53 protein-coding genes and 4 pseudogenes (1 of these 57 running past the window's edge) are annotated in these 57,671 nt (G+C 33.9%); 41 read left to right on the top strand and 16 right to left on the bottom strand.

Annotated features, from left to right (window positions below; all coding sequences use genetic code 11):
* Both LRP84_RS15185 and LRP84_RS15180 read left to right on the top strand, forming a co-directional pair.
* Positions 1-297 carry the 3' portion of a (2Fe-2S)-binding protein gene (locus tag LRP84_RS15185; RefSeq protein ID WP_098309835.1) on the top strand. Its footprint begins 183 nt before the window's first position, so 297 of the gene's 480 nt are visible here — the last part of the coding sequence; the start codon falls outside the window, past its left edge; it ends in the stop codon at positions 295-297.
* A 111-nt stretch (positions 298-408) separates the two neighbouring features.
* Complete coding sequence (locus LRP84_RS15180; RefSeq protein ID WP_230575852.1) at positions 409-879, top strand: nucleoside deaminase; 471 nt, start codon at positions 409-411, stop codon at positions 877-879.
* Between the two features lie 570 nt (positions 880-1,449).
* Here the strand turns inward: LRP84_RS15180 and LRP84_RS15175 are convergent.
* The 4 genes from LRP84_RS15175 to LRP84_RS15160 form a co-directional block, all read right to left on the bottom strand.
* Positions 1,450-3,762 carry a M20/M25/M40 family metallo-hydrolase gene (locus LRP84_RS15175; protein WP_230575865.1) on the bottom strand — a complete coding sequence of 771 codons (2,313 nt, stop codon included), beginning with the start codon at positions 3,760-3,762 and terminating at the stop codon, positions 1,450-1,452.
* A gap of 69 nt (positions 3,763-3,831) precedes the next feature.
* Positions 3,832-4,011: a hypothetical protein gene (locus LRP84_RS15170; protein ID WP_230575851.1), complete on the bottom strand. Its 180-nt coding sequence runs from the start codon at positions 4,009-4,011 to the stop codon at positions 3,832-3,834.
* 495 nt (positions 4,012-4,506) lie between these two features.
* Positions 4,507-4,923, bottom strand: a complete 417-nt coding sequence (locus LRP84_RS15165; RefSeq protein WP_230575850.1) for a hypothetical protein — start codon at positions 4,921-4,923, stop codon at positions 4,507-4,509.
* The gene (locus LRP84_RS15160; RefSeq protein ID WP_230575849.1) at positions 4,920-5,303 is read right to left on the bottom strand and encodes a hypothetical protein; all 384 of its coding nucleotides are present in this window, start codon (positions 5,301-5,303) and stop codon (positions 4,920-4,922) included. The genes LRP84_RS15165 and LRP84_RS15160 overlap by 4 nt, the downstream gene beginning before the upstream one ends.
* Before the next feature lie 651 nt (positions 5,304-5,954).
* Here LRP84_RS15160 and LRP84_RS15155 point away from each other — a divergent pair.
* The 3 genes and pseudogenes from LRP84_RS15155 (at position 5,955) to LRP84_RS15145 (ending at position 7,522) form a co-directional block, all read left to right on the top strand.
* Positions 5,955-6,233: pseudogene (locus LRP84_RS15155) on the top strand (AbrB/MazE/SpoVT family DNA-binding domain-containing protein).
* A 302-nt stretch (positions 6,234-6,535) separates the two neighbouring features.
* Positions 6,536-6,847: a WYL domain-containing protein gene (locus LRP84_RS15150; protein WP_230575848.1), complete on the top strand. Its 312-nt coding sequence runs from the start codon at positions 6,536-6,538 to the stop codon at positions 6,845-6,847.
* 259 nt (positions 6,848-7,106) lie between these two features.
* A pseudogene (locus LRP84_RS15145) lies at positions 7,107-7,522 on the top strand (Imm44 family immunity protein).
* A 476-nt stretch (positions 7,523-7,998) separates the two neighbouring features.
* Here the strand turns inward: LRP84_RS15145 and LRP84_RS15140 are convergent.
* Positions 7,999-9,075: an MBL fold metallo-hydrolase gene (locus LRP84_RS15140; protein ID WP_230575847.1), complete on the bottom strand. Its 1,077-nt coding sequence runs from the start codon at positions 9,073-9,075 to the stop codon at positions 7,999-8,001.
* Positions 9,076-9,585: 510 nt separating this feature from the next.
* Positions 9,586-9,999, bottom strand: a complete 414-nt coding sequence (locus tag LRP84_RS15135) for a hypothetical protein (RefSeq protein ID WP_230575846.1) — start codon at positions 9,997-9,999, stop codon at positions 9,586-9,588.
* 124 nt (positions 10,000-10,123) lie between these two features.
* Here LRP84_RS15135 and LRP84_RS15130 point away from each other — a divergent pair, with 124 nt between their 5' ends.
* The 3 genes from LRP84_RS15130 to LRP84_RS15120 all read left to right on the top strand — a co-directional run bounded on the left by LRP84_RS15130 (position 10,124) and on the right by LRP84_RS15120 (position 13,825).
* Entirely contained in the window at positions 10,124-10,735 is a 612-nt protein-coding gene (locus LRP84_RS15130) for a TetR/AcrR family transcriptional regulator (protein WP_230575845.1), read from the top strand.
* A gap of 455 nt (positions 10,736-11,190) precedes the next feature.
* Complete coding sequence (locus LRP84_RS15125; protein ID WP_230575844.1) at positions 11,191-12,444, top strand: ATP-binding protein; 1,254 nt, start codon at positions 11,191-11,193, stop codon at positions 12,442-12,444.
* A 793-nt stretch (positions 12,445-13,237) separates the two neighbouring features.
* A complete protein-coding gene (locus LRP84_RS15120; RefSeq protein WP_230575843.1) occupies positions 13,238-13,825 on the top strand; it encodes a DinB family protein in 588 nt (195 codons plus the stop codon).
* Between the two features lie 241 nt (positions 13,826-14,066).
* On the opposite strand, the gene LRP84_RS15110 is transcribed toward LRP84_RS15120, so the two are convergent.
* Complete coding sequence (locus LRP84_RS15110; RefSeq protein WP_230575842.1) at positions 14,067-15,419, bottom strand: APC family permease; 1,353 nt, start codon at positions 15,417-15,419, stop codon at positions 14,067-14,069.
* 508 nt (positions 15,420-15,927) lie between these two features.
* Between LRP84_RS15110 and ald the strand changes: the two genes are divergently transcribed.
* The 3 genes from ald to LRP84_RS15095 all read left to right on the top strand — a co-directional run bounded on the left by ald (position 15,928) and on the right by LRP84_RS15095 (position 19,092).
* The gene (ald, locus tag LRP84_RS15105) at positions 15,928-17,040 is read left to right on the top strand and encodes an alanine dehydrogenase (protein ID WP_230575841.1); all 1,113 of its coding nucleotides are present in this window, start codon (positions 15,928-15,930) and stop codon (positions 17,038-17,040) included.
* Positions 17,037-18,035: a bifunctional threonine ammonia-lyase/L-serine ammonia-lyase TdcB gene (gene tdcB / locus LRP84_RS15100; RefSeq protein WP_230575840.1), complete on the top strand. Its 999-nt coding sequence runs from the start codon at positions 17,037-17,039 to the stop codon at positions 18,033-18,035. The genes ald and tdcB overlap by 4 nt, the downstream gene beginning before the upstream one ends.
* Positions 18,036-18,372: 337 nt before the next feature.
* Positions 18,373-19,092 (top strand): YebC/PmpR family DNA-binding transcriptional regulator, encoded by a 720-nt coding sequence (locus tag LRP84_RS15095; protein ID WP_230575839.1) that lies wholly within the window; start codon positions 18,373-18,375, stop codon positions 19,090-19,092.
* 268 nt (positions 19,093-19,360) lie between these two features.
* Here LRP84_RS15095 and LRP84_RS15090 read toward each other — a convergent pair whose 3' ends face one another.
* The gene (locus LRP84_RS15090; RefSeq protein WP_230575838.1) at positions 19,361-19,837 is read right to left on the bottom strand and encodes a hypothetical protein; all 477 of its coding nucleotides are present in this window, start codon (positions 19,835-19,837) and stop codon (positions 19,361-19,363) included.
* A 177-nt stretch (positions 19,838-20,014) separates the two neighbouring features.
* On the opposite strand from LRP84_RS15090, the gene pepT reads away from it, so the two are divergent.
* The gene (gene pepT, locus LRP84_RS15085; protein ID WP_230575837.1) at positions 20,015-21,247 is read left to right on the top strand and encodes a peptidase T; all 1,233 of its coding nucleotides are present in this window, start codon (positions 20,015-20,017) and stop codon (positions 21,245-21,247) included.
* A 245-nt stretch (positions 21,248-21,492) separates the two neighbouring features.
* On the opposite strand, the gene LRP84_RS15080 is transcribed toward pepT, so the two are convergent.
* Together LRP84_RS15080 and LRP84_RS15075 are read right to left on the bottom strand one after the other, a co-directional pair.
* On the bottom strand, positions 21,493-22,005 hold the full coding sequence (locus LRP84_RS15080) for a methylated-DNA--[protein]-cysteine S-methyltransferase (RefSeq protein WP_230575836.1): 513 nt from the start codon (positions 22,003-22,005) through the stop codon (positions 21,493-21,495).
* 1 nt (position 22,006) lies between these two features.
* A complete protein-coding gene (locus tag LRP84_RS15075; protein WP_230575864.1) occupies positions 22,007-22,561 on the bottom strand; it encodes a bifunctional transcriptional activator/DNA repair enzyme AdaA in 555 nt (184 codons plus the stop codon).
* 486 nt (positions 22,562-23,047) lie between these two features.
* Here LRP84_RS15075 and LRP84_RS15070 point away from each other — a divergent pair, with 486 nt between their 5' ends.
* The 3 genes from LRP84_RS15070 to LRP84_RS15060 all read left to right on the top strand — a co-directional run bounded on the left by LRP84_RS15070 (position 23,048) and on the right by LRP84_RS15060 (position 25,605).
* Entirely contained in the window at positions 23,048-23,353 is a 306-nt protein-coding gene (locus tag LRP84_RS15070; RefSeq protein WP_230575835.1) for a hypothetical protein, read from the top strand.
* A 433-nt stretch (positions 23,354-23,786) separates the two neighbouring features.
* On the top strand, positions 23,787-24,326 hold the full coding sequence (locus tag LRP84_RS15065; RefSeq protein WP_230575834.1) for a DUF420 domain-containing protein: 540 nt from the start codon (positions 23,787-23,789) through the stop codon (positions 24,324-24,326).
* A gap of 115 nt (positions 24,327-24,441) precedes the next feature.
* Positions 24,442-25,605 (top strand): iron-containing alcohol dehydrogenase, encoded by a 1,164-nt coding sequence (locus LRP84_RS15060; RefSeq protein ID WP_230575833.1) that lies wholly within the window; start codon positions 24,442-24,444, stop codon positions 25,603-25,605.
* A 320-nt stretch (positions 25,606-25,925) separates the two neighbouring features.
* On the opposite strand, the gene LRP84_RS15055 is transcribed toward LRP84_RS15060, so the two are convergent.
* Complete coding sequence (locus LRP84_RS15055; protein WP_230575832.1) at positions 25,926-26,168, bottom strand: hypothetical protein; 243 nt, start codon at positions 26,166-26,168, stop codon at positions 25,926-25,928.
* Between the two features lie 194 nt (positions 26,169-26,362).
* Between LRP84_RS15055 and miaA the strand changes: the two genes are divergently transcribed.
* Together miaA and hfq are read left to right on the top strand one after the other, a co-directional pair.
* Positions 26,363-27,313 carry a tRNA (adenosine(37)-N6)-dimethylallyltransferase MiaA gene (gene miaA, locus LRP84_RS15050; protein ID WP_230575831.1) on the top strand — a complete coding sequence of 317 codons (951 nt, stop codon included), beginning with the start codon at positions 26,363-26,365 and terminating at the stop codon, positions 27,311-27,313.
* A 25-nt stretch (positions 27,314-27,338) separates the two neighbouring features.
* Entirely contained in the window at positions 27,339-27,563 is a 225-nt protein-coding gene (hfq, locus tag LRP84_RS15045) for an RNA chaperone Hfq (RefSeq protein ID WP_000813896.1), read from the top strand.
* A 369-nt stretch (positions 27,564-27,932) separates the two neighbouring features.
* Here hfq and LRP84_RS15040 read toward each other — a convergent pair whose 3' ends face one another.
* Positions 27,933-29,627 carry a collagen-like repeat preface domain-containing protein gene (locus LRP84_RS15040; RefSeq protein WP_230575830.1) on the bottom strand — a complete coding sequence of 565 codons (1,695 nt, stop codon included), beginning with the start codon at positions 29,625-29,627 and terminating at the stop codon, positions 27,933-27,935.
* A 111-nt stretch (positions 29,628-29,738) separates the two neighbouring features.
* Positions 29,739-30,704, bottom strand: coding sequence for a tyrosine-type recombinase/integrase (locus tag LRP84_RS15035; RefSeq protein ID WP_230575829.1), 966 nt, complete (start codon positions 30,702-30,704; stop codon positions 29,739-29,741).
* Between the two features lie 119 nt (positions 30,705-30,823).
* On the opposite strand from LRP84_RS15035, the gene spoVK reads away from it, so the two are divergent.
* On the top strand, positions 30,824-31,780 hold the full coding sequence (gene spoVK, locus LRP84_RS15030) for a stage V sporulation protein K (RefSeq protein ID WP_230575828.1): 957 nt from the start codon (positions 30,824-30,826) through the stop codon (positions 31,778-31,780).
* Positions 31,781-31,924: 144 nt separating this feature from the next.
* Here spoVK and LRP84_RS22475 read toward each other — a convergent pair whose 3' ends face one another.
* The 3 genes from LRP84_RS22475 to LRP84_RS15020 form a co-directional block, all read right to left on the bottom strand.
* A complete protein-coding gene (locus tag LRP84_RS22475; RefSeq protein ID WP_302850603.1) occupies positions 31,925-32,059 on the bottom strand; it encodes a hypothetical protein in 135 nt (44 codons plus the stop codon).
* A 12-nt stretch (positions 32,060-32,071) separates the two neighbouring features.
* On the bottom strand, positions 32,072-32,209 hold the full coding sequence (locus LRP84_RS15025; protein WP_230575827.1) for a hypothetical protein: 138 nt from the start codon (positions 32,207-32,209) through the stop codon (positions 32,072-32,074).
* Positions 32,210-32,435: 226 nt separating this feature from the next.
* Positions 32,436-33,068 carry a trimeric intracellular cation channel family protein gene (locus tag LRP84_RS15020; RefSeq protein ID WP_230575826.1) on the bottom strand — a complete coding sequence of 211 codons (633 nt, stop codon included), beginning with the start codon at positions 33,066-33,068 and terminating at the stop codon, positions 32,436-32,438.
* A 91-nt stretch (positions 33,069-33,159) separates the two neighbouring features.
* Between LRP84_RS15020 and hflX the strand changes: the two genes are divergently transcribed.
* The 23 genes and pseudogenes from hflX to LRP84_RS14905 form a co-directional block, all read left to right on the top strand.
* Positions 33,160-34,437, top strand: a complete 1,278-nt coding sequence (gene hflX, locus LRP84_RS15015; RefSeq protein ID WP_230575863.1) for a GTPase HflX — start codon at positions 33,160-33,162, stop codon at positions 34,435-34,437.
* The gene (locus tag LRP84_RS15010; RefSeq protein ID WP_230575825.1) at positions 34,430-35,701 is read left to right on the top strand and encodes a methionine gamma-lyase family protein; all 1,272 of its coding nucleotides are present in this window, start codon (positions 34,430-34,432) and stop codon (positions 35,699-35,701) included. The genes hflX and LRP84_RS15010 overlap by 8 nt, the downstream gene beginning before the upstream one ends.
* A 222-nt stretch (positions 35,702-35,923) precedes the next feature.
* Complete coding sequence (locus tag LRP84_RS15005) at positions 35,924-36,265, top strand: MerR family transcriptional regulator (protein WP_098311113.1); 342 nt, start codon at positions 35,924-35,926, stop codon at positions 36,263-36,265.
* A 48-nt stretch (positions 36,266-36,313) separates the two neighbouring features.
* Positions 36,314-37,648 carry a type I glutamate--ammonia ligase gene (gene glnA, locus LRP84_RS15000; RefSeq protein WP_230575824.1) on the top strand — a complete coding sequence of 445 codons (1,335 nt, stop codon included), beginning with the start codon at positions 36,314-36,316 and terminating at the stop codon, positions 37,646-37,648.
* 814 nt (positions 37,649-38,462) lie between these two features.
* Entirely contained in the window at positions 38,463-39,203 is a 741-nt protein-coding gene (locus LRP84_RS14995; protein ID WP_230575823.1) for a YveK family protein, read from the top strand.
* Positions 39,152-39,814 (top strand): CpsD/CapB family tyrosine-protein kinase, encoded by a 663-nt coding sequence (locus LRP84_RS14990; protein WP_230575822.1) that lies wholly within the window; start codon positions 39,152-39,154, stop codon positions 39,812-39,814. The genes LRP84_RS14995 and LRP84_RS14990 overlap by 52 nt, the downstream gene beginning before the upstream one ends.
* Positions 39,815-40,183: 369 nt before the next feature.
* The gene (locus LRP84_RS14985) at positions 40,184-42,010 is read left to right on the top strand and encodes a polysaccharide biosynthesis protein (protein WP_230575821.1); all 1,827 of its coding nucleotides are present in this window, start codon (positions 40,184-40,186) and stop codon (positions 42,008-42,010) included.
* A 57-nt stretch (positions 42,011-42,067) separates the two neighbouring features.
* A complete protein-coding gene (locus LRP84_RS14980) occupies positions 42,068-43,222 on the top strand; it encodes a glycosyltransferase family 4 protein (RefSeq protein ID WP_302850602.1) in 1,155 nt (384 codons plus the stop codon).
* Entirely contained in the window at positions 43,207-44,316 is a 1,110-nt protein-coding gene (locus tag LRP84_RS14975) for a glycosyltransferase family 1 protein (RefSeq protein WP_230575820.1), read from the top strand. The genes LRP84_RS14980 and LRP84_RS14975 overlap by 16 nt, the downstream gene beginning before the upstream one ends.
* Before the next feature lie 5 nt (positions 44,317-44,321).
* On the top strand, positions 44,322-45,215 hold the full coding sequence (locus LRP84_RS14970) for a glycosyltransferase family 2 protein (RefSeq protein ID WP_230575819.1): 894 nt from the start codon (positions 44,322-44,324) through the stop codon (positions 45,213-45,215).
* 32 nt (positions 45,216-45,247) lie between these two features.
* Positions 45,248-46,309, top strand: coding sequence for an EpsG family protein (locus LRP84_RS14965; protein ID WP_230575818.1), 1,062 nt, complete (start codon positions 45,248-45,250; stop codon positions 46,307-46,309).
* 40 nt (positions 46,310-46,349) lie between these two features.
* A pseudogene (locus tag LRP84_RS14960) lies at positions 46,350-47,126 on the top strand (glycosyltransferase family 32 protein); the annotation flags it as partial.
* A complete protein-coding gene (locus LRP84_RS14955) occupies positions 47,119-47,736 on the top strand; it encodes an acyltransferase (protein ID WP_230575816.1) in 618 nt (205 codons plus the stop codon). The pseudogene LRP84_RS14960 and the gene LRP84_RS14955, both read left to right, overlap by 8 nt.
* 12 nt (positions 47,737-47,748) lie before the next feature.
* A complete protein-coding gene (locus LRP84_RS14950) occupies positions 47,749-48,951 on the top strand; it encodes a glycosyltransferase (RefSeq protein ID WP_230575815.1) in 1,203 nt (400 codons plus the stop codon).
* Positions 48,952-49,039: 88 nt separating this feature from the next.
* Positions 49,040-50,071, top strand: coding sequence for a glycosyltransferase (locus LRP84_RS14945; protein WP_230575814.1), 1,032 nt, complete (start codon positions 49,040-49,042; stop codon positions 50,069-50,071).
* Between the two features lie 17 nt (positions 50,072-50,088).
* Positions 50,089-51,249, top strand: coding sequence for a polysaccharide pyruvyl transferase family protein (locus tag LRP84_RS14940; protein ID WP_230575813.1), 1,161 nt, complete (start codon positions 50,089-50,091; stop codon positions 51,247-51,249).
* A gap of 13 nt (positions 51,250-51,262) precedes the next feature.
* Positions 51,263-52,453 (top strand): glycosyltransferase, encoded by a 1,191-nt coding sequence (locus LRP84_RS14935; RefSeq protein WP_230575812.1) that lies wholly within the window; start codon positions 51,263-51,265, stop codon positions 52,451-52,453.
* A 12-nt stretch (positions 52,454-52,465) separates the two neighbouring features.
* On the top strand, positions 52,466-53,665 hold the full coding sequence (locus LRP84_RS14930) for a glycosyltransferase (protein ID WP_230575811.1): 1,200 nt from the start codon (positions 52,466-52,468) through the stop codon (positions 53,663-53,665).
* Between the two features lie 47 nt (positions 53,666-53,712).
* The gene (locus LRP84_RS14925) at positions 53,713-54,273 is read left to right on the top strand and encodes an acyltransferase (protein ID WP_230575810.1); all 561 of its coding nucleotides are present in this window, start codon (positions 53,713-53,715) and stop codon (positions 54,271-54,273) included.
* 39 nt (positions 54,274-54,312) lie between these two features.
* The gene (locus LRP84_RS14920; RefSeq protein ID WP_230575809.1) at positions 54,313-55,518 is read left to right on the top strand and encodes a glycoside hydrolase family 88 protein; all 1,206 of its coding nucleotides are present in this window, start codon (positions 54,313-54,315) and stop codon (positions 55,516-55,518) included.
* Positions 55,519-55,732: 214 nt separating this feature from the next.
* Positions 55,733-55,852: pseudogene (locus LRP84_RS14915) on the top strand (glycosyltransferase family 2 protein); the annotation flags it as partial.
* Between the two features lie 78 nt (positions 55,853-55,930).
* Entirely contained in the window at positions 55,931-56,395 is a 465-nt protein-coding gene (locus LRP84_RS14910; protein ID WP_230575808.1) for a hypothetical protein, read from the top strand.
* 1 nt (position 56,396) lies between these two features.
* On the top strand, positions 56,397-57,671 hold a 1,275-nt coding region (locus tag LRP84_RS14905; protein ID WP_230575807.1), incomplete at its 3' end, for a lipopolysaccharide biosynthesis protein.

Here is a 57,671-nt window from a genome sequence, read left to right as displayed (position 1 = left end):
TCTTGTTTAGTGATGGCGTTTCAATTAAATCATGTTGAAATCGTAACGATAGAAGGACTTGACGGTGAAGAAGAACTCGATCCGATACAGAAAGCTTTTATGGAAGAGGGCGGCTTTCAATGTGGGTATTGTACACCTGGGATGATTTTAGCAACAAAAGCATTGTTAGAAAAACATCCTCACCCAACCCAGGAACAAATCCTAGAAGGACTGTCTGGTAATCTATGCCGCTGCACGGGATATGGGGGAATCCTTCGAGCAGTAAAATCCATTTCCAATGCCATTTCCGGTGCCTGATACCGTTCGTGGACAAAACGTTCATTTTGTACGCCTCGAGTGGACGTTTGTTGAAAAGTAGATATTTCGTAAGAGCGACAGCAAGGATGTTTTATGAACAGGGGGGAGTTTGTGAGAGAAGAAAGATTTATGAAGATGGCAGTAGACATTGCCCTTGAAAATGTTATGACAGAACACGGTGGCCCGTTTGGAGCCATTATTGTGCGAAAAGGCAAGATCATTGGAATTGGCCGTAATGAAGTGACAGCAACGAACGATCCGACCGCACATGCTGAGATGCAGGCGATTCGCGCAGCCTGTAAAGAATTAAATAGTTACCAATTGACAGATTGTGAGATTTATACGAGCTGCGAGCCTTGCCCGATGTGTTTCGGAGCAATCTATTGGGCGAGACTAACATCAATCTATTATGCGTGTACAAAAACAGAAGCTGCTGGAATTGGATTTGACGATCAGTTTATTTACGAACAACTTGCGTTACGATTCGAGGAGCGAGCGATACCAATGAAACAAGTACGGCCAGAAAATTACACGATACCATTCAAAATTTGGAAAACCTCAATTAATAAGGCGGAATATTAATAAAGGGTGTCAGGCACCGTTAGGGACAAATGTCCTTTTCTGGTGCCTAACACCCTTTAATAGTTACTCGAAGCTTGGTGACATGCAGGGAGTCGATTTGGCTAAATAAGAAGCCTTGTTTTTCAAGGATGGGCAAGCTCATATAACTGGTATCAACCATTAATAACTGAAAGTTGTCTCTTGCAGTTATGATTGTGGCTTTAAAACAAAGTTTGATAATTTATAAAAAAGTCTGATCGTTTAAAATAAAGATTGGTAATATGTAAAAAAGTTTGATCAAAATCCTGTGTTGATGTGCAGGATTTTTTCTTATTCAGCAATCGGGCCAGATTGTTGAGGAAGAGTTGCCGATTTTACAGAAGGTAAATTAGTTTAAGATTAATGGTGGTGAACCGTATCATAAGTAATTGAGTTTTATTGTTCAAGTTTTACCATTTAAATGGCATTCATTATTTAATTTCCATTCAAATACCTCCCGATGTTTTACAAGCAGTCAATCGTATTAAAAGGCCGACATATACTAGTTTGGAGAATCAAACATTGTATATGTCGGCCTTTATTTAATGGTCATTAATGTTTAATCGTTTTCATGATGTATGAATTATCCCCATAGGTACTGTATTTTGAAGACCGTTCCCCTTTTGATTCTGGAATGCTGTAAGAACGATCGGCTATCATCCACTCTATAGAATCCTTAGCATTTACGGTTACCTTTACATGTAACTCTTCGGCTTGACCTAGAACGTAATTGAATTCAAATGGCGATTCCTTTGTGAATTCTTTTTGCTTCAACTCCACTTCTTTTCCATTGATGATCAGTTGAGATACATTCATCGTTGAAAAAGACTCCATTAACAATTCTTCAGCATTGCGATTCGTTTTCAATTGGTATTCTATTGTCCGCTTGGCACCTTCAACCTTATCAGATAATACCGTCACACTAGGTGCTTCCATGCTATATAAATCAGCCTGGGTATAACTTGCATCCCAGTTTAAAATAGGAAAAAATTCTGACGTATGGCCTTTCTTCACATTTTCATTAATATAATTCGATGTATATTCATCTAATGGCTGACGGGCCGCCCAATATGCTTTGTTCGAATCTGCATCCATAAAATAAGCAATATCGCTTGCTTGTGGATGTTCTGCTGTCGGCATGTTATTTAGGTTGATACTGTTAGTGATCATGACCAATAATCCTGTAACTAAGAAGATGGATGGTATCACCCAATTGAATTTTATTTTTAAGGTGGTGAAAATAGATACCAGCATGGCACCTAAAAGAGAAACAAGGACCATGAGCACACCAGCCATATGCATGGATATGAGTCCTTCAAAGAGATAAATAACTGGTGATAGAATAAGAAATGCCGGGATGGCAAAACCAGCTGTAACAAGATAACTCTTCCATGAATGCTCATCTAAACGAATCAAAATATTGACGCAGATTAGAGCAAATAATAGTGGCCACGCAAACACATAACTGCCTGCTTGGAGCAGAAAACTCGAGGCAGCTAAAAGGATTAACCAAAGAAATAAGGCACCCATCATTAAGCTGCCTGCTTTGATTTTTTTATGAGCCAACCCATAAAGGATAGTCAAGAAAGCAAAGATAATAATGGAAAAACTGATGAAGTAAAGGGTACCAACCGTCTTATCGGTTCCCATTAACCATTCTTGATCCGTAAAAATAAAGGTGAGTACGGACCATAATCCTGATCCGATGGCAAAAGACCCGATGATGCCAATAATGAAAACAAGAAAACCTGCAAATGTTCCAAGAAGGGATAGTTTCTTAAGCCAATATCCATGTACGGCCGTAACGGCAAAAAGAATAACCGCCAACAGCATAATCGGAATGACAAGTTTGTCTGAGTAGGTAATCATGTTGGAACCCAAAATGTTAAAGAAAACTTGATTCCCTTCATGAGTTTGAGTGAGATCGACGTTTCCAAAATGGGTGACAAGATGTAACATATATTCGCCGTGATGCTGGAGACTTTCTAAACTTAGCTCTTGAAAGTTATCGCTGGTTGTATGATAATGGCTAACCCCATCACCAAAGGCAAAATTTAATCCTTTAAGACCGGCTTCTTTAAACACGCTGAAATCAGTATCATTTGGCATTTGCTTATATAAACTATAAAGGAAGGAATGAGCGACAGGTGTGTAAGTACCTTGAACGAACTCCTTAACTAGCCAACTATTGTTATCACTTGTTTCAAACATAAAAGAGGGACCTTCGTTTCCCCGTGCCTCAAAGTTTAACACTAATCCGACATCATTTACCCAAGGATGTCCCTCTACAAATGCTTTTGCTCCAAGTAATCCATTTTCTTCTCCGTCTGTTAAGAGTATAATGACATCGTTTTGAAGAGGTGCCATTTCCTTTAAGGCCCTTACTGTTTCTAAGATGGCAGCCACTCCGGCGCCATCATCGGCTGCACCTGGTGATCCTGGTTCAGAATCATAATGTGCAACAAGCATAATCGCTTTTGTAGAGGTCGTTCCTTCTATTTTGGCAACAATGTTTTCCACTGTGCCGCCTACTATCCATCTGCCAATACTATTTAAAGAATTGGCTTTTTGGATTTCAGGATTTAATCCTAACTCTTCTAAACTGTGAACAAGATAGTCTCGAACTCTGTCATGTTCTACTGATCCAAGAGGATGTGGTTTTACAGCAAACTCTTTTAAATGGGAGAGTGCTCTCTCTGCAGAAAACTCATTTGCTGAACCAGTAGCTGGTACAACCTTTGGTGGCTGAAGTTGTAATAAACTCACAAAAATAGTTCCAATAAGAATAGCCACAACAGCAATGAAAATAAGTGCATTTTTTTTCGTGTCTTCACGAGCTTGTAGCTTCGTTTGGGTAGATGGCACTGGTTCCAATTAAATTTCCTCCTTAAAGTTGAGAAAAATTTTTTCTAGCGAAGTATAAAGTGTAAACAATCAACCAGGGACGATTTTAGATAAAGCAAGTAAATTCAAGTTTTGGCAGCTTCCTTTTTTCATGACTGCCGTATTTCCGTTATTATTCTTGGTAGTATAAGATTGAATTTTGTTCTTTTGGATTAAGCGTGGTGGTTTGTTCTGTTCTTTGCCTTGCTCTTGGTTTGTTGATACCTGCATTATATAGTCTCTATATTTATAATGAGATGATGAAATAAAATATACCTAGTTAAGTATCTTATTTAAGCAATCGGGGGCAATTCTCTAATATGAATTGTGCCTTTTCTTTTGGTATAGGGCGCTTTAATGGAGGAAAGATCACAAAAATGATCATACTTTTTTATGAAAGATAAATAGTCGATCTCAAAAGTGGAATCCATTTTGATCAATCTTTTTTCAAAATGGATTCTTTTTCTTTATCGTAAAATATGGGTTTGCGCGATACTTTTAATCAAACTTTATTTCAAAGCTACAACTAAAAAAGTAGTATTTCAATGTTTTTGGTTGTATTAATTTACAATATTTGTCTCAATGTATAAAATCCGCGAAATGACGGCAGCACCCTTTCAATAAAAATGTGAATAATTACAAAAAATATGGTTTCTGGTAATGAAACTTAGTAGTTTATAAGCACTACTTTGCGGTCTATGACAGCAACCCTGTCACTACCCCTAATTAGCATGGAAGGTTATAGAAACTATCGATCAATTCTGCAAAGTCATAAAGTAAATTTTCTAAGTCTTTTCTTTTAATAAATGAGTCCTTATAGAAAGAATAATCTGGTTCATAATCTTCGAGCGCATCATAAATGGAAGCGCCGATATTATAGTTTATATTATCTATCGGGTTATTATTTTTGTAATATTCAAGTGTCTCTTTAAAAGCATCAACGACATAGTATAGTTGAAATAAGGAGACAAGTACCATTGGTTCCATTTCTAATGAAACATTTAACACTGGACCATCTTCTTCTACCAACTTATCAAAAATCATCTCATTTCCGACATAATAGCACGTATAATCATCTATTAACCTTAACCGTCCTGCTACAAGATTCTTGGCATCTTCTATTGAAAGCATGTTCTTACTCATTCTTCATCCCAACTTGCATCTGCAATTCTACAATTAACACATAGCGCATCTTCATGTATGTATGCAGCATACATATCCTCCCAAGGAATATCCCTATTGTGACCAGTACATGGTTTATTAACGAAGAATTTTTCACCAACGCCGTACTCATAGAAATGTTTCCATTCGTAAATTGACAATGTATTAGGACTTGATTCCATCAGTATATTGGAAATTTGAATAGCTTTCTCGTCTTTAATATCTCCATCATCAATTAACGCTTTTAATAATCTAACAAAAGCATCATACTCGATGTCTGGTTTTTTTCGATCATTGTTTCGATTGGAGTAATCCTTTACTAACCGATCCTTTAATTTTTGTTCCTTTAATGTTAACTTCATGATATTTCCTCCTAATTCTACTTCTAGGTAATTCCGATGTTTTCCAATGATAAATCACATTCTACCTATTTACTATTTAGTTAGCCCCCTTTACTTATAAACAGCTCTCTAGAATCTTTTCGTTTTTTAAATCGTTCCTTGTTTTACAAAGAAGTTGATGGTTACCTTTTTACTTTTTAGTGTTTACCCTAAGCAACTATAGTTACCAATCATTTTCTTCATAGTTACAGTCCTTTCTGTAGTAATAGTTCTTACATAATTAAGAACCTTACTATAAATGAACAAGTGCATTCTAAAAGACCTGGTTTGAATGAGAACATTCGCGGTTCTTGTTAATTCAATGGTTACCCTAAGAAACTAACTGGTTACCAATCATCATCTTCATAGATTCAGCCCTTTCTGTAGTAATAGTTCTTACATAATTAATTAGTCGTCAAGCAATGTATGAATGGTTTGGAGAACCAAAAGAATAAGGAGAAAGGACGTTAAAAATGAAAGAAGAAACTATTTCATTGTGGGGAGGATTCAAAAATACACTCAGGATGATTGTTTGGTTTTGGATCATAATGCTTTTTATATTTGGAGAAAGCTTGTTACAATAAAAAGAAAAACATAGGGTAAATAAGATAATGAAAAGAGGAAAGAGGCTGAATGAAGTCAACGGGAATCACTAGAAAAGTAGATGAATTGGGGCGTGTAGTTATCCCAAAAGAACTGAGGGATACGCTCGGTATTTAAAAAAAATCACCATTAGAGATCATTGTAGATGGAGAAAAAATTGTTTTACAGAAGTATCAAGCTGGTGGGGCTTGTATGATAACTGGTGAGGTTTCAGAACGTAATATGTCATTAGCAAATGGAAAGATTACAATAAGTCCAGAAGGTGCAGAGTACCTGGTTAAAGAGTTGCAACAATACCAAGTTAAATAGAGAAATTAAAGGCTCCGCCATACAGGGAGCTTTTTTATTATCAATATAATAATTTCACATACCGTAATAATTAATAAACAAAACAACCCCCAAATAGTAGCCTACATTTATAGCTTGTTTCCCTTTTGGGATGCTATTTCCTTACAAATGTATCTAATTTCCTAGCGTTGTAAATCCGCATTTTCCTGACTCTATCCCTTATAGAGATAAATTTGGGAGCCACCATTGTAGCAATTGTTCTACTTTGATACATTAAAGATTAACTAATAGTTATAACTAAATCGGATGGAAGAGGAACGGGTATGAAACCAAAAATAGTACAGGTACTTGAATCACAACGATGTTTGCAAATGAAATACAATGGGAAAGAGAGACAAGTAGAAGTCGTAGCAGTATATCGTTATCGTAACGGAGGATCATTGTATTTTGTTGCTTATTGTCATTATCGAAAAGAATGGAGGTTTTTTAAGAATTCCAGAATTGATACATGTAAGATTACTAATGAGTCTTCTACAAAGACCTTACCATCATTAAAACAACTAAAATGGGGGGAAGATGGAGACTTATTTAAAAAAGTTAAATTTGTGGGTATCTCCCCATCACTATCAAGCTAATATTTTGGAGTATCCCCAAAATGGAAGTTTCACTTTATCTCTCCATAGTTGTCTACGAAAATTCAGTTCATTTTTTCATTTTGGGGAACAAGAGATTTCTTAAGTTGATGGGCATGTGGTGCTACCCCTATATAAAGATTGAAAAACGTGGAACAAAAAAATGCATCAATGGCAACATAAACAGAAAGTGGCATATAAAAAGAAATATGGCAAACGTCCAATATTAAATAAAAGTGATTATTGATAAAGGTGAGTGAGTATCAGATTTTTTTTGAGTGGTGAAATAGAAGGTAATATTAATAAAGAATTTTCAAAGTTAATTTTAGAAATCGGTAAAGAATTAGAAAACCTTGAAAATGATACTTATGGTAGTGAAGTGGAGGAAATAGGGGTAATTCCTATAATAGTTAAGATAATTCCAGAGTATGAAGAATCGGGTTTTTTTTAAGAAAGAAAGTTATTTAAAAAGAAAAGTAAAGAAGCAGATTTTAGATTAAGGATTGACTACGAAACCTTTTTGATTGCAGATTATAATACAAAAAAATGTTAATAATTAAAAATATTATTCAATGCATTAGAATACTAGGGACGAAGGCAAAGTTAGACTTTAATGCAAAAAAACTAGAACAAGATGTTTTGCGAATTTTTCATATTGAAGAAAATATAATTTTATAATCCATAGTGTGGCATAGATTAAAAACAAAAAATAGCATACACATAATAAGGGAATGCAGTATAAATCAGTATACAAGCATTCCCTTGCTAAGAAAATGTATGATATTAGTGTGTTATATGATATTATAGTTGTCCTAAATTTTCACTTATGTTTTCTGATAAGAAGTATCCCCATACAATGATATTTATTATTATAAATACTTTTATTGCATGGTGTTTGTTGTAGCTTTGAAATAAAGTTACGATATTTTATCTCTTTCAATTAAAGAATTCTAAGTGAGTTTTGATCAAACCTTTTTCAAAATGTGTGGGTTTCTTCTATATATAAAATTAAAGTTCGGAGTACACTTTTAATCAAACTTTATTTAAAACCTACATCGGGGATTTTTTTTGCTTCCTCTGTTTAATGACCCCATAGTCAATCAATTTTTTGTTTCTTTTTTTACAGATGAAGAAATCAAACTTCATTGCACAATTTATTCATCCTCGATAACTGTACCATCGCTCTGGATTCTTTCCCCCCAGGTAAGAATATAACTTGATGAATGCGGCTGCGACTTAATTTTATTATAAGAATAACCGTACTTCCAACGATAGCCGTTAGCTGCGGTTGAATGACTAAGTTCCATTTCATGGCTATATAATGTAACATCAGCTTTAATTTGATTTGACGCCTGGATTGGATCATATCCATTTGCAATATGAAGCATAAAAAGATTTATATGCCTGGTCGGTTTAAGAGCCGTAAGGTCTCTTGAGTCTGCAATATCGTATATCGTATAATTATCAGCACTGGGGCCTAAATTTATCTGGGATACTATTACCGGCGTAGTGCTTTGTTGGTTCATAGTAAAACGTACATTCACTTCCCCGAAATTATATTCACATGTATCGCTTATAACCGTTATCCCATTAGCAGAAAAAGGTGCGTAAACCGGTTTCCCTTTTGCGGCTAAGGCATTAACAAAGTTTTGATCATAATGATCCTGATGCTTATGAGAGACTATTGCAAAGTCAAGTATATCTGCTAAATCGGCAGAATCACGCGCAACTATATCGATACCAAAAGTAGTATTTTTTGTTTTGACAATAATACCCATGTTGTAAATCTGCCAGATTACAACTCCATGCTCAACTTTGGTTCTCCTAATTTCTTTAAACGCACGCTGGTCTGCACGATGAAGATAATATAAAATAGGATTTGATTGCTCCAACGCATCTGCTGTCGAAGGATTGTTTATCCAAGATGAGCGGTAGGAATTCCATGTTGAATTGCTGAGTTGCCAGCCGTATTCGTCTAGTATGGCGGTTTTGTTCCATCTTGTATTGAAATTTGATCCGTCTGCATTTGCTGGATTATCTAAGAACCAATTAAGTGTTGAGTTTAAAGCTTTAAAATTAGCTATTGGTAAATTGGCGCTGCCCTCATCAGTCACTGCGGGGGTTTGAGAAGGACTTTCGTTAATATAGATAGAAGACCCCTCTGCCCAGGCTGTAGCTGTGCTAAATAGCAGAATGCACGCAGCTAAACCAATAATATACATTTTTTTCATGTTATACTCCTCCTAAATATTGTATAGTTCCTACATTTTATAAACAGCCATTATTCGCTCCTTTCGATAAAAATTGCTAATATTCTAACTATACTCACCCTATATTAGAAGTGTACTAGGTTATTGTAAATTTCATATGAAGGGGCTGTTAAGTCTTTTCTTTTTCAAAATGGATTCTTTTATTTATCGTAAAATGCTGGCTTATGGGGTATTTTTGATCAATCTTTATTTCAAAGCTACACTTTCAATCAAAGACTTCTAAATGAGTTTTATTCAAACTTTTTTATAAAACGGAGAGTCCATTCAAAAAGAAAAGAAACCATTTTGATTAATCTTTTTTCAAAATGATTTCTTTTTATTAGCCATAGCTTGTGGATTTACGGAACATTTTTGATCAAACTTTATTTTAAGGCTACAGAATAAAGATTCATGTGAGGTTAACATAACGTCCTATTATCGGCATGTAAAAAAGATGCTTCGTTATGGATCGCCTTAATATATATTTATAGATTAATTAACATTCTTAATATGCCCCTCTGCTTTACAAGTCCTAGATGCTCCATAAGGATTACAGTCAAGGTGAATTGTATAATAACCACCAGGATTAGCAGAGTAGACATTACCCCAACCATCACCAGGTTTTATTATTTTCTCTGCTACGACAAATGAACCATTTTTCTTGATTTGAACTTTCACACTATGATAACTTATTGAATTCACACCGAAAAAAAATGAATATTTTCCGTTTGTTGGTACATATATCGGGTATCCTGCGGTTCCATCTGAATATTCACCAATTGAAAGATAGACATGACGTTCAGAAGCCGCCTCCGCTTTAGATTGTGGAAAAAATGCAAAAATCATTAAAAAACATAAAATAAACGGTAACAACCATTTTTTTATAATTCCTTGAGATAATGTCATTAAACCAACTCCTTTATAAGTATTATTTTTTTAGTACTAACTAGTCGGTATTAATCAATTTATTATATGATGAAGAATGCGCTACCGTTAATTAAATATTCAGTCTTTTTAAAAGGAGGTTGCTATGGGAATTTATCATCAAAAACAATCAGAAAACACCATCAACAAATTAATGCAATCAGGAATTAATTTGTTTTCTAAACAAGGCTACTCTAGTACAAGTGTTGATCAAATTGTGAAACATGCTGGTTACTCTAAAGGTGCTTTCTATGTTCATTTTTCCAATAAAGAGGAATTTTTGTTGAAACTAATAAAAGAAGGAATTGATTTTTATTTTGAAGATTTAAAGGAAATTCTTACTCAAAAAGAGTGTGATATGCTAAATAAATTTAAAGAATACTCTATGCGTTTGGTAAATGAAGCTTATGAAAAAGGATCTTCTCCCATGCTTCTCCAAGGATGTATGATTTCGAATCAATTACCTCTAATAAAAGAAAGGCTTATTTTCCAGATGGAAGAATGGAGATCATTCCTTACACATTTTTTTCAGAGAATGAAAGACGAAGGTATAATCGGAAGTCCATTAGATGCCAGAACTTTAGCAACAGCAGGCATGGCTATTTTTAATGGATTTAATTTGCAACATTTTGTAGACAATCGAATTCCAATACAGGACATGCTAAATGTTTTTGTTGAACTCCTTCAAATCCAAGAACCGAATAAAAAAGATGAATAAGAGTATTGTGTCAATTGAATTTTGTATACTGTATTCATGTGAGGTTAACATAACGTATCATTATCAGTAGTCAATCTATCTAGAAAAATAAAATCTTCTACAATTTAATACAAAAAACGACTAAAAAGATAAAATTTTCTGTTTTTTTGTTGCAACATGACGATTTTCATGTTATTATAAAAGCAATCACACGATAGGTGGTGATATCCCTTTAAAATTAACAGAATATTGAAAAAGTTAGTGTTTATGAGTCGTTATCTTTATTTGCTTCCTTCTTGCATTTCTCTACAAAAATAATATTTTCAAGAATCTTTTTGTAGGGAAATAAAAAACATTCCATTTAGAGAATGTTTTATTGCCATCAATTCTAATATAAGCAGTAAAAAAGCACTTGAAAAAGTGCTTTTTTACCTTTTCTGTCACTCTTTTTACAAAGAATTAGGGAGGTATAAAACATGTGGATCTGTACACTACTATTAAATGCATTTATTATTATAATTTGTATCCTTAGTTATCAAGTGTTTTGGTTAGACAAAACTGAAAAAAAAGCACGTAACAATATATTAATTTCTTTTCTTGCATCCATTGCAATTATTCTTTGTATGACCTTCCCAATTCATTTTCACACTGGGCACATTTATGATCTGCGTTTTATTCCTATTCTTTTAGTTTTACTATATGGAAACACAAGAAGTATAATTTTTATCAGTATTGTATATTTTTCATATAGATTTTACTTAGGTGGACATGGTTTTTTTTCATCAATTATTATATATGGTATTATTATAATTACTATTACAATATTTCATCATTTTCTCCGCATTCATTTCGAAAGAAAAAAAACAGTATTCAACATACTACTTATTTTAATTTGTACCAGTTTTCTTTCAGTTTTTGCTGTAATAAATCAAATTGAACTAATTGGTAAAATACAATTTGATTTTATTAAATTATTAGCTAATTATATAATAATTAATATTTTCACAGGATTATTATCTATTTATTTAATAGAAGGAATGATAGAAAAGTTTAAGATGAAAGAAAAAATTCAAAGGGCAGAGAAGTTTTGTCTAATTAGCGAATTAGCTGCATCTATTGCACATGAAATCAACAACCCAATCACTACTGTATATGGATTCGCTCAATTACTTCATAGAAGTGAAATCTCAAAAGCATCTCAAGATAACTACTTGCAAATTATGTTAGTTGAACTAGAAAAAGTACAGTTCATTATTAATAATTATTTATCTTTAACAAAACCACAAAACATAATAAAAGAATCGGTAAATATTAAGCAACTTTTTCATCAAGTAAAAAATAGTATTTTACCACTTGCACTCTCACACAATGTTGAAATAAAAAGTGATATCACAAATTTGCTATATATAAATTCTGATCCGGAAAAACTAAAACAATGTTTAATCAACATTGCACAAAACGGAATTGAAGCTATGCAAAATGGTGGAGTATTACAAATTAATATACAAAAAATAAAAAATAATATTATAATTGATATTATTGATTCAGGAATAGGAATGTCTTCTCAAGAAATTAAAAGAATTGCCATGCCATTTTATTTAACTAAAGAAAAAGGAACCGGACTTGGCACTATGGTCGCTTATAGCATCATTAAAGAATTAAACGGAGATATAGAAATAAAGAGTAAAAAAGGAAAAGGAACCCATTTTTCTATCATTATACCTTGCTAATAGAGGTCACGATACCATTCTGGGGAAATTAGTTAATTATTAATCTTTTTGTCAAAATATAATTGGGATATTTTGTGAAAAATCGAACAATAAAAATAAAAAAGTGTACAACTAACTCTAAAAAGTCCGTTACTGAGTGTAGAAAAATGCTTGTAATGTTGAAAATTAGTATAAAAAATGAAAAGTATTGTGTAATTAATGTTTGTTTTAAAACATAGAGAAACGATCTAAATAGCATAAAAAATCGAGTGTGAAATCGGATAGATTTTATACTCGATTTTTTATTGTTTATTGCGTTTCAACTATCAAAATAGCATTCGAAATAGTAGTACTGTTAACGCGTTAACGATTTCTGTTGTCATACTTAAATATAATGTGTGATTCAGGGTGTTAATTTAAATATTAAGAATAAAAGATAAAAATGATTAGGAAATTTATGTTAAAATAGTTATGAGATTATGAAGATACTTATTCAACAAACGGACAGGATTGTTGAATTAAGTAGTATTGGTTATCCCGCATTAACGGGCAGTAAGCCCCCCACCTCAAGATTGAGAGAGAAGCGAAGAAGCTAGGTGGGGGATAACGGCCCGTAAAAGCCCGATTGGTTCAACTAACCATCAGTGGGGGGGAACCCTCACTGACGGAAGTTTCACTTTATTGAAGGAGTATAAGTGTATATGAAAAGAGTAGATGTTACATATGTACTTCTTATTGATGAAAATAAGAAAATTACTGTTTAGAAAGATTTCACTGGAGTAATTCTTATGAAATAAAATGGGGGAGTTAATAGATGAAATCTGAAAGTATAACACACCATTTTCAAACATTAAGACAGCAACGACATTGTTTTTTTCAAAAAGTACAATTTATTTCAAATGATAAACTATGGGACCAAAAAGAAGGAAAATGGTCTATTGGCGAGCACATATACCATCTATATTTAATTTTAAGAATGGTTAAAGTTGCAACAAAATTTTCTTTTGTTCTTATTCCGTATGCAAAAATGAGAAGGAAGAAAGCATTTGTAAATCAAATACATGATATTTATGCAGAATATAAAGAAAAGCATGGAAGAGGGATGAAAGCGCCTTTCATTTTAGTGCCACCGAAAAAAGTACTTCATACTATGGATAAAGAAGAGTTAAAGAGATTGCTGTTAAATGAAACGGATAAATTGAGAGAATTAGTTATAAATATTGAAGAAGATATTGCTGGACATATCGTGTTTTTGGATCCAATGGCCAACTATCCTAACTTAATTCAGGCTATTCAACTTTTAGCAATACATGAAGAGCACCATTATAAAATCATTGAAAGCTATTATAGTGACATAATTAAAGAATCTGATGCTGAAGATAAGAAAAAGGTACAATTTTGAGATGTTCCCCAAGATGTAACATAAGTGACGTATGTGTATAACGTAAATCGTGAAAACGAATTTTTTACACCGGCTTTTTAATCGCTTTAGAAAAATGATTGTGCACATAACTTGGATTGAGGGGATTACTTTTTTTATTTGTTGTAAAACATACAAAACAGCATGACAGTAAAATGTCATGCTGTTTTTTAATTGTATATCTCTAAATATTTTTCTAGATGATTTTGTATGAGATAAAGCACTACAAGTCATTATTTTTAACTTGAACGTGCTTGTTCCGCATTGCAAAGTAAATAGGAAGACCTAAAGTAGTTAAGCCTATACCACATAATGCTAGCAACGTTTGTGTGAAAAGTGTATTAATAACGATAAATGATCCGCCTATAATAGATATCATCGGTATAACAGGATATAGAGGTACTTTGTAAGGACGCACAAGTTCTGGTTCTCTTTTACGTAAAATGAATACTGCTATAAATGTCATTGTATAGAATATCCATATAACAAACACTAACATATCTGTTAAAGTATTAAATCCACCGATCACCATCATAATGACAGAAACGCCTAAGATAAATAATCCTGAATTATAAGGAACTCGACTATTGCTAGATAATGTCGCAAACCATTTACTAAAAGGTAGTTTGTTTTCTAATGCCATTGCATAAGGGATACGCATTCCTGTCATGATATATCCATTGATTGTTCCAAATACAGAAATTAAAATACCGATTGTAACTAATTTTCCTCCCATTGCTCCAAACAGAATTGTCGCTACTTCAGATGCAGGTGTATCAGTTCCTGCAAGCGCTGTTGCAGACATAACCATAAGGAAAGCAATATTAATAAGTAAGTAAACAACCATAACAGTAGATAATCCGATTACGATTGCTTTAGGTAAGTCTTTTTTAGGATTTTTCATTTCCCCAGCGATATTTCCTACATGAATCCATCCATCATAAGCAAACATTGTTGCAAGTAAGCCAGATCCAAGCGCGGATATAAATGATTTACCTGGTCCTGCTTCAACTGGAAACAGTTGTAGAGTTACGTCGCCTTTGTGGAATAATCCAAAAATAATAAGTAATGCTAAAGGAAGTAGTTTACATATAGTCGATACAGTTTGAATTCCTCCGGCTGCTTTCGCGCCTAAGAAGTTCATCAAGGTTACGAATGTTGCGGTAACAACAGCAATTCCAATAATCATCATTTTATGTTCATTCGCATTTAATCCAAATAAACTAACTGCTTGTGTTCCGAAAATAATAGCAAGTGCTGCAATATTGGCCGGGAAGTAAATGACTGTTTGTGCCCAGCCCAGTAGGAAAGCAGTTAAGTTTCCATAAGTACGCTTTAAATATGCCATCATTCCACCTGTTTCAGGAATAGCTGCCGAAAGTTCAGCAGCAGTTAAACCTGCGCAAACAGTTAGTATTCCACCTATTACCCATGCGAGTAATCCTAAACTCGCTGTTCCGGTTACACCGTATAATGCAGTAGGCTTAAAAAATACACCTGCCCCAATAACGGTACCAATAACAGTGGTTAATGCTGCAAAGAAGCCGATTTCTTTTTTTAGTTGTGTTTGCGACATAATAATCACTCCTGTTTGGAAAAATACATGCAATCTCTGATGAATTCATTTTTATTTCAATTTTAAATAGTATATCCTCTCATTTTTTTAATAGTGCTTTATATTGATAAAATTTAATTTTATTTGTGATATAATTCACAAATTTATAGAAATTACTATAGAGTATTTCTACGTTCATATGTGAAAAAATTCACAAAGGTAATAAAAAAATAAAATTGCATTTCATTTGAATTCATAAGAGATGTTACTCGTGACAAAGTCTAGCACAAGTTGAAAACGGATTCAATGCTTATTTGAATGAAAAAAATTATTTCAAAATAAATAAAAACATTTTGTGAACTGTTTCACAAAATGTTGACTCATCATTTTTTTGAGTGCTATCTTGTAGGTGTAAACAGGCGATTCAGACAAATGAGGAAATATAGAAACGTTTGATATATTCCGTAATTTTATTTGGATCGTATAACAAATAATGTAATGAATATTACATTTAAAAGGATGTGTCAACATGAAAATTGGCGTAGTAAAAGAGATTAAAAAAGGTGAAGCACGTGTTGGGATGACACCAGAAAATGCCCAGAAATTAATTAAAGCTGGACATGAGGTTTTAGTAGAAAAAGATGCTGGTGTGGGATCAGGTTATACAAATGAAGAATATACGAATGCAGGTGCTACTTTAGTAAATCAAGAGCAAGCCTGGGATGTTGATATGGTAGTAAAAGTAAAAGAACCTTTAGCGGAAGAGTATAAATATTTTAAGAAAGATTTAATTGTTTGGGGATTTTTACATCTAGCAGCTTCAAAAGAGTGTGTTGAAGCGATGAGAAAAGCGGGAACAACCGCTATTGCCGGAGAAACAATTAGTGAAAATGGAGTTTTAACGTTATTAAAACCGATGAGTGCAATCGCTGGGCGCCGGGCAGTATTTATGGGAGCTTATTATTTAGAAAAACAACATCAAGGAGAAGGTATTTTATTATCAGGAATAGATGGTATTCCAGCTGGTAATGTTGTCATTTTAGGCGGAGGTAATGCGGCAATTAATGCTTGTGATATGGCTGTTGGAATTGGTTGCCATGTAACTATTTTAGAGTTAAACAAAACACAGATTACTTATTTACAAGAAAAATATGCAAATGCTCCAGTTGAAATCATGGAATCTAATACTGAAAACTTAGAGAAAACAATTAAAAATGCGGACTTATTTATTTCAACCATTTTAATTCCGGGTTCTAGACCACCGAAAATTGTGAAAGAGTATATGGTTCAGTCTATGAAACCAGGAAGTGTTATCGTTGATATTGCAATCGATCAAGGCGGAACGGTTGAAACGATTGATCACTATACAACACATAATGATCCTATATTTATTAAGCATGCTGTCATACACTATGCTGTGCCAAATATGCCTGGAGCGACGCCGCGTACTTCTACTATGGCGTTAGCGAATGGAAACATCGATTATTTATTAGCGATTGCTAACGATGGTTTAGAAGAGACTCTACAAAATAAACCTGCATTAGTACACGGTATTAATATTTATAAAGGAACCATTACCTATGAAAATTTAGGAACAACGTTAGGGTTAGATTATAAACAATTGAAAGAGGTGTTAGTATGATTACCGAAACCTTGCCACTAAACATTGTTGATATAAAAAAAGCCAAACAAGTTCTTGATAGAAATGCTCGGAAAACACCCCTTGTTAAATCCTTTTATTTAACAAGTAAAACAGGTGGGGAAATATATTTAAAATTAGAAAATATGCAATTAACAGGATCATTTAAATTTCGCGGGGCATTTAATAAAATTTCTAATTTAACAGATGAAGAAAAAGCTCGTGGAGTTATTGCTTGTTCAGCTGGAAACCATGCACAAGGTGTTGCATTATCTTCACACTTACTTGGAATTAAAAGTAAAATTGTTATGCCAACTTCTGCTCCAAAGGCGAAAGTTGAAGCAACGAAAGGATATGGTTCAGAAGTTATTTTATATGGCGATACTTTTGATGATGCGAAAGCAAAATGTGAAGAAATTATAAAAGAAACGGGAGAAACATATTTACATCCATATGATGATGTAGAAGTAATGGCAGGTCAAGGAACAATTGGCTTAGACATTCTTGATGATATGTGGGATGTTGATACAGTACTTGTACCGATTGGCGGTGGCGGAATTATTGCCGGGATCGCGGTAGCACTTAAATCCTTTAATCCTTCTATTAATATAATTGGTGTTCAGGCAGATAATGTTCATGGAATGAAAGCTTCATATGATAAGGGTGAAATAATAGAACATTATAATGCACCTACTATAGCTGATGGATGTGCAGTGAAAATTCCAGGAACCTTAACTTTTAAAATTGTGAGAGAGTTAGTAGATGATATTGTAACTGTATCAGAAGAAGAATTAGAAGTAGCTATGAAAGATTTATTACAACGTGGAAAAGCTGTTGTAGAAGGTGCTGGAGCATTAGCGACAGCTGCTCTCCTTGCAGGTAAAGTTGATCCATATATAAAAGGGAAAAAAGTAGCAGCGATTATTTCTGGTGGAAATGTTGATTTAACTCGTATTTCTAGTGTGTGTGAGCATTTCTTTGCGAATGAAGTAAAGTAGTAAAATAAAAAATGAGACTGAGCGATAGGCTCATAGAATATGAGAAGAGCTAAGAGAGAACCTCTTAGCTCTTCTTCGTAAAAGAGGCACCAATTGTAATAGTTCAATATTTTTGCATTAACGGATGAGAACTATCTGTCTTTCTTTGATTATTAAACTTGTAATGAGGTATAATACAATATAGTGAATAAATGCGACTTCTTCAATTCATATTGTTTGTCAGTAATGTGAAATATAAAGAACTTTTTATATTTAGTTTGAAAAAGTGTTGAAGAAGCAGCCTATTTCATATTACTATTTTTATGTAGATTCAAAGCTGAAAGAGAGTGAAACAAGTATGGGCCGTAAGTGGAACAATATTAAAGACAAAAAAGCGTCAAAGGATGCAAATACAAGTCGTATCTATGCAAAATTTGGACGTGAAATTTATGTAGCAGCAAAACAAGGTGAACCAGATCCAGAATCCAATCAGACTTTAAGAGTGGTACTTGAGCGTGCAAAAACGTACAGCGTGCCGAAAACAATTATTGACCGTGCGATTGAAAAAGCAAAAGGTGGTTCAGAAGAAAGCTATGACGAACTTCGTTATGAAGGCTTCGGACCAAATGGATCAATGGTAATTGTAGATACATTAACAAATAACGTAAATCGTACTGCAGCAGATGTGCGTGCTGCGTTTAGTAAAAACGCTGGTAACATGGGAGTAAACGGATCTGTAGCATATATGTTTGATGCAACAGCTGTAATTGGTCTTGAAGGCAAAACAGCAGATGAAGCACTTGAAATCTTAATGGAAGCAGATGTAGATGTGCGTGATATTTTAGAAGAAGAAGAAGCAGTTATCGTTTATGCAGAGCCTGATCAGTTCCATGCAGTGCAAGAGGCATTTAAAAACGCTGGTATCACTGAATTTACCGTTGCAGAACTGACAATGCTTGCGCAAAATGATGTAACACTTCCAGAAGATGCACAAGTGAAATTTGAGAAAATGATTGATGCATTAGAAGATTTAGAAGATGTTCAGCAAGTGTACCACAATGTAGATTTAGGTGAATAATATAGAAAAGCAGACCTTTGTTTTGTAACAAAGGTCTGCTTTTTTAGAGTGTTCATTGAAATTTAAAGGCTCTTTTCGTATAGATTGTTGTTTTTTGCGACAAAAATAAGACCTCAGATTAAATCCAGGTCTTAGGTATTTATGAACGCTTTCTTCGTATGGCGATATTAATCTTCATCACGATTTCCAAGTCCAAACAATAACCCAAATAAATGCACAAGATAGAATCCGAAAATCAATTTTGAAAATGTAAATATTTACTAAAATTCTATTTTTTGTGCACACTCGCACTTAGAATATTCTTGCATTTTCTAATATTTCGTTTGATTTGCCGATTTTCAAAAAAATAAACCTCTGTACCTGCCCAAATAAAAACCCAACACACAATGCTTAATACTCCTGCAGTATAGGCATGAGTACTTGAAAGCTTCAAGTATATCACCCCAACAATAATCCCAATCACAAACAAAACAATAGCCTTTTTGACATTTCTAGCATATGTATATTCCTCTTCGTTCAAGAGGTTAGAAAAAGTGTTAAATGTGGCAGTCTTCAATGACTTTTCGTCAAAATCATTCTGACCTAAAAAAAATATTTCTACTTCTTTTCTTTTGCCACTGTGTAGCTTTGACAATAGAAAATCTTCAAGGTCAGAGCTTAGGTGAACATCATCAGAGCTATAATATCGTGAAAACGGAGTATCGGTTTCATCTAAATAGATATTTATACTTAATTCATCTTTCATGTTTACCCTCCTTTAACTCCAGTTTACTAGTTGAAAGTCAACCTTTTATCAGTATGGTCAAGATAGCAACAATTCTTACGAAAACAGAGAATTTAAAAGATAAAGTCAAAAGAAATAAAAAAATGTGTAATAAGGGCGTATAATAAATAAAGATGTATAAAAAAGGAGTGTAGTAGAATGAAACAGGAAATTATAGAACGCTTTACAAGATATGTTCAGGTGGATACACAATCTGATGCAGAAAGTCATACTGTACCATCAACGCCTGGCCAAATTGAGTTTGCAAAGCAACTAGTAGAAGAGTTGAAGTCGATTGGATTATCAGAAGTAACGATGGATGAGAATGGCTACGTAATGGCGACGCTTCCTGCTAATACGGACAAGCAGGTTCCTGTAATCGGTTTTTTAGCTCATTTAGATACAGCTACAGATTTTACAGGAAAAAATGTTAAGCCACAAATTCATGAAAATTTTGATGGCAAGGCAATTACGCTAAATAAGGGATTAGGTGTTGTATTAACACCAGAATTATTTCCAGAGCTTCCATCTTACCAAGGGCATACATTAATTACAACTGATGGAACAACACTTCTTGGTGCAGATGACAAAGCGGGAATTACAGAAATTATGACGGCAATGAATTATTTATTACATAACCCACAAATTAAACATGGGAAAATTAGAATAGCATTTACGCCTGATGAAGAGATTGGTCGCGGTCCATCACACTTTGATGTAGAAGCTTTCGGAGCTTCATTTGCGTATACAATGGATGGAGGCCCACTAGGTGGATTAGAATATGAAAGTTTTAACGCTGCTGGTGCTAAGCTAATTTTTAAAGGGAATAGCACTCATCCTGGCACAGCTAAAAATAAAATGGTCAATGCAACCAAATTGGCAATGGAATTCCATAGACAACTACCAGTAGAAGAAGCGCCAGAACATACAGAGGGATATGAAGGCTTCTACCATCTTATTTCTCTAAATGGTGATGTTGAGCGAAGTCAATCTAACTATATTATTCGTGATTTTGACCGCGCTCATTTTAAGACTAGAAAAGAGAATATAACAGCTATTACAAAACAGATGCAAGAGAAGTATGGTGAGGAAAATATCATTCTTGAGATGAATGATCAGTATTACAATATGCTTGAAAAAATTGAACCAGTGAAAGAAATCGTTGATATTGCTTATAAAGCAATGAAAAATCTAGATATCGAGCCGAATATCCAACCAATTCGCGGTGGAACTGACGGTTCCCAATTATCATATATGGGCCTGCCGACACCAAATATTTTTACGGGCGGAGAAAACTACCACGGTAAATTTGAATATATTTCTGTAGATAATATGGAAAAAGCTGTTCAAGTTATTGTCGAAATCGCACGATTATTTGAAGATAAAGCTTAAAAGAAATAAAGTGAAACTTCCGTCAGTGGGGGGGGCTTCATTCCCCACTGACGGTTAGTTGAACCAATCGGGCTTTTACGGGCAGTTATCCCCAAACTATCTTCTTTGCTTCTCTCTGAATCTTGAGGTGGGGGTCTTACTGCCCGCGAATAGCGGGATAAACCCGGATAGCCATATTCCTATTCGGGTTTTTACACTTATATAATATGGGTATCTCTTTTATTAGTATTTTCATTATTTTTCATTTACTTTTCAAGCATTAGCAGCTGTTCCTTCATTTTTAAACCACCTCTAAATCCAGTTAATTTTCCATTCTTTCCAATGACGCGATGACAAGGGATGATAATCAAAACGGGATTAGCTCCAATTGCACCTCCCACTGCACGTACTGATTTTGTTTTTTTGATTAACTCTGCAATATCCGAATATGAATAAGTTTGTCCATAAGGAATGTCACATAATGCATTCCAAACTGTTAATTGGAATGGTGTCCCGATAATATGAACAGGACATGAAAAAGCCTTGCGTTGTCCCTTAAAATACTCTATTAATTCATCAACATATGGCTGTGATTTTTGGGCGTCTTGTACCAAAGTATATTGCGGCAATCGTTTTTTAGCCCAATTTGATAACTCTTCAAAAGATTGATTTTGAGAGCCTATATAACATAGTCCTTTTGATGTCGCTGCAATATACATACTCCATTTTCCATAAACAAATAATGTCCAATAGATTGTTTGATTTGTTTTTGATGTCATTTTATTTAACCTCTTTTGTACGATTCATTTTTCGATAATCTGTAGGTGTATATCCTGTTTTCTTTTTAAATAGGGTTGCAAAATGTGTAGTATTCGATATACCTACAGCAAAACTGATTTCCTTAAGTGTATGATTCGTATTGGCAAGGTATTGCATAGCTTTGGAAATACGTGTTTGTTGTATATATTCAATTGGAGTTATTCCTTTAATCTTCTTAAATGTGCGCTGTAAATGATAAGGGCTACCGTGACACGTATTTGCTAGTATTGTAAGCGTTAATTTTTCGGAGTAATGGTTATCAATGTATTCCGTAATTTGCACTATCCAGTCTTCTTCAGGTAGCCTTAGTCTATTTGGCTTACATCGTTTACAAGGACGAAACTTTTCTGAGAGAGCTTGCTGTGCATTAAGAAAGATTTGTACATTGTTTCTGTTAGGTACGCGAGACTTGCATGACGGGCGACAAAAAATACCTGTTGTTTTTACAGCGTAATAAAATTTGTCATCATATGATGAATTATTGTGAACAATTGCTTGCCATCTTTCATCTGTCATTAAATCTTGATACTTAGGTGTTTCTCTTTGAATATTTTCACGGCGTTTTGGTCTTTCGCTTTTCATATAACCACCTCCGAAATCAGTATATCCTGAATGAAGTACGTATGTACGGATTTATGAATGTAAGAGCAAGATTACAAAGATAAAATATAAAATATAAAATTTTATAAATTGTTATTCAAAGAAAAAAGATGTATAAATGATAGGAGTTTTTATTTAAATTTTAAAATTATTCTTAAAATAATTGTATTCTAGGCTTATATTTAATTAATAATAATCACTCATATTTGATGAGGGGTTAAAAGATACTATGTGTAATAAGGGAAGTGAAGGAAATGAATTTCAATATTGACTAAGTGGAGATCAAGCGATTAGGGGATACCATTATATGTAACCACTATTATCACAGTGTATATAAAATATTTTTCTTGACTTTTTATACGAACACTAGGAAAATAGTGAAAAAGGAAGGGAGGGGTAACGTTGGAGGAATATGTGCTAGATGTATATAATTTTTTGAGTACAACTGATTGGGAAGATATCATTTCAATTGTAAGCATTTTATTATGTATTCAATTCGTCTTTTTATATGCGCAAATGAATGGCGCTGATTTTTCTTTAACGTCCCCATCCGACGTACAAGGGAAGATATCGCTAAAGCAGACCAATATAAAACATGTATATTTCCCTTTAATCATTATTTTCTTTATCCGTTACATTACTGCTGTTGTAAAGAAAAAAGAAGGAGACGACCACTGTAATCCGATTTGTCATTTAGATTTTAAATGAATGATAAAAGGAGGAGATTCGTATGTGGATTCGTTTTCTATTAATTGGATTCTTTTCATTAACAGCAATTTCTCTTGTAAGCTTTCAAGTAATTGAGATGTTTCAAGCATATAGCGATATGTTTTTAAATAAAAACTAAAAAAGACATTATAGTTTGAAATTTTTAGTGTGAAACGATACAATCCTTCTTAAGTGGTAAAAAACTTGAGGAGGATTTTTAATTTTATCCTGTTATTCGTGGGGAGTAAGCCCCTAGCCTCAAGATTTTGAGAAAAAAAGAAGATAGGTGAAGGATAACTGCTGGTATGCGTTTATTTGATGGAAGTTTCACTTTATATAAGTATTTCAAACATTTGTCACATTTACACTGTTGATAATATGTTAAAATAATGAAGTTACTATATACTTTAAGAAGAATAAGGGAGTGAACAATTTGACTGATCGTTCTGTTAAACAGAAGAGCTATGCTCCTGTTGTAATAACGCTTTCTGTGGTCGTCAATGCAATTATTTTGTTCTTATTTTTTGGACCGATTGGTTACAAAGGAGAAGTACATTTTGATGTAAAAATTTTGCCGATGTTAAATGCGATTTTTAATAGTTTTACATTTGTGTTTTTAATCGCAGCATTGTTTTCAATTATTAAAAAGAATGTGAATCTACATAGGGGATTTATTCTTGCAGCATTTACAACAACATTGTTATTTTGTGTTTCGTATTTAACGTATCATTATTTAGCGCCAGCAACGCACTTTGGCGGAGAAGGAATCATTAAATATGTATATTTCTTTATTTTAATTACACATATTTTCCTTGCTGCTATTATTGTACCGCTTGCATTATTTTCTTTAGTATACGGATTTACAAATCAACTGACTCGCCATCGTAAAATTGTGCGTTGGACAATGCCGATTTGGTTATATGTAAGTCTTTCAGGCGTTATCGTATACTTAATGATTTCACCTTATTATTAAAAAGAGTCTCAGTTTTAGCTGAGATTCTTTTTTTGTGTAAGCAAATATTTTTGTAAAAAGCTAAATATATGATATATAAAAGTATAGTTACTTTTGTTAAGGAAGGATGAAAAGCATGCAAAACTTTATATTTCGTAATCCAACAAAGCTTATTTTTGGAAAAGGTCAATTAGAGCAATTGAAAACAGAGGTGCCACAGTATGGGAAAAAAGTTTTACTCGTATATGGTGGCGGAAGTATTAAACAAAATGGAATTTATGATAACGTGATATCTAAGCTAAAAGAAATGAATGCAGAAATTTTTGAGTTAAGTGGTGTCGAACCCAATCCACGTTTATCAACAGTACAAAAAGGTATTCAAATTTGTAAAGAAAATGATGTCGAGTTTATATTAGCTGTGGGTGGTGGCAGTGTAATAGACTGTACAAAAGCTATTGCGGCCGGCAGCAAATATGATGGAGATGCATGGGATCTTGTTACGAAAAAAGTTATTGCAACAGAAGCATTGCCTTTTGGGACAGTGTTAACTCTTGCGGCAACAGGTTCTGAAATGAATGCAGGGTCTGTTATTACAAATTGGGAAACAAACGAAAAGTATGGCTGGGGTAGTCCAGTAACATTCCCGCAATTTTCCATTTTAGATCCGAATCACACAATCTCTGTACCACGCAATCAAACAATTTACGGTATTGTTGATATTATGTCGCACGTATTAGAGCAATATTTTCACCAAGGTACCAATACAGTGCTGCAAGATCGATACTGTGAGTCCATTTTACAAACGGTTATTGAGACAGCGCCGAAGTTACTGCACGATTTAGAAAGCTATGAGCACCGTGAGACTATTTTATATTGCGGTACAATGGCGTTAAATGGTATTTTAGCGATGGGTGTACGCGGAGACTGGGCAACTCATAATATTGAACATGCTGTTTCGGCGGTGCATGATATTCCGCATGGCGGCGGCTTAGCAATTTTATTCCCAAATTGGATGAAACATGTTTTACATGAAAACGTAGATCGTTTTAAACAATTTGCGATTCGAGTATTTCATGTTCAAACAGAAGGTAAAACTGATGTTGATATAGCATTAGAAGGAATTGAAGCATTGCGTCAATTTTGGACATCAATCGGAGCACCAGCGCGTCTAGCGGATTACGAGATTGGTGAAGATCAAATTGGTGTTATGGCAGAAAAAGCAATGGTATACGGTGAGTTTGGACAGTTTAAAAAATTGAACAAGCAGGATGTTTTAGATATTTATCAAGCATCGTTATAAACAAACAAAAAACACTTCTTTTGAGAGGTGTTTTTTGTTTGTTAATTTTCCCACCAAGATATATTTGCGTTGGTAGAAAGCACACTGACAACTGTTAAGGAAGTGCTTATTGTAATAGGAATAGCCTAATAATGAAGATTCATTAATATCAAATTAAAGATGGATGAAAAAATGGAAATTAGCGGAGAGAAACCTTTTGTTGAGAGCATTATTGTAAGTTATGCGTCTGAAGTGGCAGAAGGGTACAGGATGAACCTAAAAGTCTCTTAAAAACAGTCGTAGACGAATTCTTAAACAATTAGATCAAGCTGGAAGATTATTTAGAATGGATATATCGTTCGGCCTGTCAAGATGTTATATGCGGTGTAAAACTGTGTTTGTATATATTCGGTCGTTTTTATATCTGTTTCTTCACTTGTAAGTATTGGATGAAACGAACGCAGTAAACAGCTTAGTGCAAAGTATAATTCTTCCTGAGAGCAATTTTTTTCTTTTGTTGCTGTTGCTAAAATTAAATCTTCTAGTAATGAGCGAAAATCAATAGTAGCTTGTCCAACTTTCATAGTATCATCTCCGTTTTCATTTTTAACATGTATATGAAGTGATTGGACAAAACATGCAAAATAGATTATATTTTTAAACAAGTTTATATAATTTCAATTACCGTAATAGGATAACTTGCATTTTGACTGTTAAAATTGGTAAGATTGGGTATAATAATCAGATGGATAACTTTACATAAAGAGAGTTGAAGTGTATGGGAGAAGAAAAACGGGACAAAGTTATTGTTATTATTGGACCAACTGCAGTTGGAAAGACAAAGCTTAGCATTGAACTGGCAAAAGCGTTAAATGGAGAAATTATTAGTGGCGATTCAATGCAAATCTATCGTAATATGGATATAGGTACGGCGAAAGTTACGGAAGAAGAAATGGATGGAATCCCGCATTATATGATTGATATAAAAAATCCAGAAGATTCATTTTCCGTTGCTGAGTTTCAAGAACTTGTGCGCGGTCATATAGCAGATATTACAAAACGTGGTAAACTACCTATTATTGTTGGTGGAACAGGTTTATATATACAATCTGTGTTGTATGATTACCAGTTCTCTGATGAGCCGGGAGATCATGTGTACCGTAAACAGCTAGAACAAGAGGCGGAGGAATATGGTCTAGAGTATATACATAGGAAGCTAGAAGAGGTTGATCCAATAAGCGCAAAGCGTATTCATCCAAACAATGTGAGACGTGTCATTCGTGCTTTAGAAATTTTTCATACAACAGGGAAGACGATGAGCGATCAATTAGAACAACAGGAAAATGAGTTGCTATATGATGTTGCTTTAATTGGTTTAACAATGGATCGAGATTTATTATATAGTCGTATTAATTTACGTGTAGACATTATGATGGAGCAAGGTTTATTAGCTGAAGTTGAGCGTTTGTATGAAGATGAGGTTCGTAATTGTCAGTCTATTCAAGCGATTGGTTACAAAGAACTGTATGAGTATTTTGAAGGGAAAACTTCGTTAGAAGAAGCTGTGATGGCTTTGAAAACAAATTCACGTCGCTACGCAAAACGACAGTTAACTTGGTTCCGTAATAAAATGGATGTTAATTGGTTTGACGTTACAAGCGGTGAAAAAAACATAGAAATTTTAGAGTATATAGAAGGAAAGCTACAACTTAAGTCGAATAATAAGTAAGTAGAGAAAAAGAGGAGGATTCGACATGAAGCAATCAATCAATATTCAAGATCAATTTTTAAACCAACTCCGTAAAGAGAATACGTTTGTCACGCTGTACTTATTAAATGGTTTCCAACTTCGTGGCCTAATTAAAGGCTTCGATAATTTTACTGTACTGTTGGAAACAGAAGGTAAGCAACAGCTTATTTATAAGCATGCAATTTCTACATTTGTTCCACAAAAGAACGTTTCAATCGAATTAGAATAGTAAAGAATTGTACATAGCAAAAAGAGCGAATCATTCGCTCTTTTTTTATGCTCAAAATATATAGGAATTCTGATGCGAAATCTTTTAATGGATATATAAGGTGAAAATTTTAGCTATTGTGCCATCTATTTCAATGATTGGGAATGGATCTTTTTGATAGAAATTTTATCCCGCTATTCGTGGATAGTAAGCCCCCCACCTTAAGATTGAAAGAGAAGCGAAGAAGATAGATGAGGGATACCTGCTGGTATGTGCCAGATTGGCACCATCAGTAGGGTGTGAAGACACTCCCTACTGATGGAAGTTTCATTTTATGTTGAAATAGATATTTTGATTCGGCTTTACAGGTTGTGAAGATGCTGGCTATTATTACACAGTTTGATGACGAGGATTTATATCTTGTTGCTCGAGAAGCTCTGGTTGGTTTAGAAGTTCTGTTTGCTCGAGAGTATCTGCTTGAACTATAAGTTCTGGTTGTTCGAGAGTATCTGTTTGCTCGAGAGTATCTGTTTGCTCGAGAATATCTTGTTGATCTAGAAGTTCTGTTTGCTCGAGAATATCTTGTTGATCTAGAAGTTCTGTTTGCTCGAGAATATCTTGTTGATTTAGAAGTTCTGTTTGTTTGAGAATATCTGATTGACCTAGAAGTTCTTGTTGCTCGAGAAGCTCTGTTTGTTCGAGAGTATCTGATTGGCCTAGAAGTTTTAGTTGTTCGAGAATATATGATTGAACTAGAGGTTCTAGTTGATTTAGAAGCTCTGTTTGCTCGAGAGTATCTGATTGAACTAGAGGTTCTTGTTGCTCAAGAAGTTCTGATTGCTCGAGAATATCTGATTGGACTAGAGGCTCTGATTGCTCGAGAATATCTGATTGAACTTGAGACTCTGATTGCTCGAGAAGCTCTGTTTGTTCGAGAATATCTGATTGGACTAGAGGTTCTGATTGCTCGAGAAGCTCTGGTTGTTCAAGAATATCTGATTGGACTAGAGGTTCTGATTGCTCGAGAAGTTCTGTTTGTTCGAGAATATATGATTGACCTAGAGGTTCTGATTGCTCGAGAAGCTCTGTTTGTTCAAGAATATCTGATTGACCTAGAGGTTCTGATTGCTCGAGAAGCTCTGTTTGTTCGAGAATATCTGATTGACCTAGAGGTTCTGATTGCTCGAGAAGTTCTGGTTGTTCGAGAATATCTGATTGCTCGAGAAGTTCTGGTTGTTCGAGAATATCTGATTGCTCGAGAAGTTCTGATTGACCTAGAAGTTCTGGTTGTTCGAGAATATCTGATTGACCTAGAAGTTCTAATTGCTCGAGAATATCTGATTGAACTAGAAGCTCTGATTGCTCGAGAAGTTCTGATTGAACTAGAGGTTCTGTTTGTTCGAGAATATCTTGTTGAACTAGAGGTTCTGTTTGAACTAGAAGTTCTGGTTGATCTAGAAGCTCTGATTGAACTAGAGGTTCTTGTTGATCTACAAGCTCTGGTTGAAGTAGAAGTTCTTGTTGCTCGAGAATATCTGATTGAAGTAGAAGTTCTGGTTGAACTAGAGGTTCAGGTTGATCTAGAAGAACCTGTTTACCTTGAAATTGGCCATTCATTCCGATTGGCGCAATTTGCAGTAAAGTTATTTGTAATTCTTTTGTTTGCTCAGTGATATTTTTAAATACAGGAGGATTCATACCGGATAATTTTGTGATATTAAGTGAGAAGTTAAGTAAATTTTGTAATTCAATATATGCTTCACTTGCTGCAAAAGGTTTCTCGTTCAAAATGGTAATTAAATTTTCGACAATCGCAATGCCAGTTTCTTGCTGTGTAAGTGTTAAGTTTAAACGTTTCAGCCCCCCTTTTATTATTTCTAATATGTTTATAAGTTTCTTCATGTTAGATTGTGATGGGTTCGAAAATGCAGTTGGAATCATAGTAGTTAAGTTACTTAGTGCCTTTGGAAAAAAGTTACTGTACAATTCTGGAAAAGGGATGTAATGAACAGCTGGAAGCCGTTGAGATTGTTTTGGGAAATAAGGTTTTGAGATTTTTTTCTGATTAGCTTTAAAATAAGACATTGAAAGTCTCCTTCCTGATTGTGATAGTGAAAAACCTATCATAGTAGATGCAAGAAGCATATAAAAAGGAATAGGAGAACGAGCAGTTTCTATGAAAAATAGCAAAAACGCCTATAATGAGGCGTTTTCTTTTTGCTTTGCATAGTTATAATATCTTTTTAATGAAATCTTTGATTTAAAACCAATTCGTTTTATAATTTCTTGTTCTGGAACATGGTTTTGGATGAGGCGTAAAATAAATGTATTTCGTAAATGTTGACCAGAAATTCCTTTTCGCAGCCCGGCGCGTGCTACTTCAAGCCGAATCATTTTTTGGACAGCAATTTCTGTTAATGCTTTTGGAGCGTCATTTTCGTATACCCAGCGGAATGTATTTCGGTTAAAGTCAAAAGCTACAAATAATGGATCTGTGCTATGGTATCTCGGACGTACCGGTTCGGGAATTTTCTTGTAGTAATGATATAGCTTTTTTTTATCTTCTTCTGTTAATGTAATGATTCGTTCTATTCCAGATACAGCGGGAATAGATAATGTATTATTTTCAAAATGAACGTGATGCATATTTAGTGAAACGAGTTCTTGTAGTGATAAACCGTAATCAAGTAAAATCATAATAATACATACGTTTCGATCCATGAGTAATGGACGTACAGGACGTTGTTTGTCTGAAAGTCCTTCTAAAGAAGTTAAAATGTGTTTTAAACGCTGTTCCTCTTGTGTTGAAATGAAGTCTTCATCTCGCAATGCTCGATCTGGCTGTATAACAAGTTCCATATCTTTTAGTGGGCTAGGTAGGTTTAAAAAATAATACAGTCGATTTAACACAATAAAAACACGGTGCATTGTTTTTTCGGAGTAATGACGCTTCATTTTTAAGTCTGAAAAATAATCTTCATAGTCTTTTGTACAAAGAGTCCCCCATATATTATTAGGAGAAATTTTTTTGTTCTTTTGTAACCAATGAACAAAATCTTCAATGTCATAGACGTATCGCTTAATAGTTGAAGGCTTCCGTCCCTTGTTGAATAAATACGCAGAGAAAGCTTGTACTGTATCATCAAGTTCTTTTGTTGTCATAGTCCCACCACCCTAGTTTTCTTACATTATACCAAAAATTTTCAGAAAAAGTTTATTTCTTGGGAAAGCGCAAATTTTGACAATAATCGTCAGTGAAATGATAAAGGTGAGGTGATTGTATGGAACAGTCGATGCGAAAGAAGAATAATAATCAAATTAACATTGTGCTAAATCACCGAAAGAAAACTTCTGTTTCTTCGCCAGAACAAAAGCCAAATCTTTCAAACGAAACTGTTACAAAACATGAAATGTTGCAACGGATTGAAGAAGAAATGAGCAAGCTTGTTGGAATGCAGGAAATTAAAAAAATTATAAAGGAAATTTACGCATGGATTTATGTAAATAAAAAACGGCAAGAAATGGGGTTGAAATCAGAGAAACAAGTCCTTCATATGTTGTTTAAAGGTAACCCAGGAACAGGGAAAACAACTGTTGCTAGAATGATTGGGAAATTACTGTTTGAAATGAATATTTTATCGAAAGGGCATTTAGTTGAAGCGGAACGGGCGGACTTAGTTGGTGAATATATTGGGCATACTGCACAAAAAACACGTGATCTTATTCGAAAAGCAATGGGCGGGATTTTGTTTATTGATGAAGCCTATTCGCTTGCGCGTGGCGGTGAAAAAGATTTTGGAAAAGAAGCGATTGATACGCTCGTTAAACATATGGAAGATAAGCAGCATGCTTTTGTACTTATTTTAGCAGGATACTCACGTGAGATGAACCATTTTCTATCACTAAATCCGGGGCTACAATCCCGTTTCCCTTTCATTATTGAATTTTCTGATTACACGGTCAATCAATTATTAGAAATCGGAAAACGTATGTACGATGAAAGGGAGTATCAATTATCAAAAGAGGCAGAGTGGAATCTTCGTGATCATTTAAATGCGGTAAAATATTCATCGCATATTACTTCTTTTAGCAATGGACGTTATGTTCGTAATATTGTGGAGAAATCTATTCGTACACAAGCGATGAGATTGCTTCAGGAAGAAGCATATGATAAGTACGATTTACTTACGATTTCAAGTAGTGATTTAACACTTGAAGAAGAAACACACGGTTTATAAAGTGAAACTTCCATCAGTGGGAGTTTTCTTCACCACCCCACCTATCTTCTTCATTTTCTCTGAATCTTGAGGTGGGGGTCTTACTGCCCAAAAGTAGCGGGATAAATTGCTTAAAATAAAACACGAAGCGTAATGCTTCGTGTTTTATTTTGTATTCTTTGTTTTTGCGCGTTGTTCTAATTGGCTTTTTGGACTTTGATCTGCTACATCTGATGCAAGCCCTTGTGGGTTAACGCTACTGTGTTGTCCTCGATTGCTTTTGTTATTTCCTTTTGCCATCCGATATCACTCCTATTCTTCTTTGACTTTTTGTTGATATGCTTTATGGAACTGTTCCATTTTTTTACTTTTTTCGTAGGCGGAATTTAAATCATGCCCGAATTGATCCACAGAGCTTCTTTGTGCACCTTTATTTACGTGTTTTGTCATTTGTCTCACCTCTCTTTAAGAAATAGTATTTACGGATAAGTACAAAAAACATGCAATAAAGTACAATTCTATTAGTGGGATTTTTTTGTCTTTATTGATGGTCAGCGCTGCTAATTCAGATTTCACATGTGGTTAAGAGGAAGTAAAATAGAAAAACCCTTTACAGAAGTAAAGGGTTGATTTGTTATTTATCACGCTATTCGTTGGCAGTAAGACGTCTCGCTGATTAAAGTTTCACTTTATCACTAAAATGTTCTATCTTTTCTACACTGCGATGTGGCAGATGCCATTTGTAATGAATAGAAATCATACGGAAACATACGATAAGAACGAATAAAACATATAATGCCCAGTCGCTTGTAACAATTTTAGCTCCAATTAAAAATCCAGCTAAAATCGTCCAAAATGCATAAACTTCAGCTCGTAGTACGAGTGGTTTACGACGTGCCAATAAATCACGAATAATACCGCCGCCAATTCCTGTTAGCACAGCTGCGACAATCGTTGCACTAATTGGTAAATTTAGTTTTTGTGCATATAATGCACCTTGAATTGCAAAAGCAGATAAACCGATTGCGTCGGTAATATTTTCCCAGCGTTTCCAATGTTTGATGAGTTTGTTTGGGAATAAAAATATAATAGTCATTGATAAGATTGCAATTTCAAATAACATATCTTGTTTCCAAAACGCATCAATTGGATAGCCAATCAATAAATTACGCAGTGCTCCTCCCCCGAATGCGGTTGCCATTCCTAAAATATAAACCCCGAAAATATCGTATTCTTCTTCCATTGCGATGATTGCTCCGCTTAAAGCGAAGGCAATTGTACCAATGATGCTAAATAAATCCCATGCCATGAAATTCTCCCTCACTAACTAGATGAAATGTTCTTACTCTGCTATTATATTAGAAGGATTAATTTTCGAAAAGGATGAGTGAGGATATTTGATAGAAGAAAAAGAAAAAGTGATACTAGTTGGCTGTCAATTGCCGCAAGATGATGATGAACGTTTTGGACACTCGATGGAAGAATTAGCATCATTAGCGAAAACAGCACAAGCAGAAGTGTTGGTTTCAACGATGCAAAAGCGTTCTAAGTTTCATCCGGCAACGTATGTTGGGAAGGGGAAGTTAGAAGAACTTTCTCTGCTTGCAGAAGAACTAGAACCAGATGTTATCATTTTTAATAATGAATTAACACCAAGTCAAATTCGAAATTTATCAGCACAGTTAGATGCGAGAGTCATTGATCGTACACAGCTTATATTAGATATTTTTGCTCAGCGCGCAAAATCAAGAGAAGGTAAATTACAAGTGGAACTTGCGCAGCTTCAATATGCGTTGCCTCGTCTTGTGGGGCAAGGGCAAGCCTTATCTCGTCTTGGTGGTGGTATTGGTACAAGAGGACCAGGGGAAACGAAGTTAGAAACGGACCGTCGTCATATTCGTTCTCGTATCGATGAGATTAAAAGGCAGCTTTCTGGTGTAGTAGAGCACCGCAAGAGATATCGTGAACGTCGTAAAGAAAATCAAGTCTTTCAGGTTTCTTTAGTCGGATACACAAACGCTGGGAAATCTACGTTGTTTAACAGATTAACAGCGGCTGATACATTCGAGGAAGATTTATTGTTTGCAACACTTGATCCGACGACGCGTAAAATGCAGTTGCCGTGTGGATATACAGTCTTATTAACAGATACAGTTGGATTTATTCAAGATTTACCAACATCGTTAGTTGCAGCATTTCGTTCCACGCTAGAAGAAGTAAATGAAGCGGATGTTATTTTGCATGTTATTGATTCAGCTGATTCAAATTACATCGGGCATGAGGAGACAGTGAAAAAATTACTGCAAGATCTTGAGTTTGACCACATTCCAACTATTACAGTGTACAATAAAAAAGATAAGTTACATCCGAACTTCATCCCATTCCCAAAGAATGATTTTATTATGACGAGTGCTTTTGATGCGGCGGATTTAGAGAAATTAAGAAAAGTTGTAGAAATAGAAATGATGAAGCGGATGGATTCATATGAATTAATGATTCCGGTAAGCGAAGGCAGATTGTTGACGCTTTTAAGAACAGAAACAGTATTAACAGAAATGACGTTTCAAGAAGAGAAGCAAGTATACGAATGTACAGGGTATATTTTTGCTCATTCTCCGCTAAACGGACAAATCAATAGATATTCAGCAAGAAAAGGAGAAGAGAAAGAAGATGTTTAATCGATTGAAGAATGGGGAAAAGATTGCTCCAATTGTAAAAGAAGTTGAAATGCAAATTGCAGACATACATAGACGCCTTGATGAAGTAATTGAAAGTAATCAATTTCGTGTGTTAGAAAGTTTTCGTAGTCATAAAATTAGTGACTCACACTTTATTCCGACAACAGGGTACGGCTATGATGATATCGGTCGTGATACGTTAGAAAAAGTGTATGCTGATGTGTTCGGGGCAGAAGCGGGTCTTGTACGGCCGCAAATTATTTCTGGAACTCACGCAATCTCTACAGCGTTGTTTGGGATTTTACGCCCTGGTGACGAATTGTTATATATAACTGGGAAGCCGTATGATACGTTAGAAGAAATTGTTGGTGTTCGCGGGAAAGGTGTTGGCTCATTTAAAGAGTATAACATCGGTTACCAGGCAGTTGCTTTGAAAGAAGAGGGACGTGTTGATTTTGCTGCAGTGCAAGCGGCGATTCATGAAAATACAAAAATGATTGGAATTCAGCGTTCGAAGGGATATGCAACTCGCCCGTCATTTACAATTGCCGAAATTAAAGAAATGATTGCATTTGTAAAAGAAATTAAGCCTGATGTCGTTGTGTTCGTAGACAACTGTTACGGAGAATTTGTAGAAGAGCTTGAACCATGTCATGTCGGTGCGGATTTAATGGCGGGTTCACTTATTAAAAATCCAGGTGGCGGCATCGTGAAAACGGGCGGTTACATTGTTGGGAAAGAACAATATGTGGAAGCATGTGCATATCGTTTAACATCTCCAGGTATCGGAGCGGAGGCTGGTGCATCTTTATATAGTTTACAAGAGATGTATCAAGGATTTTTCTTAGCGCCTCATGTTGCTGGTCAAGCATTAAAAGGTGCAATCTTTACAGCGGCCTTTTTAGAAAAGCTTGGTATGAATACATCGCCAACTTGGAATGCACCGCGAACAGATTTAATACAATCTGTTCAATTTGATGATAAAGAGCGCATGATTGCATTTTGCCAAGCGATTCAATATGCATCACCAATCAATTCGCATTTTACGCCGTATCCGAATTATATGCCAGGATATGAAGATGATGTGATTATGGCTGCAGGTACATTTATTCAAGGTGCGAGTATTGAATTATCAGCAGATGGTCCAATTCGTCCGCCTTATGTTGCGTATGTACAGGGCGGTCTAACGTATTCGCATGTGAAGATTGCGATTTGTTCTGCTATTGATGCGCTTATTGAAAAAAATCTATTAGTAATTTCTTAAATGAAAGCTGCCAATTTTGGCAGCTTTTTTGTATATAAGTAGGTAATTGAGACATTTTAATAAGAGTGAAAAAATTTTTAAAAAAATCATGTAAGAAAAGCTAACATCTGTTGACATGATACATAACATGATATAAAATGAGAATCAAGTTAAGGCGAAGGAGGAACTGAAGTGACACAACATGATCGACGTTCTGCCCCGCTGTTTCCAATAAGTATAGTTATGGATTTAACACAATTATCTGCGCGTCAAATTCGTTACTATGAAGAGCATAAATTGATTTCCCCAACCCGTACAAAAGGAAATCGTAGATTATTTTCATTTAACGACGTAGATAAATTGTTAGAGATTAAAGATTTGTTAGATCAAGGTTTAAACATGGCTGGTATTAAGCAAGTACTACAAATGAAGGAAAATCAATCAGAAGTAATACAAGTAAGAGAAGAAGTGAAAGAAATTTCGAAATCTGAGCTCCGTAAAATTCTTCGAGATGAACTGCAACATACGGGCAGGTTTAATCGAACGTCTTTACGACAAGGTGATATTTCAAGGTTTTTTCATTAATGATTGATAATTTTCAAGATGTTTAGAGGGACTAAGGAGGAATTTTAAATGGCAAAGTACACAAAAGAAGATATTTTCCGCTTGGCGAAAGAAGAGAATGTAAAGTATATCCGTCTACAATTTACGGATCTTTTAGGAAGTATTAAAAACGTAGAAATTCCAGTTAGTCAGTTAACAAAAGCTCTAGATAACAAAATGATGTTTGACGGATCTTCTATTGAAGGATTTGTTCGTATTGAAGAATCTGACATGTACTTATATCCAGACCTAGATACATGGGTAGTATTCCCGTGGACTGCTGAAAAAGGCAAAGTAGCGCGATTAATTTGCGATATTTATAATGCAGATGGTACACCGTTTGATGGTGATCCACGTAACAACTTAAAACGTATGTTAAAAGAAATGGAAGCGCTAGGCTTCACTGATTTCAATCTTGGACCAGAGCCAGAGTTCTTCTTATTTAAAGTTGATGAAAAAGGAAATCCAACATTAGAATTAAATGATAACGGTGGATACTTCGACCTTGCACCAATGGATTTAGGGGAAAACTGCCGTCGTGATATCGTTCTTGAACTTGAAGAAATGGGCTTTGAAATTGAAGCATCTCACCATGAAGTTGCACCAGGACAACACGAAATTGACTTCAAATATGCAAGTGCAATTAAAGCGTGTGACGATATCCAAACATTTAAACTTGTTGTAAAAACAATCGCGCGTAAACATGGTTTACACGCAACATTCATGCCAAAACCGCTATTTGGTGTAAACGGCTCTGGTATGCACTGTAACTTATCACTATTCAAAAATGGTGAGAACGTATTCTATGATCAAAACGGTGATTTACAATTAAGCGACGATGCTCGCCACTTCATCGCAGGTATTTTGAAACACGCATCAAGCTTTACAGCGGTAACAAACCCAACTGTAAACTCTTATAAACGTTTAGTACCTGGATATGAAGCACCATGTTACGTAGCATGGTCTGCGCAAAACCGTAGCCCATTAATCCGTATCCCTGCATCTCGCGGTGTAAGTACACGTGTAGAAGTACGTAGCGTTGATCCAGCTGCAAACGCATACTTAGCAATGGCTGTATTATTAGCAGCAGGTCTTGACGGAATTAAAAATAAACTAGCGGTACCACCTGCAGTAGATCGCAATATTTATGTGATGACACCAGAAGAACGTGAAAAAGCAGGTATCATTGATTTACCAGCTACATTAGCGCAAGCACTAAATGAATTAAAATCAAATGAAATCATTTGCGGTGCGTTAGGTGATCATTTACTTGAGCACTTTATCGAAGCAAAAGAAATTGAGTGGGATATGTTCCGCACGCAAGTTCACCAATGGGAACGCGATCAATATATGACTCTTTACTAAGAGTTTCAAACCCTTGACACATAACGTGTTGAGGGTTTTTTGTTTTTATAACTGCCTTAATCAAAAATAGAAAGATTCCTTGGGACATCTTCATCATAAATTGTCTTTTGTAGACCCTACGTCGTAGTACAGTTTGAACTATAATAAAAGGCCTTGAATTTATATCTAAATTAGAAAATATTCATTTAGTAGAAAGAGTGATTCTATTAGCTCCGTGATGTATAAATTTTTGATGATTAATCTTATTTATCCTGTTATTCACAGACAGTAAGATCCCGCCTTAAAATTCTGAGAAAACAAAACAGATAGGCGGGGAATAATTACCCTTAAGAGCCTGAATGGTGAGAACTTTTCGTTAGTCGGGATGAAAACAATCTCCTACTAATGGAAGCCTTACTTTATATTTGCTAATTTAATATTTTTAAAAATTTTGCCAAAAAATCTGTATTTGTAGAAGGTAAATACAGAGGATTATTAGAAGATTTAGGAGAAGAATTAGGTAGGAAATAAAGTTTCTCAACTTTCCGGTAAAAAATGGTAGGATAACAAAATAGAAAATGATATATTATGAGGAGAAAAGAAAGAATTTGCAGAATAATTTATATTGACTTGTTCTATATAAAGAACTAAAATCTATTTTAAATAGAACGTATTGTGTTTTATTCAATGAGGTGATGTTCTTGTGTATGAAAAGTTTTTCAACATTTTTCTAAAATATCTGAATAAAAATGTTTTTATAGGGTGAGTAGTTTGGATATTCTAAAATCTATAAGTAGTGCTTAGTATATTTATAAAAAATTTGCGGGGTGAAATTATGGAAAAGGAAATAAATCTTAAGAATTTATTTGCTGTTATAAGAAGACGACTATGGGTCATTGTGGTGCTTACAATAATCATTACATCGGTAGGAGCAGCTTATAGTATTTTCTTTAAAACCCCATTATACGCATCTTCTTCAAGAATACTCATTCCAGCAAATAATGACACTGTGAACACGCTTAAAGTAATGATAAATGAACCAGTTGTGATGGAGAAAGTAGCTGCGGAATTGAACATTAATAGATCAGCGAGCACATTAAGCGGACAAATAAGTACTGAAAGTGTGCAAAGCTCGCAGATAGTGAAAATTACTGTGGTTGATACGGACCCCGTACTTGCAGCTAAAATTGCGAATACTACAGCAGCTGTTTATAAGCAAGAGGCTGCAAGTACATTGAAATTTAATGATGTCAGCATCTTATCGGAAGCGACAGCAACGAAATACTCTGTACCAATAAACATAAATCATACTAAAACGATAATGATTGCCTTCTTTGTGGGGTTGGTATTAAGCGTCGGCTTCATCTTCTTACTAGATTCTCTGGATGATACGATTAAATCGGCGCGTACTATTGAAAAATTATTAGATATCCCTACTTTAGGGAGTATTTCTAAAATGAATAAGAGAAACATAGTAGACAAACAGAGTAAAAGGGAACCTGTATCATTAAGGGGGCGAGACAATTGGTTTATAAAAGTAGAAGAAAAAGAGACAAAATCAAGGAAAAAAGCCTAGTTACTTATACTGCACCAAGTTCCAAAGTTGCTGAAGAGTATCGTGCGATTCGTACGAATCTCCAGTTTTCATCTGTTACCTGTAAAGATAAGACCATCGTTATTACTTCTCCGAGATTTGGGGAAGGAAAATCAACTACTACGGCTAACCTTGCTGTATCTATAGCTCAACAAGGTGAAAAAGTATTGGTAATTGATGCTGATTTACGAAAGCCAACAATTCATAAAATATTCCAAATTGAAAACACAATGGGGCTAACAAATATCTTGAGTGGCAAAGCAACAATGGAGGGGGCTGTGGTGCAAACAGGAATTGGAAGACTTTATGTATTAACAAGCGGCCCAATTCCGTTTAATCCAGCTGAGATGCTTAGTTCAGTAGCAATGGAGACTTTAATTCAAAAAGCAATGGAGCAATATGACATCATATTATTTGACTCTCCGCCAATTTTAGAAGTAACAGATACCAGTATTTTAGCTGATCGGTGTGATGGGGTAGTATTAGTAATAGGATGTAACCATACTGTAAATGAGGATGCAGTGGAAGCTAAAAGAATAATAAGTTTTACAAGAGGAGAATTAGTGGGGGCTATTTTAAATAATAAAGTATAAGGATTTAATGCGTAGCTGGTTAAATGGCGTAAGCATTTTTTGAATTTGTTTATAGAAGCATTGAGATAAAGACTTTTGTTTAACGAGATAATAATTCTTTTAAATTATTATGTTCTTTATAAAGAACATAATAATTCTTTTTGGAGATTGGATGTGGTGATGTCTCCTTACCGGTATCAATGGAGGCACTCGGTCATGCTGTGGGTTGGAATAAACCTTAGATGCTAGTCATCAAGAGCGTGATGTGAGGACGGGTTAGATGCCCAAATTTTATTAGATTAAAGCTTTTAGCTATGAGTTTTTAAAAAGATCTTATAGTTAAAAGCTTTAATTTTTTTTGAAGTAATAATTAAAAAGGAGGGAAGGTTTATGACATATCGGCAAAGGCTACCGTTATTGTTTTTAGTGGATTCACTCATTGTATTAAGTGCAATTTTCTTTAGTTATTTTTTTGTAAATGCTAGTTTCCATGTTATTACGTTATCATCAGTAATTAGTTCTATAACCTTACTAATTAGCCATCATTTTTTTGCTTTTATTTACAAGTTGTATAAAAAGGCATGGGAATATGCAAGTATAGGGGAATTAATAATTATTTTTAAAGCCGTTACATTTTCTATTATCACTACAGCTTTTGTACAACAAGTAATGATACATAAGATTTACTTTCGTTTACTTGTTGTAACTTGGATGATTCATATTTTATTAATTGGCGGATCGCGTTTTCTTTGGCGAATGTATAGGGATGCATATTTTAAAAAGGATGATACAAAAAAGAGAACCTTAATTATTGGCGCTGGTTCTGCAGGAACAATGATAACAAGACAATTGTTAAAGAACAATGATACAGAATTATTACCCGTTGCATTTATTGATGATAATGTGAAAAAACATAATCTTGATATTCTAGGGATTCCAGTGATCGGTGGAGTGAATCAAATTGAGCGTGCTGTTCAAGAGCTAAATATCGAGAGTATTATAATAGCAATTCCCTCACTTAGTAAAAAAAGTTTGAATGCTATTTTTAAAGAGTGTTCAAAGACGAAAGCGAAAACGCAAATTCTTCCTATGCTAGAAGATTTAGTAACAGGAAAAGTTTCAGTTAATGAATTCCGTGATGTTCAGGTGGCGGATTTGCTAGGCCGTGATCCGGTTGAATTAGATATGAATAGCATTTCAGAATACATAACTGACAAAGTTATTTTAGTGACTGGTGCTGGCGGTTCAATTGGTTCAGAGATTTGTAGACAAGTTGCAAAATTTAATCCGAAGCAATTAATTTTATTAGGTCATGGCGAAAACAGTATTTACTCCATTGAAATGGAATTGAAAGAGTTATATGGTAACACGGAGATTACATTTATTTCAGAGATTGCAGATATACAAGATAATAAAAAGATGATGTCGGTGATGAACAAATATCATCCGCATGTTGTCTATCATGCTGCTGCCCATAAACATGTACCGTTAATGGAACATAATCCAGAAGAAGCTGTAAAAAACAATTTAATTGGGACGATGAATATTGCAGAAGCAGCAAGCTGGCATAATGTAGAGACGTTTGTCATGATTTCTTCTGATAAAGCAGTGAATCCAACTAGTGTCATGGGAGCAACGAAAAGGCTGGCTGAAATGATTATTCAGCACAAAGATAAAACGAGCCATACAAAGTTCGTTGCTGTTCGTTTTGGCAATGTATTAGGAAGTCGAGGCAGTGTAATTCCGTTATTTAAAAAACAAATTCAAAAAGGCGGACCAGTTACAGTTACTCATCCAGATATGGTTCGTTACTTCATGACTATTCCAGAAGCATCAAGACTCGTTATACAAGCTGGAGCTTTAGCTATGGGCGGAGAAATTTTTGTATTAGATATGGGAGAACCAGTAAAAATTGTCGATCTTGCCAAAAATTTAATCAAACTATCAGGAAACTCTATTGAAGAAATTGAAATAGAATTTACTGGAATGAGGCCAGGGGAAAAACTTTTTGAAGAGTTGTTAAAAGATGATGAAATCAATGAACAACAAATTTATCCGAGAATTTATGTGGGAAAAGAAACTAATATTTATATAGAAGAAATTGAAAAAGTCATTTCTACATATTCTGGCTTGGATAAAGAGGAGTTACGAACAAAGCTACTATATTTAGCTAATAATCATGATATCTCAAAAATACCAATATCGATCTTTGGTTAAATGTCTGCGAAAACTGTACCTTAATCGAAAATATAGTTGAATGGGTGTGTGATCTAAGTGCCTAAGAAAGTGTTGTTTTGTGCAACAGTTGACTATCATTTCAAAGCATTTCATTTACCATATATGAAATGGTTTACAGAGCAGGGCTGGGAGGTACATGTTGCTGCAAACGGCAATATAGAGCTTCCATATGTAGATAAAAAGTATGACATTCCTATCCAAAGGTCGCCTTTTAAACTGCAAAACTTTTATGCATATAAGGAGCTTGCATCAATCATCAATAAAAATAAGTACAGCATCATTCATTGTCATACACCTATGGGAGGGGTACTTGCACGCTTAGCTGCAAGAAAAGCAAGAAGACAAGGAACAAAGGTGATATATACAGCTCATGGATTTCATTTTTGTAAAGGAGCCCCGCTCATAAACTGGCTTGTATATTATCCAATTGAAAAAGGACTAGCTCCTTATACAGATTGTCTCATAACAATCAATAAAGAAGATTACAATCTTGCTGTGAAACATCACTTTAAAGCAGAGGGTATTGAGCATGTTCATGGAATAGGAGTGGATACAGAATATTTTAGACCAGTAAAAGAAGTTCGTAAACGAAATTTAAAGATGCAACTTGGTTATAAGCCAGACGATTTTTTAATGTTTTATGCTGCTGAATTTAACAAAAATAAAAATCAGCAATTCTTGATTCATTCATTAGCTTTACTAAAGAATGAAGTTCCTAATGTAAAACTTTTGCTTGCAGGAAACGGTTCATTAATGAAGGAGTGTAAGAAACTGGCTGTTCGCCTAGGAGTTGCCGAGATGGTCCATTTCCTCGGTTATCGAACTGATATTGCTTCATTATTACCAATGTGTGATATTGCTGTTGCATCCAGTATTCGTGAGGGTTTGCCGGTTAATATTATGGAGGCTATGGCTTGTGGTCTTTCGGTTGTAGCTACTGATAATAGAGGACATAGGGAACTTATTCTCAATAATGAAAATGGTTGGATTGTAAGGAATGACAATATAGAAGAGATGGCTAATAAAATCAAACTTCTTGCCCAAAATCCTAATTTGAATGTTCAGTTTGGGATTACTGGGCGTATTATGATTGAAAATAAATATACCATCGATAAAGTATTAGAAGAAAAGAAAGGTATTTATGCGGTGTTTATGGGTGAAATGGAGGAGTTAAAGTGGGCTGTCCATTAAGGATATTACACGTAGTTGTGAATATGAATCGAGGCGGTGCTGAAACTCTAATTATGAATTTATATCGAAATTTAGATCGATCTAAAGTCCAATTCGACTTTCTGACCTGTAAAGAAGGCGTGTTCGATGAGGAAATAGTAGAGCTAGGCGGAAAAGTTCATAGAATTCCATATATTACTGATGTGGGACATATGGGATACATGAAAGCTTTAGGCACCTTCTTTGCATCTCATCAAGAATATAAAATCGTGCATTCGCACATGGATAAAATGAGTGGGTTTGTACTTCGCTCAGCCAGAAAAGCAGGTATACCAATTCGAATTGCTCACAGCCATAATACGAGCAGCGAGGGTGGTGTTGCAGCCAAAATGTATAAATGGTACGCAGGGAATTTTATTTTATCATGTGCAACACATTTGCTAGCTTGCTCAAATGCCGCTGCCCAGTGGTTATTCGCAGATAAAGCAACTGCAGCCAAAATCGTAAAGAATGGGATTGAATGTGATAGATTTGCATTTTCTTCTAATATTAGAAAACAAGTGAGAGAGGAATTACAACTTTATCAAGATACTTTCGTAGTTGGACACGTCGGAAGATTCGCGCATCAAAAAAATCATTCCTTTCTTATAGACGTATTTGCACAATTAATCAAGTTGAAACCGGACTCTATTCTTCTATTAGCGGGAGATGGTCCACTTCGCTTAGAGATTGAAAAAAAAGTAGAAGAGTTGAATTTAAGGAACAATGTAAAGTTTCTTGGGATACGAAGCGATATAGAAAAGCTGCTTCAGGCATTTGATGTGTTTGTATTTCCGTCTATTCATGAGGGATTGCCGGTTACTCTTATAGAGGCACAAGGAACTGGATTACCTTGTATTATATCGGATGCTATTACACAGGAAGTTGATATGGGAATGAATTTAATTGAACGTTTCCCTCTGACCGACAAAAAGATATGGATAGAAAAATTAAGCAGTATATCAGTTAGAAATTTACCAAGGGATATATCCGATCAAGCATTATCTAAAAAAGGGTACGATATAAAAAATACTGCGGGATTAACGCAAGATTTTTATTTAGCAGTGTCGAGGTGAATTATTTGAAGAAGTTAACTATTTTTACCCCTACTTATAACAGGGCATACTGTCTTCACAATTGTTATGAGAGTTTGAAGCGTCAAACATGTAAAGATTTTGTATGGTTAATTATAGACGATGGTTCCAGTGATCATACAAAAGAGTTGGTGAGTGGCTGGATTGCTGAAAATCGTATAGAAATAAGATATCACTGGCAACAAAACCAAGGCATGCATGGTGCTCACAATACAGCCTATGAGATGATCGACACGAAACTAAATGTATGTATTGACTCTGATGATTATATGCCCGATGATGCCGTAGAAAACATTCTTTCTTTTTGGGAGAGACATGGAAGTGATGAAGTCAGCGGCATAATTGGACTTGACTCGTATACAGATGGACGAATCATTGGTTCGAAGTTACCAAAAAATATTAAACGCTCAACACTTTTTGATCTCTATAATAAGCATGGTGTAACGGGTGATAAGAAACTTGTATATCGTACGGAATTGACGAAGAAGTACCCGTACCCAGTTTTTAAAAATGAAAAGTATGTAGGATTAGCATATAAGTATTATATGCTCGATCGGCAGTATGAAATGTTACTGATGAATGAAATCCTTTGCTGTGTAGAATATCTGCCTGATGGTTCATCCATGAACATGCTAAACCAGTACATGAGAAATCCGAAAGGTTTTGCTTTTTATCGTAAGGAACTTATGAAGTTGCCATTTGTAAACCGATCCTTTAAATATAGACAGGCTATTCACTATGTATCCAGCAGTTTTATATCAAAAAATAGAAGGTTTATGAGTGAGACACCATGTAAAACTCTTACACTTTTCGCTATTCCGCTTGGGATTATGCTGTATTGTTACATTACAATGAAAACAAGAACCCCAGAAGTAACATAGGGGTTTAGTAAGATGTTGAAAGGAAATAACAAATGACTATACTTTGGATGAATCTTGCTATAGTATTTATGTTCTCTTTTTTTGCAAGATATTTTGCTATGCCTGTGACCACGGGGCCTGCATTGATAAAGCCGAATCAATTTCTGATTTTAATGGCCTCTCTATCGCTTGTGTTGGTAGCTGGGCTTCGAAATAATATCGGAGATACATACTTTTATATGCATGCGTATACTATTACTGATTTTAATTGGGAGTATATTCAAAAAAACAAAGACATGGGATTCAATATTTTTCAAATGGTTTTACAAAAGTATACTGATGATCCTCAGGTCATGGTTTTTATTACAGCATTGATAACAAATGTACTAATCGTATTCATTCTATATAAGTATTCAAGGCTAATCGATTTAAGCTTATATGTCTATATCACATCTGGGATGTACTTAACATCAATGAATGGGATTAGGCAATATTTAGCTGCAGCTATAATTTTTGCTGCCACCAAATATATCTTTGATGGTAACTGGAAAAAATACATTCTCATTGTTCTGCTTGCATCAACATTTCATCAGAGTGCGCTTGTTCTGATACCAATATATTTTATAATTCGAAGAAAAGCTTGGTCAGCAACAACGTTTATCCTTCTTTTTTTAGCGGTACTAATCGTGATAGGGTTTAATCAATTTTCTGAATTTTTCTTTGCTGCGATAGGGGATACTCAGTATGGTTATTATAAGGATTTTCATGAAGGTGGTGCCAACATCCTTAGGGTTGCTGTTGATGCTGCACCGCTCATACTTGCGTACTTTGGTAGAGAAAGACTTAGAGAACTTTTTCCAAAGAGTGATTACATTGTAAATATGGCATTATTGGGTGCAGTTTTTATGCTTATTTCAACACAAAACTGGATTTTTGCAAGGTTTGCTATTTATTTTGGATTATACCAATTAATATTAATTTCTTGGGTTGTAAAGCTGTTTACTAAAAAGGATCAGAAGTTTGTCTATTATGCAATTCTAGTATGTTATTTTGTTTATTTTGTTTATGAGCATGTTATTACTTTGAGGATTATTTATAAGAGTAATTTTTTATGATGTTATCCTTTCTTTATAGAAATCTAAAAGTAAGCAAAGGAGGTTTACGTTGAAAGATATGGAAAAAATTCCTCGCATCATCCACTACTGTTGGTTTGGAGAAAAAGAAAAACCTGATATAGTTAAAAGATGTATAGATAGTTGGGAAAGGAATTTATCGGAATATGAAATAAAAGAATGGAATGAAAATAACTTTGATATAAATTGTAATTCATATGTCAGAGAGGCTTATAAATTTAGAAAATTTGCATTTGTCAGTGATTACGTAAGAGTATATGCTCTCTATAAATTTGGGGGGATTTACTTGGATACGGATGTCGAAGTATTCAGACCATTTGATAATATGCTGCATCATGACTCGTTTTGGGGATTTGAGCAAGAAAACTACATTGCTACAAGTACGATAGGAGCAGCTAAAGGGAATAAGCTCATAAAGATATTTTTAGACTCGTATGAAGAGAAGAATTTCATGAAAGCAGATGGAAGCCATGATGATTTGACCAATGTAGCTATCGTAACCGAGTTATTGAAAAATATAGGGCTAAAAATGAACGGGGAATATCAGGAAATAGAGGATATAGGAGCTTTTTATCCTCAAACATATTTTTCTCCATATGATTATATTAATTGCAGAAAATTTATAACAAAAAACACATATGCTATGCATCACTTTTATAAGAGTTGGTTGCCACTAAAAGTGAGGATTAAAAGTAAAATAAAATTGACTTTATCAAAAATTATAGGCGGTGATAATATTGCGAAAATAAGAGGATATGTGAGGAGAAAAGGAGTGCTCAAGGAGAAATACTATGATTAGTATATCGAAAAAAATATTTCAAATGTTAGTTACAGAAGGGCGTAATAGAGGGGTATATTTTACTATATTGATGAATATTTCACATTTGATAGGTATCTTAAGAGGCTTTTTTTATAAGATCATTTATTTTCGGAATATAAATTGTTCCATCTTTTCACTTCAAGCTAACAGTAGGATAGAAATTTTTAATAAAAAGGCAAAAGTTAACATAGGTAAATTTGTGTTCATAAGAAAAAATGCTAGTTTTAGGATTGATTCTAATGGAGTGTTGAATATAGAAGAGAAAGTATTCATTAATGATAATTGTAATATTAATTGTGTAAATAAAGTATCAATTGGAAGAAATACGAAGATTGCTCCCAATGTATGTATTAACGATCATGACCATAATTATAAAAATCCTGCAGGTAACCATCTTGTTAAAGGTGAGGTAATAATAGGCGAGAATGTTTGGATTGGTTCTAATGTTGTAATTTTAAGGGATACAGTAATAGGAGATAATGTTGTAGTAGCTGCTGGAAGTGTTGTAAAAGGACATATACCTTCTAATACACTTTTTGTAAATAAAAGAGAGAACATTTCTATCAACTACAATAGTAAAAGTAGTTAGCGAGGAATTTCTATGAAGAAAAAAGTTTTAATCTCTATTTATGATATGGAAATTGGTGGAGTAGAAAGAAGTTTAATTAATATGCTTGAAAGTTTTGATTTTAACAAATATGATGTAGATTTATTGATATGTAATCATACAGGGGACTTTATGAATTTAATCCCTAAGCAAGTGAATGTATTGCCGGAAATTAATGAATATACTGTATTTAGAAAGTCGATTATACAATGCATACGAGAAGGACATTACTTAGCATCATCTGTCAGAATATTAAGTAAACTTGTAGCGGGTATAAAAGTAAAACGTAAGCATTTGAAAGAAGGATCAGGGTATATTCAAATGCAACTTGTGTCAAAGTATGCATCCTATTTTCTTCCTAAACACAAAAAGAAGTACGATGTTGCAATCAGTTATGCCTGGCCACATGATATTGTAGCTAACAGGATAGATGCGAATAAGAAAATAGCTTGGATTCATACGGATTATAGTACATTAGAAATCGATAATAAACTCGATCTTAATATGTGGAGAAAGTTTGATTATATTGCATCTATATCTGACGAATGTACAAATGCCTTTTTAATGAAATATCCATCATTGGAAAACAAAATTATTCTTATAGAAAATATCACTTCACCAGAATTTATACAGAAGATGGCTGATGATATCGTAGATTTCGATGGAGAAAAGGACAGGGTTTTTAACATTGTATCTGTTGGAAGATTGTCATATGCTAAGGGTTTTGATAGTGCTATAAAAGCCCTTAGGACATTACATGATAGAGGATTCAATAATATGAAGTGGTATGTGGTAGGATATGGTTCAGAGGAAGAGGTCCTTAGAGAATTGGTAGTGAAGCTTAATTTAGAAGACAACTTTGTACTATTAGGGAAGCAAATCAATCCATATCCATATATAAAAGTATGCGATTTATACGTGCAACCATCCAGGTATGAAGGAAAGGCTGTTACAGTTACGGAGGCTAAAATACTTGGGAAACCTATATTGATCACCAACTATCCCACTGCAAGCAGTCAATTAGATGATGGACTTGAAGGTATTATATGTGACTCAAGCATTGAGGGATTAGTTGAAGGTATCGAAAACTTATATAGAGACAGTGAGCTAAGGAGTAAATTAATCAATAATTTACGAAACAGAGATTACAGCAATGGTTACGAGTTAAATAAACTATATAAGATTATAGGTGCCTAAACAAAGTATACATCCATTTAGGAGATAACAATAAAGATGTGTTTATGATTATAACATAAGAGATTTTTGATAAAGGCGTGATTTAGGCATGAGCAAAAAAGTAAGTGTAATAATACCGGTTTATAATGCAGGAAAATATATCACTCAGTGTATAGAATCACTTTTAAATCAGACGCTCCAAGAGTGTGAGTTTATATTTATTAATGATGGTTCGACGGACAACAGCAGGAAAGTTATTGAGAAGTATAAAAAATTAGATGACAGGATAACACTTATAAATCAAGAAAATCAAGGTGTAAGTATTGCAAGGAATACCGGTTTACATGTTGCTACCGGAGAATATGTTGGATTTGTTGATGCTGATGATCATATAGAAAAAGATATGTATGAGATATTGTACAACTCAGCAAAACAGGGTAATTGTGATGTAGTTATATCAAATTTTAAGGGGGAGATGGAAGGACATAAGGTAATTGTAAAATATCCATTTCCTGTAAATATTATTCTTAAAACAGATTATATAGAGCAGGAGTTATTACCTTATTTCCTTAAGACAGAAAATTTAAATACTGTCGTAAATAAAATATATGGAAATAAACTAATAAGAGAAAATAACGTGAAGTTTCCAGAGAAGGTTGCGTTAGGAGAAGATGGAATGTTTAACATGCAATTCTTTAGTAATGCAACCAACATGAAATATATAGATTATGTAGGTTACCATTATAGAGAGGTAGCTGGTAGCGCTACTAGAAACATATCGGAAAAAGATTATTTTAAGAGAGCTGTAGAAGTGTATACCATGGAACTACCAAACGTATATACTGGTAAGATCAACAAAGTAAGGGTGCATCAGCTAAAGTCAATAAAATTTATAAATAGTGTAATGTCCTACATACATATTTATTTTACGCCATCTAGAGATGTAGGTTTAAGTAAGAGGTATAAATACGTAAAAAATATGATACGAAATAAATATGTTAGAGAGGCATTGCCTATATATTATAGTGAAATTTACAGCACGTTGGGTAGATATGAGCAGTTTATAGTAGATTTGATAAAAAGAAAATTAACTATTGGACTTTATTGTGCTGCTACCTACAGTAGATTCAGAAATAAATAATAGTGGGGGAGTTTTGTATGAAGATTATGATGTTTGCTCACGGCGGCAGTCTTAATAGGGGATGTGAGGCCATTGTTCGTTCCTCTACTAATATCATAAAAGATAAGATAGATGGAGCAAAGGTATATTTAGCATCAAGTAGGCCAAAAACAGATAAGATAATAACTCAGTTAGATGGAATATATGATGGTTCTAACAGTAGTATAGAGAAGTACTCATATGATTGGTGGATAAGTTTATTTAAAGTGAAGCTTTTTAATGATGAATCTTATGCGCTAGCTAAAATGGAAAATAACATAATTAAACGTATAAAAGATATGGATGTTTGCTTGTCCATAGGAGGAGATAACTATTGTTACGGAGAACAGCCTGCATTGTATGAAATAGATAAAAGAGTAAAAATAAAAGGAAAGAAATTGGTTTTATGGGGATGTTCTATAGGTGAAGAGGATATGTCTGAAAAAAAATTAGAAGACTTGAAATTGTTCGATTTAATACTTGCTCGGGAGACCATTACTTATAATTTACTAAAAGATAAAGGACTTAATAATGTGAAATTATGTGCAGATCCTGCATTTACGATGGAAAAAGAAGAATTAGAATTACCTAAAGGATGGAAAGAGGGAAATACGGTAGGACTTAATTTTAGTCCACTTGTATGGAAGAGAAATCAAAACTCTCAAGTCGCAGTAGGGGATTTAATTCATCACATACTAAATACTACAGATTTAACAATTGCTCTTACACCTCATGTTATACAGGATGAAAATAACGATTATGAAGTTCTATATAAGTATTACGAAGAGTTTAAGAATACAGATAGATTAATCATATTACCACATAATTTAAATGCAATACAATATAAGGGATATATAGCTAGGATGCGATTTTTTATAGGAGCTAGAACACATGCAACGATAGCTGCTTACTCAAATTGTGTTCCGACTATGGTATTAGGGTACAGTGTAAAATCGAAAGGGATAGCTAAAGACTTATTTGGAGAAGAGAAATTAGTTTTAAATATAGAAGAAATATCTAATAGCGATAAATTAAAAGCTAAATTTGATGAAATGGTACGGGAGGAAGAGGAATTGAGACAAAAACTAAAGCAGTCTATTCCTAATATAAAGAAGATGTCATATAAAGCAGTAGAATATTTACATGAATTAGTTAAGTAATTCGAGGTATATTATGAAAAAAAATTTATTATTTGTTATGCCAAGTTTGTCTGCTGGTGGCGGAGAAAAGAGTCTAGTGAATTTATTATCTCAAATAGATTATCAGTTATATAATGTAGATTTATTTTTGTTTCATCATGAAGGTATATTTATGGAATTCGTACCAAAAGAGGTACAAATTTTACCTATACCAGAGAAATATCATACGTTTACTTTACCTTTGTTTCAATCTATCAAAGAGCTTGTATCAAAAGAGAAAATATCACTGGCATATAATAGGTTGATGTTCTCTATAAAGAATAGAAACACTAAAAATATATCGATAAGAGAACAATATAATTGGAAGTATATTGCTAGCTCATTAAATCAAATAGAAAAACAGTATGATGTTGCTATAGGATTCTTAGAGAAAACTTCTACATATTTTTGTGTAGATAAGGTAAAAGCACACAAAAAAATAGGATGGGTACACATTGACTATAATAAATTAGGGATGGATCCGAACTTTGATGCCTTATACTTTAGAGAACTAGATAACATAGTTACTGTATCGGAAGAGTGTGCTAACATCCTAACGAACAGATTTCCTAACAAAAAAGATGAGATAAGCGTTATTTATAATATTGTATCACCAACAATGATACATAAAATGGCTAATCAGGAAAGTAAGGATGTTTATGATAGAAAAGATAATGAAATTATTATCATTTCAATAGGTAGGTTGCACTACCAAAAAGGTTTTGAGATGGCTATAGAATCCTGCAAGAAACTGATAGATAAAGGATATAAAATAGAATGGAACATTATAGGTGAGGGAGAAGAGAGAGAAAAATTAACCAATTTGATTAAAGTAAATAAGTTAGAAAACAATGTAAAATTGTTGGGGTTAAAATCCAATCCATATCCGTATATAAAGCAAGCAGATATTTTTGCACAAACGTCAAGGTTTGAAGGGAAATCTATAGCGATTGATGAGGCTAAAATATTGAATAAACCTATACTTGTTACCAATTTTAGTACTGCAAAAGATCAAATTGAAAATGGTATAAACGGCTTAATTGTCCATATGAAGCCAGAGGCTATTGCAGAAGGAATTGAGAAACTTATAAAAGATATAGAACTGAAAAATAAGTTAGTAAATAATTTGTCCAAAGAGAAGCTGGGAACTGAAGATGAAATATACAAGCTATATAAAATTTTTTAACGGGTGAAGCTCATGAAAAAAGAGATATTATTTGTAATGAATAATCTGCACTGTGGCGGGGCTGAAAAAGCCCTTATTTCCTTATTAGAAGTTATGGATTATTCTAAATACAACGTAGATTTATTTTTGTTTAAACATACAGGGATGTTTATAAATAAACTACCCAAAGAAGTTACTCTATTGCCAGAACCTATAAATTATAAGTATTTTGATATGCCTATAACACGGTCCTTAACAGAATTAATTAAAAAAGGAGATTTTAAAACGGTTTTTTCTAGGGGGATATTAGGATATCTGGCTAAAAAAGAAAATAATGGAGCTATAATTGAGCAAAAGTTATGGAGATATATGTCAAACTCAATAGATGAAATAAATAAGGAGTATGACGTAGCTATAGGGTTTCAAGAAAAAAACCCTACATATTTTTGTGTAGATAAGGTAAAAGCTAAAAGAAAAATTGGATGGATACACACTGATTACAATAAGTTAGGAATTGATTATAGTAAAGAGAAATTTTATTTTGGAAAACTAGATTATATAGTTACTGTATCAGAAGACCTAGTTAATATCTTAACGAAAAATTTCCCTGAATATGAAAAAAAAATTAAGTGTATACACAATATAGTTTCTTCAAGAATGATAAAGAAAATGTCATTAGAGAAAGTTGATTTTAAAGAAGAGGACGACAGAAGTATATCATTAATCTCTGTAGGGAGATTGGTTAAAGAAAAGGGATTAGATATATCCCTGGAAGCATTCGATATACTCGTTAGAAAAGGGCATGACATTAAATGGTATTTAATTGGAGAAGGCAATGTAAGGGAAGAATTAGAAAGTAGTATAAGGGAAAGGAAACTAGAAGAAAGAGTAAAATTATTAGGTTTAAAAGAAAATCCATATCCATATATAAAACGATCGGACATATATATACAGACATCGAGATATGAAGGTAAATCTATTGCGATAGATGAAGCAAAAATATTAGCAAAACCAATAATAATTACTAATTTTGAAACAGCTAATAATCATATAAGAAATAATATCAATGGAGTGATTGCAGAAATGAATCCTATGTCGGTAGCTAATAATCTTGAGTTATTAATAAAAGAAGAAAAATTAAGAAATAAGTTTATTGATAGCCTCAAAGAAGAAGAATTGGAGACAGAGGATGAAATTAATAATTTATATGAATTAATAAAAAGTAAAATATAGGATTGGTAAATAAGTTGAATAATGAAATAAATTCATTGGAGGAAACTATGTTTGATCGAATAAAAAAGTCTTTAATGGTAAGATTGGGAATGCTATCCCGTGAGGATTTAACAGTAGAAGCATGCTTGCAAAGAGGTATGAAGGTAGGGAGAAATTGTCATGGATTGTCTGGAAGTACAATTGATTTTGCACATTGCTGGTTAATAGAAATCGGTGATAATGTTACATTTGCCCCCCAGGCATATCTCCTTGCACATGACGCTAGTACGAAACGATATTTAGATTATACAAAAATAGCAAAAATAAAAATAGAGGACAATGCATTTATAGGAGCAAGAGCTTTAATAATGCCTGGAGTTACAATAGGTAAAAATGCTATTGTAGCTGCTGGAAGTGTAGTAACCAAATCGGTACCGGCTGGGTACGTAGTTGGAGGCAATCCAGCGAGAGTTATAGCAAAAACGGAAGATTATATTAACAAGCATCAATTAAATATGGAAACAGCATATATTTATGATAGAAGTTGGACAATAAGTGAGAATATTACATTAGATATGTGTACTAAGATGTCTGAAGAATTGGGTAATGCTGTTGGATATGTTAAGTGAGTATTTAAATTATTTCCATGTTGAAGGGACTATATAGAGATGATTTTCCAAAGTTTGAGCTACATCATAATTTTTATTATTTTAATAGCTATTATTATAGACTTAGTACCTGTAATCAAGGATTGGATACTAAGAATTCACATGGGTAGATATGAGGATAAATTTTTATGGAATAAATCTATAATTAAAAAAGGATCTAGATGGTTACTAAACACACCGAAAATAAAAGTAACAGATAATACAAGATTAGTTGTAATAGATATGTTAAAAGGGAATTACACAAACAGCGCTATACAGCATTGGCAAGAAGCATCATTAGTTTTAGGATTGTCTGAGTATTTAAAATATAATGATGATAAAGAAGTTGAAAATGAAGTTATAAAGTTTTTGGACTCGAAATTTGATAGTAATGGCCAATGGTTTGAAAAGCCTAAGTATGTAGATGGGGCAATACTTGCTTATTCTATCATGAAGTTGGATTTTATAGATGTATATCGATATAAAAAAGCATTAGATTATACATGGGAAATGATTAAAGATCATATAGGTGAAGATGGCACAGTAGAATATAGAAAGTTTATGAAAAGCTACAGGTATGTAGATACTATAGGATTTATATGCCCTTTCTTAGTTTGTTATGGCACTAGATATAACAAAAATGAGTGTGTAGATTTAGCAGTGAAGCAAATTAAAGAGTATGAGAAAAATGGAATGTTAGGTAAATATTATATACCATGTCATGTTTACAAGCTAGAGAATAAAGTACCGCTTGGATTATACGGATGGGGAAGAGGGCTTGGTTGGTTTGCAATAGGTCTTATAGATGCTTGGAATGAATTGCCGCAAGATAGCAAATATAAATTTGTGTTAGAAGAATGTGTTAAAAGGTTTGCAAAAGCTACCATAAGTTTTCAACAAGATAATGGCAGTTGGAACTGGACTGTAACTAGAAGTGAGAGCAGGGCTGATTCTTCCGCTACAGCCACGTTAGGCTGGTTTATGTTAAGTGCCGCAAAAATAGAGGAGATTTCAAAAGAATGTTTAGATAGTACAGATAGGGCTATAAGTTATTTAATGAAGGTTACGAGGAAAGATGGAGCAGTTGACTTTTCTCAAGGAGATACAAAAGACATAGGAGTATATTCCATGTTGTTCAATATATTGCCGTTCACTCAAGGGTTTTGCATTAGATCAATCAATTCATATTTGAGTAAGAGCCAAATAAAAAAGGATGGTTTTAAATGAGAATAATAGTGTTCACTCCAACGTATAACAGGGGCTATATTATAGAGAAATTATAAAGTTCATTACAAGAGCAAACATATACGGATTTTGAATGGCTAGTCATTGATGATGGCTAAAACGATAATACAGAGGAACTATTTAAATTATGGACGTTAGAACAAAGCCTATTTTCTATCAGGTACTATAAAGTTGAAAATGGGGGAAACACAGAGCGATTAATAAAGCTACTGATTTAGCTGAAGGAGAATTTTTTTTCATTGTAGATTCTGATGATTATCTTACAGAAGATGTTTTAGAAAGCATAGTAAAGTGGGAAGAAATCTTAGAAAATAAAAAAATATTTTGTGGCGTTTCTGGTAATAGAGGAAGAAGTGTTAGTGAATTTTTAGAAACAACATTTGAAAGGGAATATATGGATGCAACTTCGCTTGAACGTACGAAATTTAATATAACCGGGGATAAAGCTGAAGTTTTTTATACTAAAATACTTAGAAAATATAAGTTTCATGAATTTAAAGGAGGGAAATTTATTACAGAAGCTACCGTGTGGGATAGAATGGCTTATGATGGCTATAAAATAAGATGGTTCAATAAAACTATATATATATGCGATTACCTTGATGAAGGTTTAACTAAAAATATGAAAGAGATGTTTGCTAAAAACCCTAAAGGTACAGCATGTTATATAAAACAGCAAATTAAGTTTTATAAGTGCAATTTAAAAGGAAGATTGTCTTACTATAATTTATATTATGATTTTGTTAAATCTAATTTTAGATTAGAACAGGCTGCAAAGTACTTGGAAATTCAACCTGTTATTTTAATCTCCGCTATATTCCGGGCTAAATGCAAGAAACTCATGATAAGTAGGTTTTAATATGAGAGTAAAAAGTTCGATAATTAATATATCCGCTGGTCTTGGAAATCAAATTATTATTACATCCCTAAGCTTTATTTCAAGAACTGTATTCATTAATAGCTTAGGTGTTGAATACCTAGGAATAAACGGACTGCTTACCAACATACTGTCCATGCTGTCTTTGGCAGAGGTGGGAATAGGTTCTAGTATAATGTATAGTCTTTATAAACCAGTAGCTGAAAATGACCAACAGAAAATAAATGTGCTTATGCGATTGTACCGAAATGCCTATATGGTAATCGCTTTGGTTGTATTGTTACTAGGACTCTCATTAATGCCCTTTCTAGGATATTTTATTAAAGATTCAAGTGTTGATAATGTTCATCTAATTTATGCTATATTTTTACTTAACACAGTGGCACCTTATCTGTATTCACACAGAAGCTCGCTTCTAAATGTCTGCCAGAAAGGCTATATTGTAACAGGAGTATATTCTATATCCTCCATCACATCCACTTGTCTTAAGATAGTAGTGTTGCACTTCACAAAAAATTATATATTATATCTAGTCATAGATAGTATGGTTACAATAACTACTAGTATCTTTTTAGCAATTATAGTGAGCAAAATGTATCCATTTTTAAAGGATAAAGTGTCCAGTAAATTAGATAACGAAACTAAAAATAATATTATAAAAAATGTAAAAGCAATTGTTCTACAAAACATAGGAAACTACCTAGTGTTAGGAACGGATAACATTATAATCTCATCATTTGTTAGTGTGGCGGCAGTCGGGTTGTATTCTAATTATAATATGTTAATTGATATTTGCAGAACTTTTACTTATCAGATATTCAATAATACCTATCACAGTGTAGGGAATTTAGTAGCAAAAGAGAGTGTAGACAAGGTTTACAGTATATATAAGGTCTATACACTTCTCAATTTTTGGTTATATTCGTTTTTTAGCATACTGTTATGTGTTACTATAGAGCCATTTATTACTTTATGGATAGGTTCGAAGTTCTTAATGAGTAAAAGTGTATTATTTATATTGATAATTATCTTCTATGAAAGAGGAATGAGGAATGCTATAACTACCGTGAAGACTACAGCAGGAATTTTTCAGGAGGATAGGTATGCTCCTTTGTTCCAGGCTGCTGTAAACCTTATTATATCTATTATTTTGGTTCAGTATATAGGGATAGCAGGTGTTTTTATCGGAACGCTTATAAGTGTATTAGTGGTTCCGTTCTGGGTTACTCCTTATCTAGTATATAAGAAAGTATTTGAA

The sequence above is a fragment of the Bacillus rhizoplanae genome (assembly GCF_917563915.1).
GTDB lineage: Bacteria > Bacillota > Bacilli > Bacillales > Bacillaceae_G > Bacillus_A > Bacillus_A rhizoplanae.
Note: the sequence above shows the minus strand (reverse complement) of the source record. Positions and strands in the feature narration are given on the sequence as shown.

Excerpts from the sequence above, each read along its gene's own strand:
- LRP84_RS14920 (WP_230575809.1), top strand. The coding sequence starts at position 54,313 with ATGATTTTCCAAAGTTTGAGCTACATCATAATTTTTATTATTTTAATA.
- LRP84_RS15010 (WP_230575825.1), top strand. The coding sequence starts at position 34,430 with ATGTTTAATCGATTGAAGAATGGGGAAAAGATTGCTCCAATTGTAAAA.
- LRP84_RS14910 (WP_230575808.1), top strand. The coding sequence starts at position 55,931 with ATGGATGCAACTTCGCTTGAACGTACGAAATTTAATATAACCGGGGAT.
- tdcB (WP_230575840.1), top strand. The coding sequence starts at position 17,037 with ATGATTACCGAAACCTTGCCACTAAACATTGTTGATATAAAAAAAGCC.
- LRP84_RS14945 (WP_230575814.1), top strand. The coding sequence starts at position 49,040 with ATGAGCAAAAAAGTAAGTGTAATAATACCGGTTTATAATGCAGGAAAA.
- LRP84_RS22475 (WP_302850603.1), bottom strand. The coding sequence starts at position 32,059 with ATGGCAAAAGGAAATAACAAAAGCAATCGAGGACAACACAGTAGCGTT.
- LRP84_RS15055 (WP_230575832.1), bottom strand. The coding sequence starts at position 26,168 with ATGAAAGTTGGACAAGCTACTATTGATTTTCGCTCATTACTAGAAGAT.
- LRP84_RS15035 (WP_230575829.1), bottom strand. The coding sequence starts at position 30,704 with ATGACAACAAAAGAACTTGATGATACAGTACAAGCTTTCTCTGCGTAT.
- LRP84_RS15120 (WP_230575843.1), top strand. The coding sequence starts at position 13,238 with ATGAAATCTGAAAGTATAACACACCATTTTCAAACATTAAGACAGCAA.
- LRP84_RS15140 (WP_230575847.1), bottom strand. The coding sequence starts at position 9,075 with ATGAAAAAAATGTATATTATTGGTTTAGCTGCGTGCATTCTGCTATTT.
- LRP84_RS15025 (WP_230575827.1), bottom strand. The coding sequence starts at position 32,209 with ATGACAAAACACGTAAATAAAGGTGCACAAAGAAGCTCTGTGGATCAA.
- pepT (WP_230575837.1), top strand. The coding sequence starts at position 20,015 with ATGAAACAGGAAATTATAGAACGCTTTACAAGATATGTTCAGGTGGAT.
- LRP84_RS15060 (WP_230575833.1), top strand. The coding sequence starts at position 24,442 with ATGCAAAACTTTATATTTCGTAATCCAACAAAGCTTATTTTTGGAAAA.
- LRP84_RS15075 (WP_230575864.1), bottom strand. The coding sequence starts at position 22,561 with ATGACAGATGAAAGATGGCAAGCAATTGTTCACAATAATTCATCATAT.
- spoVK (WP_230575828.1), top strand. The coding sequence starts at position 30,824 with ATGGAACAGTCGATGCGAAAGAAGAATAATAATCAAATTAACATTGTG.
- LRP84_RS15110 (WP_230575842.1), bottom strand. The coding sequence starts at position 15,419 with ATGTCGCAAACACAACTAAAAAAAGAAATCGGCTTCTTTGCAGCATTA.
- LRP84_RS14930 (WP_230575811.1), top strand. The coding sequence starts at position 52,466 with ATGAAAAAAGAGATATTATTTGTAATGAATAATCTGCACTGTGGCGGG.
- LRP84_RS15090 (WP_230575838.1), bottom strand. The coding sequence starts at position 19,837 with ATGAAAGATGAATTAAGTATAAATATCTATTTAGATGAAACCGATACT.
- LRP84_RS15135 (WP_230575846.1), bottom strand. The coding sequence starts at position 9,999 with ATGACATTATCTCAAGGAATTATAAAAAAATGGTTGTTACCGTTTATT.
- LRP84_RS14935 (WP_230575812.1), top strand. The coding sequence starts at position 51,263 with ATGAAAAAAAATTTATTATTTGTTATGCCAAGTTTGTCTGCTGGTGGC.
- LRP84_RS15160 (WP_230575849.1), bottom strand. The coding sequence starts at position 5,303 with ATGAAGTTAACATTAAAGGAACAAAAATTAAAGGATCGGTTAGTAAAG.
- LRP84_RS14985 (WP_230575821.1), top strand. The coding sequence starts at position 40,184 with ATGACATATCGGCAAAGGCTACCGTTATTGTTTTTAGTGGATTCACTC.
- LRP84_RS15165 (WP_230575850.1), bottom strand. The coding sequence starts at position 4,923 with ATGAGTAAGAACATGCTTTCAATAGAAGATGCCAAGAATCTTGTAGCA.
- LRP84_RS14995 (WP_230575823.1), top strand. The coding sequence starts at position 38,463 with ATGGAAAAGGAAATAAATCTTAAGAATTTATTTGCTGTTATAAGAAGA.
- LRP84_RS14955 (WP_230575816.1), top strand. The coding sequence starts at position 47,119 with ATGATTAGTATATCGAAAAAAATATTTCAAATGTTAGTTACAGAAGGG.
- LRP84_RS15040 (WP_230575830.1), bottom strand. The coding sequence starts at position 29,627 with ATGTCTTATTTTAAAGCTAATCAGAAAAAAATCTCAAAACCTTATTTC.
- LRP84_RS14925 (WP_230575810.1), top strand. The coding sequence starts at position 53,713 with ATGTTTGATCGAATAAAAAAGTCTTTAATGGTAAGATTGGGAATGCTA.
- LRP84_RS15170 (WP_230575851.1), bottom strand. The coding sequence starts at position 4,011 with ATGCAGGTATCAACAAACCAAGAGCAAGGCAAAGAACAGAACAAACCA.
- LRP84_RS15005 (WP_098311113.1), top strand. The coding sequence starts at position 35,924 with ATGGATTTAACACAATTATCTGCGCGTCAAATTCGTTACTATGAAGAG.
- miaA (WP_230575831.1), top strand. The coding sequence starts at position 26,363 with ATGGGAGAAGAAAAACGGGACAAAGTTATTGTTATTATTGGACCAACT.
- glnA (WP_230575824.1), top strand. The coding sequence starts at position 36,314 with ATGGCAAAGTACACAAAAGAAGATATTTTCCGCTTGGCGAAAGAAGAG.
- LRP84_RS15130 (WP_230575845.1), top strand. The coding sequence starts at position 10,124 with ATGGGAATTTATCATCAAAAACAATCAGAAAACACCATCAACAAATTA.
- LRP84_RS15095 (WP_230575839.1), top strand. The coding sequence starts at position 18,373 with ATGGGCCGTAAGTGGAACAATATTAAAGACAAAAAAGCGTCAAAGGAT.
- hfq (WP_000813896.1), top strand. The coding sequence starts at position 27,339 with ATGAAGCAATCAATCAATATTCAAGATCAATTTTTAAACCAACTCCGT.
- ald (WP_230575841.1), top strand. The coding sequence starts at position 15,928 with ATGAAAATTGGCGTAGTAAAAGAGATTAAAAAAGGTGAAGCACGTGTT.
- LRP84_RS14940 (WP_230575813.1), top strand. The coding sequence starts at position 50,089 with ATGAAGATTATGATGTTTGCTCACGGCGGCAGTCTTAATAGGGGATGT.
- LRP84_RS15080 (WP_230575836.1), bottom strand. The coding sequence starts at position 22,005 with ATGACATCAAAAACAAATCAAACAATCTATTGGACATTATTTGTTTAT.
- LRP84_RS15125 (WP_230575844.1), top strand. The coding sequence starts at position 11,191 with ATGTGGATCTGTACACTACTATTAAATGCATTTATTATTATAATTTGT.
- LRP84_RS14950 (WP_230575815.1), top strand. The coding sequence starts at position 47,749 with ATGAAGAAAAAAGTTTTAATCTCTATTTATGATATGGAAATTGGTGGA.
- LRP84_RS14965 (WP_230575818.1), top strand. The coding sequence starts at position 45,248 with ATGACTATACTTTGGATGAATCTTGCTATAGTATTTATGTTCTCTTTT.
- LRP84_RS15020 (WP_230575826.1), bottom strand. The coding sequence starts at position 33,068 with ATGGCATGGGATTTATTTAGCATCATTGGTACAATTGCCTTCGCTTTA.
- LRP84_RS15150 (WP_230575848.1), top strand. The coding sequence starts at position 6,536 with ATGAAACCAAAAATAGTACAGGTACTTGAATCACAACGATGTTTGCAA.